This window comes from Streptomyces flavovariabilis, from assembly GCF_000725785.1.
GTDB classification, from domain to species: domain Bacteria; phylum Actinomycetota; class Actinomycetes; order Streptomycetales; family Streptomycetaceae; genus Streptomyces; species Streptomyces hawaiiensis.
Genome location: NZ_JNXD01000014.1, coordinates 113,586 through 171,256, shown reverse-complemented (window position 1 = coordinate 171,256; position 57,671 = coordinate 113,586). Strand labels below are relative to the sequence as shown.

Sequence of the window (57,671 nt, the reverse complement as noted above, 5' to 3'; positions counted from 1 at the left end):
CAGGCTTTGTTCGCCGCCCGGGAGGCCATCGACTACCAGCGGGCCACCGGCGGCATGGACGCCTTCGACGCCGCCGTCGAGGCAGGAGTGAGCCACGAGCTCACCGAGTCCCTCGTCGCCCTCGTCCGGGGCACGGAGGGCGCCCGGATCGCCGTCGCATGGGCCCCGGCGGCCGGTGTGCCCGAGAGCTGCGCACCCTCCGCCGAGCCCGTCGAGTTCTCGCCCGGCGACCTGGCCGCGCTGCGCGAGGCGGGCGCCCGTTACCTGCGCGAGGAACCCGCCGTGCCGGTGCGGATCACGGGCGCGGTGGTACGGCTGCGCCGGTCCGGGCCGCGCGGCGACGGCACCGTACGGCTGCGCGTGCTGGCCGGGGCCGACGTACCGAACGTCCGGATCACCCTCGACGAGGAGGCGTACCGGATCGCCGGGCACGCCCACCTCGTCGGGCTCCCGGTGCGGGTGCAGGGACGGCTGGAGAGCCGGGGCGGATTCCGTCGCCTCACCGGCGCCCACGGGGTGGTCCCCGTTCAGGTCGACGACGCCGAGCGGGACCGGCTGATGAAGGAGCTCCACGAGAACCTCGACTTCTTCGAGGAGGCCTGCGGAGGGGACTGCGCGGACTGATTTCGCGAAGGGTGGTCCCGGGTCGGTACGATCCTTACTCGTGCGCGCGCTCCGGTATGGCGCCCGCGGCCCCCTTCAGTCAGGAGAGACCGGTGTCAGACGTCCGTGTGATCATCCAGCGCGATTCCGAGCGGGAAGAACGCGTGGTGACGACGGGCACTACGGCCGCCGAGCTTTTCGCCGGCGAGCGCTCGATCATCGCCGCACGCGTGGCCGGCGAGCTCAGGGACCTGTCGTACGCCCTGTCCGAGGGCGACGAGGTCGAGGGCGTCGAGATCTCCTCCGAGGACGGCCTGAACATCCTGCGCCACTCCACCGCGCACGTCATGGCGCAGGCCGTGCAGGAGCTCTTCCCCGAGGCCAAGCTCGGCATCGGCCCGCCCGTCAAGGACGGCTTCTACTACGACTTCGACGTCGAGAAGCCGTTCACGCCCGAGGATCTCAAGGCCATCGAGAAGAAGATGCAGGAGATCCAGAAGCGGGGGCAGAAGTTCGCCCGCCGCGTGGTCACCGACGAGGCCGCCCGCGAGGAGCTGGCCGGCGAGCCGTACAAGCTGGAGCTGATCGGCCTCAAGGGCTCCGCCTCCAGCGACGACGGCGCGGACGTCGAGGTCGGCGCCGGCGAGCTGACGATCTATGACAACCTGGACGCCAAGACCGGCGACCTGTGCTGGAAGGACCTCTGCCGAGGCCCCCACCTGCCGTCGACCCGGGCGATCCCGGCGTTCAAGCTGATGCGCAACGCGGCCGCCTACTGGCGCGGCAGCGAGAAGAACCCCATGCTCCAGCGCATCTACGGCACCGCCTGGCCCACCAAGGACGAGCTGAAGGCGCACCTGGAGTTCCTCGCCGAGGCCGAGAAGCGCGACCACCGCAAGCTCGGCAGCGAGCTCGACCTGTTCTCCATCCCCGAGCAGATCGGCTCCGGCCTCGCCGTCTTCCACCCCAAGGGCGGCGTCATCCGCCGGGTCATGGAGGACTACTCGCGGCGCCGCCACGAGGAGGAGGGCTACGAGTTCGTCTACACCCCGCACGCGACGAAGGGGAAGCTCTTCGAGACCTCGGGCCACCTGGACTGGTACGCCGACGGCATGTACCCGCCCATGCAGCTCGACGAGGGCGTGGACTACTACCTCAAGCCCATGAACTGCCCGATGCACAACCTGGTCTTCGACGCGCGCGGGCGTTCCTACCGTGAACTGCCGCTGCGCCTGTTCGAGTTCGGGACGGTGTACCGCTACGAGAAGTCGGGCGTGGTGCACGGCCTGACCCGCGCCCGCGGTTTCACCCAGGACGACGCGCACATCTACTGCACCCGTGAGCAGATGTCGGAGGAGCTCGACAAGACGCTCACCTTCGTCCTCGGCCTGCTGCGCGACTACGGCCTGACCGACTTCTACCTGGAGCTGTCCACCAAGGACCCGGAGAAGTTCGTCGGCTCGGACGAGGCCTGGGAAGAGGCCACGGAGACGCTGCGCCAGGTCGCCGAGAAGCAGGGCCTGCCCCTGGTGCCCGACCCGGGGGGCGCCGCCTTCTACGGCCCGAAGATCTCCGTCCAGACCAAGGACGCCATCGGCCGCACCTGGCAGATGTCGACGATCCAGCTCGACTTCAACCTGCCGGAGCGCTTCGACCTGGAGTACACGGGACCCGACGGCGCCAAGCAGCGTCCGGTCATGATCCACCGCGCGCTGTTCGGCTCCATCGAGCGCTTCTTCGCGGTGCTCCTGGAGCACTACGCGGGTGCCTTCCCGGCGTGGCTCGCCCCCGTCCAGGCCGTCGGCATCCCGATCGGCGACGCGCACGTGGAGTACCTGGAGAAGTTCGCCGCCGCGGCCAGGAAGAAGGGCCTGCGCATCGAGGTCGACTCCTCCTCCGACCGCATGCAGAAGAAGATCCGCAACGCCCAGAAGCAGAAGGTGCCCTTCATGGTCATCGCGGGCGACGAGGACATGTCCCACGAGTCCGTGTCCTTCCGCTACCGCGACGGTTCGCAGGAGAACGGCATCCCCTTCGACGAGGCCATCGCGAAGATCCAGAAGGTCGTCGAGGAGCGGGCGCAGGTCTGATCTCACGGTGTCCGGGCCCCCGGGGAGATCCCGGGGGCCTTTGCCGTCCCCCCAGCTCGACGCCATATGCTGCACTGCATGACGAGTGAGCCGGAGAAGCAGCTGGGAGTAGGGACGCAGGACGCGTTCCAGCGTCTGTGGACGCCCCACCGGATGGCCTACATCCAGGGCGAGAACAAGCCCACCGGCCCGGGTGCCGGCGACGGCTGCCCCTTCTGCTCGATCCCGGCCAAGTCCGACGAGGACGGCCTCGTCGTCCGGCGTGGCGAGCAGGTCTACGCGGTGCTCAACCTCTACCCGTACAACGGCGGGCACCTGATGACGGTGCCCTACCGGCATGTCGCCGACTACACCGACCTCACGGCGGGGGAGACCGCCGAGCTCGGCGAACTCACCAAACAGGCGATGACGGCCCTGCGCACGGCCTCCGGCGCACACGGCTTCAACATCGGCATGAACCAGGGGTCGGTCGCCGGCGCGGGCATCGCCGCGCACCTGCACCAGCACATCGTGCCGCGCTGGGGCGGGGACACGAACTTCATGCCGGTGGTGGGCCACACACGGGTGCTGCCGCAGCTGCTGGCCGACACGAGGAAGATGCTGGCGGAGTCCTGGCCCTCGTGACCGCGGGCCATCGTGCCGCCTGGGGCGATGGGGGTCCCCCTGCTCGAGCGAAGCCGAGAGCCTGGGGGAGGGTGGGCGCGGCGGCACCCCGCAGCGCCGGGTTGCGCGCCCACCTCGCCTCAGCGGCAACGCAGGGCACCTCAACAACTAGGCGTCGTACACATCGGCCTTCTTCGGCGAAGCCTCCTGAACCGCCCCGCTGAGCGCAGCCGACCTGGACCCGAACTTCTCCACGTCCACCCCGTTCTCCCGCAGCACCTTCAGCGCCGCCGCATGCACCACCCGCAGCACGGGCGTGGCCGCCCGCAGCGCGTCGTCGGCCATGAACCGGTGCCGCCACGGCTGGTCGGCCCACGCGTGCCGCAGACCGAACGGCTCCGGCAACGTCAGACTGCCGCCGAGCCAGTTCAGCAGCGGTGGGTACCAGGTCAGCGGGGCACGCGCGGCCAGCCTCACCACCTCGTCGGCGTCGATCAGGGGCATCTTCACGGTGCGGGTCTCCCAGAAGCGGAAGGCCTTCTGGACCGTCTTCTCCTTGGCCGCCGGCTTCTCGTTGAACAGGGGGTTGACCGGCCCCAACGCGTGCCCGGTGACCTCGATGCGCAGCGTGTCGTGCAGCACGGTCACCGTGATCAGCATCGTGATCACCAGATGGCCGTCCCACAGGGTCCACTGCACGCCCAGGTAGTGCCGGTCGCCGCTGCCGAACTGCTGCTTGTTGCAGATGTCCTGTATGGCGTGGGTCCGGACCGTGTACGCGTCGACGTCCGTACCGCTCGGCCGGGACACCTCCGTCGCCTTCTCGCCGATCGGCGAGACGACCCAGTGCGTGATGGACGGCTTGGGGAAGCCGCCGGTGTTGATGGACGTGCGCTCCAGCATGCCGAGACCGCCCTGGATCGCCACGATGACGTCCCAGCTGCGGAACGGGTGGAAGTCCTTGCCCGGATCGGCGGAGACCAGCTCCTCGGCCAGCTGCCAGCTGCCCCACCGCGTGCCCATGCCGAGTATGCCCTTGGGGCCGGCGTAGAAGACCGAGTTGGACCGCTGCTCGGCGGCGAGGCGGGCCAGCTCCTTGCGGATCTGCTCGGCCGCGTCACCGGGGTTGCCGGGAACGGCCTCGGGGATCTTGGCGCCCACACCGCCGCCGGACAGCATGCTCGACCAGCGCTCCCGCAGGTCACGCGCGGTCCGCTCGCAGATCTGCTTGGCCCAGAACCAGCCGACGACCGGCATGATCACCGCCGCGCGTCCGTACAGGGCCCAGAAGCCCGTGAACGGCATGCGGATCACGAACAGCACGGCGAGCGCCCCCACGGCGACCAGCAGGGTCGTGGCGAGGGCGCCGGCGCGCTTGTCCTCGCGCTTGGCCATCGTGGTGCGCAGCGTGAACACCAGCAGCCACACGAGGAAGCCGGGCAGGAAGAGCACCCCGCAGATCACCGTGATCGCCGACAGCAGGTTGTCGCGGTCGCGGCGGATGCGGTGGGCCGCCAGGCAGTGCTCCACGACGACCTGGGGCTCGATGCCGAAGGACTGGATGACCGGCTTGCGTCCGGCGCCCAGCATCCGGTCGATCACCGCGCGGGAGAAGGCCTCGCCGAACCTGGGGCGGAAGATCTTCGCCCAGGAGCGCGGCGGGGTCACCTTGGACTGGTGCCACTCGTTGTCGGCGTTCAGGATCTTGGTGACCTCGTCGTCCCGGTACGCCGCCGCGGCCAGCGCGTAGGTCGCCGCCGTCTGGCCGCTCGCACCCGCCAGGGGCACCTGGGCTCCCGGGCTGAAGTCGAATCCGTCCGTCACTGCCGCCCCCATCGCTGCCGCATCCGCATCTGCGGCCTTCCCGACTTCCGCGCTCCGCACACCTGTTGATCAGGTCATCAGCGTATCCGTCCGCACCGGCACGCGGGGGCGGGTGGCCCGTCAAGCGGCCCGCCCCCGCGCAGGGGGGCCCTCAGGAGGGCACTTGGTGGCGCCCGGCGCCAACTACGAGGCCTTGCGCTCCTCTTCACGCACCCGGTCCGCGATCTGCTGCGGCATCGGTTCATGCCGGGCGTACCGGCGGCTGAACCCCGCTGTGCCGTGCGCCATCGACCGCAGGTCGATCGCGTAGCGGCCGATCTCGATCTCGGGCACCTCGGCCCGGATCAGAGTGCGCCCGCCGGGTGTCTGCTCGGTGCCGAGCACCCGGCCGCGGCGCCCCGACAGGTCGCTCATCACGGCGCCCACGAAGTCGTCGCCGACCAGCACCGACACCTCGGCCACCGGCTCCAGCAGATGGATCTTCGCGTCGGCCGCGGCCTCCCGCAGGGCGAGCGCCCCGGCCGTCTGGAAGGCGGCGTCGGAGGAGTCCACCGAGTGCGCCTTGCCGTCCAGGAGGGTCACCCGTACGTCGATGAGCGGATACCCGGCCGCCACTCCCCTGGCCGCCTGGGCCCGTATGCCCTTCTCCACCGACGGGATGAACTGCCGGGGCACCGCGCCGCCCACGACCTTGTCGACGAACTCGATGCCGGAGCCGCCGGGCAGCGGCTCGACCTCGATCTCGCAGATCGCGAACTGCCCGTGCCCGCCGGACTGCTTGACGTGCCTGCCCCGGCCGGCCGACTTGGTCGCGAACGTCTCGCGCAGGGACACCCGGTGGGGGACGACGTCGACCTGGACGCCGTACCGGCTGCGCAGCCGCTCCAGGGCGACATCGGCGTGTGCCTCGCCCAGGCACCACAGGACCACCTGGCGGGTGTCCTGGTTCTGCTCCAGCCGCATCGTCGGGTCCTCGGCCACCAGCCGGGCCAGGCCCTGGGACAGCTTGTCCTCGTCCGGCTTGCTGTGCGCCTGGATGGCCAGCGGCAGCAGCGGGTCGGGCATCTGCCACGGCTCCATGAGCAGCGGGTCGTCCTTGGCGGACAGGGTGTCCCCGGTCTCGGCGCGGCTCAGCTTCGCCACACAGGCCAGGTCGCCCGCGATGACGTGCGACACCGGGCGCTGCTGTTTGCCGAACGGCGTGGACAGGGCGCCGATCCGCTCGTCGACGTCGTGGTCCTCGTGCCCGCGGTCGGCCAGCCCGTGCCCGGAGACGTGGACCGTCTGGTCGGCGCGCAGGGTGCCGGAGAACAGGCGGATCAGAGACAGCCGGCCCACGTACGGGTCCGAGGAGGTCTTCACGACCTCAGCGACCAGCGGGGCGTCCGGGTCGCACGGCTTGAGCTCGCGCGGCTTGCCGTCGATGGTCGTGACCCGCACCGTCTCGTGCTCCAGGGGCGTCGGGAAGCCCCGCGTGATCAGTTCCAGCAGTTCCACGGTGCCGAGCCCCTGCCGGGCGCCCTCACCCGCGGGGGCGGCGGCCAGGACGGGGAAGAAGACCCCGCGCGCGACGGCCCGCTCCAGGTCCTCGATGAGTGTCTTGACGTCGACCGGCTCCCCGCCGAGATAGCGGTCCATGAGGGTCTCGTCCTCGCTCTCCGAGATGATCCCCTCGATGAGCCGGTTGCGAGCCTCCTCGATCACCGGCAGCTGGTCCTCGCCCGGCTCGGACTCCTTGCGCTCGCCGGTCGAGTAGTCGAACAGCTTCTGCGACAGCAGCCCGATCAGCCCGGTCACGGGCGCGTGCCCGTCGGGCGCCTGGGGGCCGTGCAGCGGCAGGTAGAGCGGCAGGACCGCGTCGGGATCGTCCGCGCCGAAGGCCTCCGCGCAGGTCCGGGTCATCTCCTCGAAGTCGGAACGCGCCGACTCCAGGTGCGTGACGACGATGGCCCGGGGCATGCCCACGGCCGCGCACTCCTCCCACACCATGCGGGTCGAGCCGTCCACACCGTCCGAGGCCGAGACGACGAAGAGGGCCGCGTCCGCCGCGCGCAGACCGGCCCTGAGTTCACCGACGAAGTCGGCGTATCCGGGGGTGTCGAGCAGGTTGACCTTGATGCCGTCCCACTCGACGGGTACCAGGGAGAGCTGTACCGAGCGCTGCTGCCGGTGCTCGATGTCGTCGTAGTCGGATACGGTGCCGCCGTCCTCCACGCGGCCCGCCCGGTTCACCGCCCCCGCAGTGAGCGCGAGGGCTTCGACCAACGTGGTCTTTCCCGATCCGGAGTGGCCGACCAGCACCACATTCCGTACGGACTGAGGGTGGTCGGCCGCTCGTGCCCTGCCGGCGGCCCCAGGGTGTGTCTGTGCCTTGTCGCCCATGATCCTGCCTCCCGTGCACGGTGAGGTCACTGTGGGCGCGGACACGCGGGATCCTCCCCCAGACTCCGTCCGGGGGCACCCCCAGCGGTGGCGGCTCCGGCGACGCCCGCGGTCATTCGACCTTCCCACTCCCGTCACGGTGCGTCCATACGAACGACGTGACCGCACCGCCCACCAGCGGCCCGAGGGTTCCCCCGAAAGGGGTGCGGGTGCCCGCACCTCGGCCACGCGCGCGCGTGACTACGATGGGCCAGCCGGTGGCCAGCAGGGGCCAGACGGCGACACCGACCCTCGGGAAGGCCATGCTGAACAAGTACGCGCGTGCATTCTTCACGCGTGTCCTCACACCGTTCGCCGCGTTTCTGATCCGCCGGGGCGTCAGCCCCGACACCGTCACGCTCATCGGTACCGCCGGTGTGGTCGCGGGCGCGCTGGTCTTCTACCCCATGGGCGAGTTCTTCTGGGGCACGGTCGTGATCACGCTGTTCGTGTTCTCCGACCTCGTCGACGGCAACATGGCCCGTCAGCTCGGCCGCTCCAGCCGCTGGGGCGCTTTCCTGGACTCCACGCTCGACCGGGTCGCCGACGGCGCGATCTTCGGCGGCTTCATCCTCTGGTACGCCGGCGGGGGCGACGACCTCGTCCTGTGCGCCGTCTCGATCTTCTGCCTGGCCAGCGGCCAGGTGGTGTCGTACACCAAGGCCCGGGGCGAGTCGATCGGCCTGCCGGTCGCGGTCAACGGGCTCGTCGAGCGTGCCGAGCGTCTGGTGATCTCCCTGGTCGCGGCCGGGCTCGCGGGTCTGCACGCGTTCGGTGTGCCCGGCATCCAGTACCTGCTGCCCGTCGCCCTGTGGATCGTCGCCGTGGGCAGCCTCGTCACGCTGATCCAGCGGGTCGTCACGGTCCGCCGGGAGTCCGCCGAGGCCGAGGAGGCGGCGGCCGCCCAGGACGGTGCGGCCTCGCAGGACGGTGCGGCCTCGCAGGACGGTGCGGCCGCGCAGGACACCGAGGGCAAGCAGCACAACGCCTCCCACGGGAGCGAGGCGGCCACGTGAGCGCACAGGACCGGCTGACGGACGCGCTGTACGGCCTTGGCTGGAGCACGGTCAAGAAGCTCCCAGAGCCGGTCGCCGTACGGCTCGGCCGGACCATCGCCGACATGGCCTGGAAGCAGCGAGGCAAGGGCGTCCAGCGCCTGGAGAGCAACTACGCGCGCGTGGTGCCCGGCGCGAGCCCCGAGCGTCTCGCCGCGTTGTCCCGCGCGGGCATGCGCTCCTACCTGCGCTACTGGATGGAGTCGTTCCGCCTCCCGGCCTGGAGCAAGGAGCGGATCAAGGGCGGAGTCGAGGTCAAGGACCTGCACCACGTCACCGAGGGCCTGGACGCCGGCAAGGGCGTCATCGTCGCCCTGCCCCACCTGGCCAATTGGGACCTCGCCGGTGCCTGGGTCACCACGAAGCTCGGCATCCCGTTCACGACGGTCGCCGAGCGCCTGAAGCCGGAGACGCTGTACGACAGGTTCGTCGCCTACCGCGAGGGCCTCGGCATGGAGGTCCTGCCGCACAGCGGCGGCACGGCCTTCGGCACCCTGGCCCGGCGGCTGCGCGACGGCGGCCTGGTCTGCCTGGTCGCCGACCGCGACCTGTCCGCATCGGGCGTCGAGGTGGACTTCTTCGGTGACACGGCCCGCATGCCGGCCGGACCGGCGCTGCTCGCCCAGCAGACGGGCGCCCTGCTGCTGCCCGTCACGCTCTGGTACGACGGCTCGCCCGTGATGCGGGGCCGGGTCCATCCGCCCGTCGAGGTCCCCGAGTCAGGCACGCGCGCCGAGAAGACGTCCGTCATGACACAGGCGCTGGCCGACGCCTTCGCCACGGGGATCGCCGACCATCCGGAGGACTGGCACATGCTGCAGCGCTTGTGGCTCACGGACCTCGACCCCGAGAAGGGGCGCCCGTGAGGATCGGCATCGTCTGCCCGTACTCCTGGGACGTACCGGGCGGCGTCCAGTTCCACATCCGCGACCTCGCCGAGTACTTCCTCCGCCTCGGCCACGAGGTGTCCGTCCTGGCCCCGGCCGACGACGACACCCCGCTGCCGCCGTACGTGGTCTCGGCCGGGCGCGCGGTGCCGGTCCCGTACAACGGGTCGGTGGCCCGGCTGAACTTCGGCTTCCTGAGCGCCGCCCGGGTGCGCCGCTGGCTGCACGACGGCGCGTTCGACGTCATCCACATCCACGAGCCGACCTCGCCCTCGCTGGGCCTGCTGACCTGCTGGGCCGCCCAGGGGCCGATCGTGGCGACCTTCCACACCTCCAACCCGCGCTCCCGCGCGATGATCGCCGCGTACTCGATCCTCCAGGCCGCCCTGGAGAAGATCAGCGCCCGCATCGCGGTGAGCGAGTACGCCCGCCGCACCCTCGTCGAGCACCTCGGCGGCGACGCCGTGGTGATCCCGAACGGTGTCGACGTCGATTTCTTCGCGGAGGCCGAACCCAAGGCGGAGTGGCAGGGCGACACCGTCGGCTTCATAGGGCGCATCGACGAGCCCCGCAAGGGACTCCCGGTGCTGATGAAGGCCCTGCCGAAGATCCTCGCCGCGCGCCCGCAGACCCGGCTGCTGGTCGCCGGGCGCGGAGACGAGGAGGAGGCCGTGGCGTCCCTGCCGGCCGAGCTGCGCTCCCGCGTCGAGTTCCTCGGCATGGTCAGCGATGAGGACAAGGCCCGCTTCCTGCGCAGCGTCGACCTGTACGTCGCTCCCAACACCGGCGGCGAGAGCTTCGGCATCATCCTCGTCGAGGCCATGTCCGCCGGAGCTCCCGTCCTCGCCTCCGACCTGGACGCCTTCGCCCAGGTCCTGGACCGGGGGGCGGCCGGCGAACTGTTCCCCACGGAGGACGCCGACGCCCTGGCCGACGCGGCCGTACAGCTCCTGGCGGACCCGGAGCGGCGGGCGGAGCTGCGCCGGCGGGGGAGCGCCCACGTACGGCGCTTCGACTGGTCGACCGTCGGCGCGGACATCCTGTCCGTCTACGAGACGGTGACGGCCGGAGCGGCGGCGGTGGCCGAGGACGAGCGGACGACCGGGCTGTGGGGGCGGCTGGGGTTCGCCCGGGACTGAGACCGGGCCCGGCGGCCGACCACGGGCCGGGCAGGGTGAACGGCGAGGACGCTCGTGCCGCTAGCCTTGCCGCCCGTGACCACCACTCTCATCTGGATCGTCGTCGCCCTGGTCGCGATCGGGCTCTACCTGAGCTGGACCGCCGGCCGGCTCGACCGACTCCACGCCCGGATCGACGCCGCCCGGGCCGCCCTGGACGCGCAACTGCTGCGCCGGGCCTCGGTGGCGCAGGAACTGGCGACGGCGGGTGTCCTGGACCCGGCCGCCTCGATCGTGCTGTACGAGGCCGCGCACGCCGCCCGGCAGGCCGAGGAGGAGCAGCGGGAGGTCGCCGAGAGCGACCTGAGCCAGGCGCTGAGGGCCGTCTTCGGGGAGGCCCCGCAGGTGGAGGCGGTGCGCGAGGCGCCCGGGGGAGAGGAAGCGGCCCGCGAACTCACCGAGGCGGTGCGCAGGGTGCCGATGGCCCGGCGCTTCCACAACGACGCCGTACGGGCGGCCCGGGCCCTGCGCCGGCACCGCAAGGTGCGCTGGTTCCGCCTGGCCGGTCACGCGCCCTTCCCGATGGCCTTCGAAATGGACGACGAGCCTCCGGCGGCCCTGGTGGACCGGGCCGCCTGAGCCCCGTTCACACGGCGTTCTCCGGCCGACCGGCCCAAAAGGATCCACGGCGTTCCTATTGGCCCTTGCTGTGGCCTGGTTCTCTCGCGTTTCCTCAGTGCTGCAGAAACCCCCTTTCCCACCAGCGAGGTCACCCGTGTCCATCTCCGAAAACCAGGCTCCCGAGACCGGCACCGCCCGTGTGAAGCGCGGCATGGCCGAGCAGCTCAAGGGCGGCGTCATCATGGACGTCGTCACGCCGGAGCAGGCGAAGATCGCCGAGGACGCGGGCGCCGTCGCCGTCATGGCCCTGGAGCGGGTCCCGGCCGACATCCGCAAGGACGGCGGCGTGGCCCGCATGTCCGACCCGGACATGATCGAGGGCATCATCGAGGCCGTCTCGATCCCGGTCATGGCCAAGTCCCGCATCGGCCACTTCGTCGAGGCCCAGGTCCTGCAGTCCCTCGGCGTCGACTACATCGACGAGTCCGAGGTCCTCACCCCCGCCGACGAGGTCAACCACTCCGACAAGTGGGCCTTCACCACGCCGTTCGTCTGCGGTGCCACCAACCTGGGTGAGGCCCTGCGCCGCATCGCCGAGGGCGCCGCGATGATCCGCTCCAAGGGCGAGGCCGGCACCGGCAACGTCGTCGAGGCCGTCCGCCACCTGCGCCAGATCAAGAACGAGATCGCCCGCCTGCGCGGCTACGACAACAACGAGCTCTACGCCGCCGCCAAGGAGCTGCGCGCCCCGTACGAGCTGGTCAAGGAAGTCTCCGAGCTCGGCAAGCTCCCCGTCGTGCTGTTCTCCGCCGGCGGTGTCGCCACCCCCGCCGACGCGGCCCTGATGCGTCAGCTCGGCGCCGAGGGCGTCTTCGTCGGCTCCGGCATCTTCAAGTCCGGCGACCCGGCCAAGCGCGCCGCCGCCATCGTGAAGGCCACCACCTTCTACGACGACCCGAAGATCATCGCCGACGCCTCCCGCAACCTGGGCGAGGCCATGGTCGGCATCAACTGCGACACCCTCCCCGAGGCCGAGCGCTACGCCAACCGCGGCTGGTAAGGCACAGGAACCCATGAGCGACACCCCCGTCATAGGCGTCCTGGCCCTCCAGGGCGACGTTCGGGAGCACCTCGTCGCCCTGGCCGCGGCCGACGCCGTGGCCAGGCCGGTGCGGCGCCCCGAGGAACTCGCCGAGGTCGACGGCCTCGTCCTCCCCGGCGGCGAGTCCACCACCATCTCCAAGCTGGCCGTCCTGTTCGGCCTGATGGAGCCCCTCCGCGCGCGCGTGCGGGACGGCATGCCCGTCTACGGCACCTGCGCCGGCATGATCCTGCTCGCCGACAAGATCCTCGACCCGCGCTCGGGCCAGGAGACCATCGGCGGCATCGACATGATCGTGCGCCGCAACGCCTTCGGACGGCAGAACGAGTCCTTCGAAGCGGCCGTCGCCCTCCAGGGCGTCGAGGGCGACCCGGTGGAGGGCGTCTTCATCCGCGCCCCCTGGGTGGAGTCCGTCGGCGCCCGGGCCGAGGTGCTCGCCGAGCACGACGGCCACATCGTCGCGGTCCGCCAGGGCACCGCGCTGGCCACGTCGTTCCACCCGGAGCTGACCGGCGACCACCGCGTCCACGCCCTGTTCGTCGACATGGTGCGGGCGGACCGGACAGCCGAGTCCTTGTAGGATTCCTGCGTTCGTTGCTGAGATGGGTTACGCGAAGGAGACAGGCAGATGTCCGGCCACTCTAAATGGGCCACGACGAAGCACAAGAAGGCCGTCATCGATGCCAAGCGCGGCAAGCTCTTCGCGAAGCTGATCAAGAACATCGAGGTCGCGGCGCGGATGGGCGGCGCCGACATCGATGGCAACCCGACGCTCTACGACGCCATCCAGAAGGCCAAGAAGTCGTCGGTCCCCAACAAGAACATCGACTCCGCGGTCAAGCGCGGCGCGGGCCTGGAGGCCGGCGGCGCCGACTACGAGACGATCATGTACGAGGGCTACGGCCCGAACGGTGTCGCGGTGCTCATCGAGTGCCTCACCGACAACCGCAACCGCGCCGCCTCCGAGGTCCGCGTCGCCATGACCCGCAACGGTGGCTCGATGGCCGACCCGGGCTCGGTGTCGTACCTGTTCAACCGCAAGGGCGTCGTGATCGTCCCCAAGGGCGAGCTGTCCGAGGACGACGTGCTGACCGCCGTGCTCGACGCGGGCGCCGAGGAGGTCAACGACCTCGGCGAGAGCTTCGAGGTCCTCAGCGAGGCCACCGACCTGGTCGCGGTCCGCACCGCCCTCCAGGACGCCGGCATCGACTACGACTCCGCCGACGCCAACTTCGTCCCGACCATGCAGGTCGAGCTGGACGAGGAGGGCGCCAAGAAGATCTTCAAGCTGATCGACGCGCTGGAGGACAGCGACGACGTGCAGAACGTCTTCGCCAACTTCGACGTCAGCGACGAGGTCATGGAGAAGGTCGACGCGTAACGCGCCGCGAATGCCGCGATCTCGGCGGGCCGGGGGACACACGTCTTCCGGCCCGCTGTCGTTGTCGGTGGCAACGGATAGCCTGGCGTAGCCAAAGATCACCGTCCACGGACCGCGACCCTCAATTGAGGAACCACGACGGTGCTCAGCCAGGTCCGCGAGAGCGGCGGCGGTTCAGCCGCAAAAAAGGGGAGGGCGCGTGCGCGTACTGGGGGTGGACCCGGGGCTGACCCGGTGTGGTGTCGGCGTCGTCGAGGGCGTCGCCGGACGGCCGCTCACGATGATCGGCGTCGGTGTCGTCCGCACGCCCGCCGACGCCGACCTCGGCCACCGCCTCGTCGCCGTCGAGCAGGGCATCGAGCAGTGGCTCGACGAGCACCGGCCCGAATGCGTCGCCGTCGAGCGGGTCTTCAGCCAGCACAACGTCCGTACGGTGATGGGCACCGCCCAGGCCAGCGCCGTCGCCATGCTCTGCGCCGCCCGCCGCGGCATCCCCGTGGCGCTGCACACCCCGAGCGAGGTCAAGGCAGCCGTCACCGGCAGCGGCCGGGCCGACAAGGCCCAGGTGGGCGCCATGGTCACCCGCCTGCTCCGGCTCAGCGCCCCGCCCAAGCCCGCCGACGCGGCCGACGCCCTCGCCCTCGCCATCTGCCACATCTGGCGCGCCCCCGCGCAGAACCGACTCCAGCAGGCCGTCGCCCTGCACACCGCCAAAGCACCGAAAGGCCGTACGGCATGATCGCCTTCGTCAGCGGCACAGTGGCCGCACTCGCTCCCGACGCCGCGGTCGTCGAGGTCGGCGGTGTCGGCATGGCCGTGCAGTGCACGCCGAACACGCTGTCCACACTCCGCATGGGGCAGCCCGCCAAGCTCCACACGTCCCTGGTCGTACGCGAGGACTCCCTCACCCTGTACGGCTTCGCCGACGACGACGAGCGGCAGGTCTTCGAACTGCTCCAGACGGCCAGCGGTGTCGGTCCCCGGCTGGCCCAGGCCATGCTCGCCGTGCACAGCCCGGACGCACTGCGCCGGGCCGTCGCGACCGCCGACGAAAAGGCCCTCACCGCCGTCCCCGGCATCGGCAAGAAGGGCGCCCAGAAGCTGCTCCTGGAGCTGAAGGACCGGCTCGGCGCGCCCGTCGGCTCCCCGGCCGTGGGGGCTCCGGTCAGCACCGGCTGGCGCGACCAGCTGCACGCGGCTCTCATCGGTCTCGGGTACGCGACCCGGGAGGCCGACGAGGCGGTGACCGCCGTGGCCCCGCAGGCCGAGGCCGCCGGGGGCACGCCCCAGGTCGGGCAGCTGCTGAAGGCGGCCCTGCAGACGCTGAACCGCGCCCGCTAGTCCGAGCAGACCGTACCTCCGTACCGAGATTCCGAGGCACACTCCATGAACTGGGACGACACGACCGACGCCGATGCCGCCGAGCGGCTGGTGGACTCCGTCGCCGACCGTGAGGACCAGGCCGTCGAGGCCGCCCTGCGCCCCAAGGACCTGGACGAGTTCATCGGCCAGGAGAAGGTCCGCGCGCAGCTCGACCTCGTGCTGCGCGCCGCACGCGCGCGTGGCGCGACGGCGGACCATGTGCTGCTCTCCGGGGCCCCCGGCCTCGGCAAGACCACCCTGTCGATGATCATCGCGGCCGAGATGGGCGCCCCCATCCGCATCACCTCGGGCCCCGCCATCCAGCACGCCGGCGACCTCGCCGCGATCCTCTCCTCCCTCCAGGAGGGCGAGGTCCTCTTCCTCGACGAGATCCACCGCATGTCCCGGCCCGCCGAGGAGATGCTGTACATGGCGATGGAGGACTTCCGCGTCGACGTCATCGTCGGCAAGGGCCCGGGCGCCACGGCCATCCCGCTGGAGCTGCCCCCCTTCACCCTGGTCGGCGCCACCACCCGGGCCGGTCTGCTCCCGCCCCCGCTGCGCGACCGCTTCGGCTTCACCGCGCACATGGAGTTCTACGAACCGGCCGAACTGGAGCGGGTCATCCACCGCTCGGCCAGCCTCCTGGAGGTCGAGATCGAGCCGGAGGGCGCCGCCGAGATCGCCGGCCGCTCCCGCGGCACGCCCCGGATCGCCAACCGCCTGCTGCGCCGCGTCCGCGACTACGCGCAGGTCAAGGCCGACGGCCTGATCACCAGGGACATCGCGGCGGCGGCCCTCGCCGTGTACGAGGTGGACGCGCGCGGCCTCGACCGCCTCGACCGGGGCGTGCTGGAGGCCCTGCTCAAGCTGTTCGGCGGCGGTCCGGTCGGCCTCTCCACACTCGCTGTCGCGGTGGGGGAGGAACGTGAGACCGTGGAGGAGGTCGCCGAGCCCTTCCTCGTACGGGAGGGCCTGCTGGCCCGCACCCCCCGCGGCCGGGTCGCCACACCCGCCGCATGGGCGCATCTCGGCCTCACCCCGCCACGCTCCCAGACCGCCGGAAACGGACAACAGGACCTGTTCGGGGCGTGACGGCGCCGTCACGGCTCCGGGCGGCGAGGTCATTGGCCGGAGCAGGAACCCCGGTGCCATGCTGAGCGTTGTTCCCTGCGCGCGGACTCGCTTAGACTCCGCCGATGCCGCCTTTGCCGGCGGCGTACACACCCCCAACCATCTGGCCGCTCACAGCGCGGTCGTGTGAAGGAAGTACCGACCCGTGAGTCTCCTGACCCTCCTCCCGTTCATCGTGCTCATCGGGGCCATGTTCCTGATGACCCGGTCGGCAAAGAAGAAGCAGCAGGCCGCCGCCGACATGCGGAACCAGATGCAGCCCGGCAGCGGTATCCGCACCATCGGGGGCATGTACGCCACGGTCAAGGAGGTCAACGAGGACACCGTCCTCGTCGACGCCGGCCCCGGCGTCGATCTCCTCTTCGCCAAGAACGCGATCGGTGCCGTCCTCACCGACGACGAGTACAACCGCATCGTCCACGGCGTCGAGCACGACCTGAAGTCCGACGCCGACATCGTCCCGGACGACGCCTCCTCCCTCACCGAGACCGGCGACTCCGCCGCCGACGACAAGGCCGTCGACCTCGGCAAGAAGGACGCGGCCGACGAGCCGGCCGCCGACGCCGTGGCCGACGACGCCCCGGCCGCCGAGGCGAAGGCGGACGCAGAGCCGAAGAAGACCGACGGCGACTCCGAGGCGAAGTAGTCGTGTCCCGGGGTGCGCGGGTCCGGCCCGCGCACCCCGGGACACGCCCAGCTCGCACGGAATCCCGACACCATGTCATGGCCGCCCGTCCGCCGATCCGGAGCGAGGTGGCCCGAGAGGGAGTACGAGAAGGTGGCCACACCTAAAAAGGGCAGGAACGCGAGCGCCCAGAGCAAGCCGGGGCGCTCGCTGGCCCTGATCCTGATCGCCATCGCGGCGCTCACCGGTGGGATGTTCGCCTCGGGTCACACGAAGCCGCGTCTCGGCATCGACCTGGCCGGCGGTACGAGCATCACGCTCCGCGCGGTCCCCGAGGCCGGCAACGAGTCGGCGATCAACAAGACCAATATGGACACCGCCGTCTCCATCATGGAGCGCCGTGTCAATGGTCTGGGCGTCTCCGAGTCCGAGGTCCAGACGCAGGGCCGGGAAAACATCATCGTCAACATTCCCAAGGGCACCAACTCGGAGCAGGCCCGCAAGCAGGTCGGCACCACCGCCAAGCTCTACTTCCGCCCGGTCCTCGCCACCGAGGTCTCCGGCGGCAAGGGCACGGCCAGCCCCTCCCCGAGCCCCACCGGCAGCCCCACGGACAAGCCGTCCGGCAAGGCCACCGACAAGCCCGAGGCCACCGACAAGGGCTCCGCCTCCCCGTCCGCCACGCCCACCACCCAGGGCCGCGCGGTCACCGACGCGCTGAAGGCCGACGCCACGCCGTCCGCGAGCGCCTCGGACAAGGCGAAGGCCAGCCCCTCCCCGTCGGCGAGCGGCGGCACCGCCGAGGCCGACGCGAGCGCGCTGCAGGCCAAGTACGCCAAGCTCGACTGCACCGACGAGAAGTCCCGCGCCACCGTGGGCGACGGCGTCAAGGCCTCCGACCCGACGCTGGCCTGCGGCAAGAACGCGCAGGAACAGTGGCAGAAGTACATCCTCGGCCCCGCCGAGGTCGACGGCACGGACGTCGACAAGGCCCAGGCCGTCCTGAACACGCAGACCGGTGCGGGCTGGACGGTGACGATGGACTTCACCGACGCCGGCGCCAAGAAGTTCGCGAACATCACCGGCAAGCTGGCGCAGAACCAGTCCCCGCAGAACCAGTTCGCGATCGTCCTGGACGGCGAGGTGGTCTCCGACCCGTACGTCCGGCAGGCTCTGACCGGTGGAAACGCCGAGATCTCCGGCAACTTCAACCAGCAGTCCGCCCAGGACCTCTCCAACATGCTGTCGTACGGCGCGCTGCCGCTGACCTTCAAGGTCGACAGCATGACGACCGTGACCGCCGCGCTGGGCGGTGACCAGCTGCAGGCCGGGCTGATCGCCGGCGCGATCGGTCTCGCGCTGGTCGTCATCTATCTGCTGGCCTACTACCGCGGTCTGTCGTTCATCGCGATCCTCTCGCTGCTGGTCTCCGCCGCCCTCACCTACACGCTCATGGCCCTGCTCGGCCCGGCCATCGGCTTCGCGCTGAACCTGCCGGCCGTCTGCGGTGCCATCGTCGCCATCGGCATCACGGCGGACTCGTTCATCGTGTACTTCGAACGCGTCCGCGACGAGATCCGGGAGGGCCGCTCGCTGCGCCCCGCAGTCGAGCGGGCCTGGCCGCGCGCCCGGCGCACCATCCTGGTCTCCGACTTCGTGTCGTTCCTGGCCGCCGCGGTGCTCTTCCTCGTCACGGTCGGCAAGGTCCAGGGCTTCGCGTTCACGCTCGGCCTGACCACCCTGCTCGACGTGGTCGTCGTGTTCCTCTTCACCAAGCCGCTGCTCACCCTGATGGCCCGTCGCCCGTTCTTCGCGAACGGCCACAAGTGGTCGGGCCTCGACCCGAAGAGCCTGGGCGCCCAGCCGCCGCTGCGCCGTACCCGCCGCCCCGCCGCCCCCGTCGACCCGAAGGAGGCCTGAGATGTCGAAACTCGGCACCCTCGGCGCCCGACTGCACCGTGGCGAGATCGGCTACGACTTCGTCAAGAACCGCAAGATCTGGTACGGCCTCTCCATCCTGATCACCATCCTGGCCATCGCCGGTCTGGCGGTCCGCGGGCTGAACATGGGCATCGAGTTCCAGGGCGGCGCGGTCTTCAACACCCCGAAGAACACCAGCGTCTCGGTGTCCCAGGCGGAGGAGTACGCGGAAGAGGCCTCCGGCCACGACGCGATCGTCCAGAAACTCGGCGACGGCAGCCTGCGCATCCAGGTCGCCGGCATCGACACCGGCGCGGCGAACGAGATCAAGAGCACACTCGCCGACGACCTCAAGATCGACTCTGAGCAGATCAACGCCGAACTGGTCGGCCCGAGCTGGGGCGAGCAGATCGCCAACAAGGCCTGGCAGGGCCTCGGCATCTTCCTGGTCCTCGTCGTGATCTACCTGGCGATCGCCTTCGAGTGGCGTATGGCCGTCGCGGCGTTCGTCGCCCTGATCCACGACATCACCATCACGGTCGGCATCTACGCCCTGGTCGGCTTCGAGGTCACACCGGGCACGGTGATCGGTCTGCTGACCATCCTCGGCTACTCGCTCTACGACACGGTCGTGGTCTTCGACAGCCTCAAGGAACAGACGAAGGACCTCACCAAGCAGACCCGCTGGACCTACAGCGATGTCGCCAACCGGTCGATCAACAGCACTCTGGTCCGCTCCATCAACACCACGGTGGTCGCGCTGCTGCCGGTCGCCGGCCTGTTGTTCATCGGTGGCGGCGTCCTCGGCGCCGGCATGCTGAACGACATCTCGCTGTCGCTGTTCGTCGGCCTCGCCGCCGGTGCGTACTCCTCGATCTTCATCGCCACGCCGCTCGTCGCCGACCTCAAGGAGCGCGAGCCGGCGATGAAGGCACTGAGGAAGCGCGTCCTGGCCAAGCGGGCGCAGTCCGCCGCCCAGGGCGAGACCGAGGTCCAGGACGCGGAGGTGTACGCCGACGAGCCCGAGGACGACGCCGCACCCGCGGTGGTCGGGCCGCGCAACCAGCCGGCCTCCCGCGGCCGCGGCCGCGGCCGCCCCTCGGGGAAGCGCCGATGACCGACATCAGGGAGCTGCTGCTCAGCCGCATCCGCGACGTGGCCGACTACCCGGAGCCGGGCGTGATGTTCAAGGACATCACCCCGCTTCTGGCGGACCCGGCGGCGTTCACCGCCCTGACCGACGCTCTCGCCGAGATCGCCGAGCGCACCGGCGCCACCAAAGTCGTCGGCCTGGAGGCCCGCGGCTTCATCCTCGGCGCCCCGGTCGCCGTCCGCGCCGGCCTCGGCTTCATCCCCGTACGCAAGGCGGGCAAGCTCCCCGGAGCCACCCTCGCCCAGGCCTACGACCTGGAGTACGGCTCGGCGGAGCTCGAGGTGCACGCCGAGGACCTCACCGCCGACGACCGCGTCCTGATCGTCGACGACGTCCTCGCCACCGGCGGCACCGCCGAGGCCTCGGTCCAGCTCATCCGCCGGGCCGGCGCCGAGGTCGCGGGTCTCGCCGTCCTCATGGAGCTCGGCTTCCTCAGCGGCCGCGCCCGCCTGGAGCCGGCGCTGAACAGCGCCCCGCTGGAGGCGCTGCTCACGGTCTAGCGACCGCGTAGCGGGCCGGTGGACACCGGCACGACACCGCGCAGGCGGGCCCGGGGGAGCCGGTGCCCGCCTCGTGCGTTTCCGGGGTAGACGGTCCTCACATTGGCCTGAAGGCGATCCTTGGGCTCAGGATCGCTACCATGGGGGTCCGGAGCCTGACCGGGGGACCCGGATCGCGCACGAGGAGCCCTCTTGCCAGACGAGGCCCAGCACCTGACCGCCGCCAAGCCCGAGTCCGCCTCGGCAGCGGCGGCGAAGCCCGCGCCGACCACGCCCCACGCGAAGAACGACGCCCGTGGGCCGGTCGAGCACGCCCAGGCGGCGCCGGCCGACAAGCCCGCCGAGCAGACGCGGCCCAAGCCCAACCCGCCCGCGGTGCGTCAGGGTGCCGGACAGCAGGCCCGCTCCGGCTCCTCCAACCGTGTGCGCGCCCGTCTGGCCCGGCTCGGCGTGCAGCGCGCGAACCCGTACAACCCGGTGCTGGAGCCGCTGCTGCGGATAGTGCGCGGCAACGACCCGAAGATCGAGACGTCGACGCTCCGCCAGATCGAGCGCGCCTACCAGGTCGCCGAGCGCTGGCACCGCGGCCAGAAGCGCAAGAGCGGTGACCCGTACATCACGCACCCCCTCGCCGTGACGACCATCCTCGCCGAGCTGGGCATGGATCCGGCCACGCTGATGGCCGGGCTGCTGCACGACACGGTCGAGGACACCGAGTACGGCCTGGACGACCTGCGCCGCGACTTCGGCGATGTCGTCACCCTGCTCGTCGACGGCGTCACCAAGCTGGACAAGGTCAAGTTCGGCGAGGCCGCGCAGGCCGAGACCGTCCGCAAGATGGTCGTCGCCATGGCCAAGGACCCGCGCGTCCTGGTCATCAAGCTCGCCGACCGCCTGCACAACATGCGCACCATGCGCTACCTCAAGCGCGAGAAGCAGGAGAAGAAGGCGCGCGAGACCCTGGAGATCTACGCGCCGCTGGCCCACCGCCTGGGCATGAACACCATCAAGTGGGAGCTGGAGGACCTCGCCTTCGCGATCCTCTACCCCAAGATGTACGACGAGATCGTCCGCCTGGTCGCCGAGCGCGCCCCGAAGCGAGACGAGTACCTCGCGATCGTCACCGACGAGGTCCAGCAGGACCTGCGGGCGGCCCGCATCAAGGCGACCGTCACCGGCCGCCCCAAGCACTACTACAGCGTCTACCAGAAGATGATCGTCCGCGGCCGGGACTTCGCGGAGATCTACGACCTGGTGGGCATCCGCGTCCTCGTGGACACCGTCCGCGACTGCTACGCGGCCCTCGGCACGGTGCACGCGCGATGGAACCCGGTCCCCGGCCGGTTCAAGGACTACATCGCGATGCCCAAGTTCAACATGTACCAGTCGCTGCACACGACGGTCATCGGCCCCGGCGGCAAGCCGGTAGAGCTGCAGATCCGCACCTTCGACATGCACCGCCGCGCCGAGTACGGCATCGCCGCGCACTGGAAGTACAAGCAGGAGGCCGTCGCCGGCGCGTCCAAGGTGCGCAGCGATGCTCCCAAGTCGTCCGGCAAGGGCAAGGACGACCACCTCAACGACATGGCCTGGCTGCGGCAGCTGCTGGACTGGCAGAAGGAGACGGAGGACCCCGGCGAGTTCCTGGAGTCCCTGCGCTTCGACCTCTCCCGCAACGAGGTCTTCGTCTTCACCCCCAAGGGCGACGTCATAGCGCTCCCGGCCGGGGCCACCCCCGTGGACTTCGCCTACGCGGTGCACACCGAGGTCGGGCACCGCACGATCGGCGCCCGCGTCAACGGCCGGCTGGTCCCGCTGGAGTCCACGCTCGACAACGGCGACCTGGTGGAGGTCTTCACCTCCAAGGCGGCCGGAGCCGGTCCGTCCCGCGACTGGCTCGGCTTCGTCAAGTCGCCGCGCGCCCGCAACAAGATCCGGGCCTGGTTCTCCAAGGAGCGCCGCGACGAGGCGATCGAGCAGGGCAAGGACGCCATCGTCCGCGCGATGCGCAAGCAGAACCTGCCGATCCAGCGCATCCTGACCGGCGATTCCCTGGTGACCCTCGCGCACGAGATGCGCTACGCCGACATCTCCGCCCTGTACGCGGCGATCGGCGAAGGCCACGTCTCCGCACAGAACATCGTGCAGAAGCTGGTCCAGGCCCTCGGCGGCGAGGAGGCCGCCACCGAGGAGATCGACGAGTCGGTCCCGCCGGCCCGCGGCCGCAGCCGCAAGCGCCGCTCCAGCGCCGACCCGGGCGTCGTCGTCAAGGGCGTCGACGACGTGTGGGTCAAGCTGGCCCGCTGCTGTACACCCGTCCCGGGCGACCCCATCATCGGCTTCGTCACCCGCGGCAGTGGCGTATCGGTTCACCGCAGCGACTGCGTGAACGTCGACTCACTGTCCCGGGAGCCCGAGCGCATCCTCGAGGTCGAGTGGGCGCCCACCCAGTCCTCGGTCTTCCTGGTCGCCATCCAGGTCGAGGCCCTGGACCGCTCCCGGCTCCTCTCGGACGTCACCCGTGTGCTGTCCGACCAGCACGTCAACATCCTCTCCGCGGCCGTGCAGACCTCCCGCGACCGCGTCGCCACCTCCCGCTTCACCTTCGAGATGGGTGACCCGAAGCACCTCGGCCACGTGCTGAAGGCGGTCCGGGGCGTGGAGGGCGTGTACGACGTGTACCGGGTGACGTCGGCGCGCAGCAGGTCGTAACAGGCCGTCGCACACGACCACACGAAAGGGGCTCCCGTACGGCGTGTACGGGAGCCCCTTTCGATCGGCTGCTCAGCCTCCGAACTCCTGCAGGCCCTTCAGCGCCTGGTCCAGCAGCGCCTGGCGGCCGTCGAGCTCACGCTGGAGCTTGTCGGCCCTGGCGTTGTTGCCCTGCGCACGCGCCTGCTCGATCTGGCCCCGCAGCTTGTCCACGGCGGCCTGGAGCTGGCCGGTCAGACCCTCGGCACGCGCGCGTGCCTCCGGGTTCGTCCGGCGCCACTCGGCCTCCTCGGCCTCCTGGATGGCCCGCTCGACCGCGTGCATCCGGCCCTCGACCTTGGGCCGGGCGTCGCGCGGCACGTGGCCGATGGCCTCCCAGCGCTCGTTCACGTTCCGGAACGCGGCGCGGGCCGCCTTCAGGTCCGAGATCGGCAGGAGCTTCTCGGCCTCCTCGGCCAGCTCCTCCTTGAGCTTGAGGTTCTCCGACTGCTCGGCGTCCCGCTCCGCGAAGACCGAGCTGCGGGCCGCGAAGAAGACGTCCTGGGCGCCGCGGAAGCGGTTCCACAGGTCGTCCTCGTGTTCGCGCTGGGCGCGGCCGGCGGCCTTCCATTCGGACATCAGCTCGCGGTAGCGCGCCGCCGTCACGCCCCAGTCCGTCGAGTTCGACAGCGCCTCGGCCTCGGAGACCAGCCGCTCCTTGGTCTTGCGGGCCTCCTCGCGCTGCGCGTCCAGCTGCGCGAAGTGCTGCTTGCGCCGCTTGGAGAACGCCGACCGCGCGTGCGAGAACCGGTGCCACAGCTCGTCGTCGGACTTGCGGTCCAGGCGCGGCAGGCCCTTCCAGGTGTCCACCAGGGCCCGCAGCCGCTCACCGGCGGCCCGCCACTGGTCGGACTGTGACAGCTCCTCCGCCTCGGCGACCAGCGCCTCCTTGGCGTGGCGTGCCTCGTCGGACTGCTTCGCGCGCTGCGCCTTGCGCTCCTCGCGGCGCGCCTCCACCAGCTCCACGAGCTTGTCCAGCCGGACCCGCAGGGCGTCCAGGTCGCCCACCACGTGATGCGCGTCGACCTGCTCCCGGATGTGGTCGATGGCAGCCTGGGCGTCCTTCGCCGACAGGTCGGTGGTCTTCACTCGCTTCTCGAGGAGGCCGATCTCGACAACCAGGCCCTCGTACTTGCGCTCGAAATAGGCCAGCGCCTCCTCGGGGGAGCCCGCCTGCCAGGAACCGACGACCTGCTCGCCGTCGGCCGTACGCACGTACACGGTCCCCGTCTCGTCGACGCGGCCCCACGGGTCGCTGCTCACAGCGCCTCCTCCACATGATGCCTGCGAGGGGCCTGAAGCTCCCCCGGGCATCGTCCACAGTTTCGTCACGGCCAACATAGGCGACCGGCGGGGGGCCTGTCCGCATCCCGCGCGACCGAAATTTCGCAGTTGAGGGGTCAGGATTTCGTGATCGTGGCCTTGTTGATCACGACCGTCGCGTTGGGTGCCGTGTTACCCGTCTGAGGGTCGGGGGCCTGCGCTCCGGCGTCGGCGATCTTCTTCAAAACCTTCATGCCCGCTTCGGACACCGTTCCGAACGGTGTGTAGTCGGCCGGCAGCTGACTGTCCTGGTAGACGAGGAAGAACTGGCTGCCGCCGCTGTTGCGGCCCTGCTTCGTCTGGGCGTTGTACTGGTTCGCCATCGCGACCGTGCCCGCCGGGTACGTCCCGCCCTTGAGGCTCTTGTCCTTGAGGTTCTCGTCCGGGATGGTGTAGCCCGGTCCCCCCATGCCGGTGCCCTTCGGGTCACCGCACTGCAGGACGTAGATGCCCTGATTCGTGAGCCGGTGGCACTTGCTGTGGTCCAAGTAGCCCTTGCCGAGCAGGAAGTTGAACGAGTTGACCGTGTGCGGCGCCGCCGACGCCTTCAGCGCGACGTCTATCCCGCCGCAGGTCGTGTCCAGCTTCATCGTGTACTTCGCCGACTCGTCGATGGTCATCGCCGGTTCCTTCTTCCAGGTCTCCGACTTGACCTTGCCCGGGGCCGGCTTCTCGCACGGATCCGGGGCCTTGCTGGGGGTGGCGCTCGGCGTGACGTCCGCGTTCGCGTTCTCCGTCTTGCCGTTGTCCTCGAACGGCTTGGTCAGGAAGACCGTCACCGAGAGCACCACGATCACGCCGAGAGCCGAAGCGATCACGGAGTTGCGGATACGGGCCTTGCGTCGCGCGTCCGTGCGTCGCTGCTGCTGCCGCAAGAACTTCTCCCGGGCGAGCTGACGCCGCCGCTGTTCCTGGCTGACCACCGGGTTCTCTCCTCATGGGTCTCGAACGTCGACCGGTACGCGTGCGTCCTGTGTGCCGACCGCCCGCGTGTGCCCCGTACCGTATATGGGTTCGCTGAGGAATCGGCAGCGCCGGTAGGCTCTGTGAGCAGCCGTAGCCGCCCGTATCGACACAACGAAGGACGATCGTGCTCATTGCCGGGTTCCCCGCCGGGGCCTGGGGGACGAACTGCTACCTCGTCGCCCCCGCCGCCGGTGAGGAGTGCGTGATCATCGACCCCGGCCATCAGGCCGCCGACGGCGTCGCGGAGGCCATCGCCAAGCATCGGCTCAAGCCCGTCGCCGTCGTCCTCACCCACGGCCACATCGACCACGTCGCCTCGGTCGTCCCGGTGTGCGGCGCGCACGACGTGCCGGCCTGGATCCACCCGGACGACCGGTACATGATGAGCGACCCCGAGAAGGCGCTCGGCCGGTCCATCGGGATGCCGCTGATGGGCGAGCTGACCGTGGGGGAGCCCGACGACGTCAAGGAGCTGGCCGACGGGGCGAGGCTGGAGCTGGCGGGCCTGGAGCTGTCCGTCGCGCACGCGCCCGGCCATACCAAGGGGTCGGTGACCTTCGGCATGCCCGAGGCGGCGGACATTCCGCCGCTCCTCTTCTCGGGCGACCTGCTGTTCGCCGGCTCCATCGGACGCACCGACCTGCCCGGCGGTGACATGGCCGAGATGCTCGACTCGCTGGCCCGCGTGTGCCTGCCGCTCGACGACTCGACCGTGGTGCTGTCCGGCCACGGCCCCCAGACGACCATCGGCCAGGAGCGCGCCACCAACCCGTATCTGCGGCAGGTGGCGGCCGGCCAGGGAGCATCATCCCCGGCTCCCCGACGAGGAATGTGACGAGACCTTCCGTGAGCACCTTCAAGGCCCCCAAGGGCACGTACGACCTGATCCCGCCGGACAGCGCCAAGTACCTCGCCGTCCGTGAGGCGATCGCCGCTCCGCTGCGCAACTCCGGCTACGGCTACATCGAGACGCCGGGCTTCGAGAACGTCGAGCTCTTCGCGCGCGGGGTCGGCGAGTCCACCGACATCGTCACCAAGGAGATGTACGCCTTCGAGACCAAGGGCGGCGACAAGCTCGCCCTGCGTCCCGAGGGCACGGCCTCCGTCCTGCGCGCCGCGCTGGAGGCCAACCTGCACAAGGCCGGCAACCTCCCGGTCAAGCTCTGGTACTCCGGCTCGTACTACCGCTACGAGCGCCCCCAGAAGGGCCGCTACCGCCACTTCTCCCAGGTCGGCGCCGAGGCGATCGGCGCGGAGGACCCGGCGCTCGACGCCGAGCTGCTCATCCTGGCCGACCAGGCGTACCGCTCGCTGGGCCTGAGCAACTTCCGGATCCTGCTCAACAGCCTGGGCGACCAGGAGTGCCGCCCGGTGTACCGGTCGGCGCTGCAGGAGTTCCTGCGCGGCCTCGACCTGGACGAGGACACCCTGCGCCGCGCCGAGATCAACCCGCTGCGCGTCCTGGACGACAAGCGCGAGTCGGTGCAGAAGCAGCTGGGGGACGCGCCGCTGCTGCGCGACTACCTGTGCGACGCGTGCAAGGCGTACCACGAGGAGGTCCGCGAGCTGATCACGGCGGCGGGCGTCTCCTTCGAGGACGACCCGAAGCTGGTCCGCGGCCTGGACTACTACACCCGCACCACCTTCGAGTTCGTCCACGACGGCCTCGGCTCGCAGTCCGCGGTGGGCGGCGGCGGCCGCTACGACGGCCTGTCCGAGATGATCGGCGGCCCCGCGCTGCCGTCCGTCGGCTGGGCCCTCGGCGTCGACCGCACGGTCCTCGCCCTGGAGGCGGAGGGCGTCGAGCTCGAACTGCCCGCCACCACCAGCGTGTTCGCCGTCCCGCTCGGCGAGGAGGCCCGCCGGGTCCTGTTCGCCAAGGTCACGGAGCTGCGCAAGAACGGCATCGCGGCCGACTTCTCCTACGGCGCCAAGGGGCTCAAGGGCGCCATGAAGAACGCCAACCGCAGCGGCGCCCGCTACACGGTCGTCGCCGGCGAACGCGACCTCGCCGAAGGCGTCGTCCAGCTCAAGGACATGGAGTCGGGCGAGCAGACGGCGGTGGGCGTGAACGAGATCGTGGCCGAGCTGGAAGCCCGGCTCGGCTGAGCAGCCCGCACCGGGGAAGGCGCCGGCCGCCCGGCGCCTTCCTCACTGCCTCAGCAGCCCGTACCGCATCACGCCGGTGACGGCGGCCGTCCGGGTCGTCGAGGCGTGGATCATTGCTCCAGCAGTCCCAGGCGTAGGGCGCTGGTGACGGCGGCTGTCCGGTCGTCGACGCCGAGCTTGCCGAAGACCCGTAGCAGATATGTCTTCACCGTCGACTCGCCTATGAACAGCCGGCGTCCGATCTCCGCGTTCGTGCAGCCCTCGGCGACCAGGCGCAGCACGGCCGTCTCGCGTTCCGAGAGACGTGGCCGGTCCGGCTTGGTCCTCAGCTGGTCGACGAGCCGGGCGGCCACCGACGGGGCCAGGACCGTCTCGCCGCGGGCAGCGGCCCGCACGGCCTCCGCCAGCTCCGCCCGCGGCAGGTCCTTCAGCAGGTAGCCCGCGGCCCCGGCCTCCACCGCTCGCAGGATGTCCCGGTCCGTCTCGTACGTCGTCAGGACCACCACACGGCAGGGGAGCCCCGCCCCGGCCATCCGCACGATGGAGTCCACGCCTGAGCCACCCGGCATCCGCAGGTCCATCAGCACGATGTCCGGCCGCAGCTCCGCCGCCAGCGCCTCTGCCTGCGGCCCGCTGGACGCGTCGGCGACGACCTCCAGGTCGGACTCCGCACTGAGCATCGCCCGCAGCCCCTCCCGCACGACGGGATGGTCGTCGGCCAGGATGATCCGGATCACGGTGTCCGCCTCCTCACGACCGGCAGCCGGACGGTCACGTCCGTGCCGCCCCCCGGGGCGCTGCGCACCTCGGCGGTGCCGCCCACCTCGGCGGCCCGGGCCCGCAGCCCCGCGAGTCCGTACCCGCCGCTGACGGCAGCGGGATCGAACCCGCGGCCGTCGTCCCGTACCGACACCGTCAGCGAGTCGTCGGCGTACGCCAGTGACACGCCGACCGCCACCGAAACCCCCGCGTGCTTACGGGCGTTCGCCAACGCCTCCTGGCAGGCACGCAGCGCGACCACCTCCGGGCCCGCGGGCAGCGTGCGCACCGGGCCGGTCACCTCCAGCGCCGCCTCATGGCGCGCGGCGAGCCGCCGCAGCGCGTCCGGCAGGGACGCGCCGTCCAGGTCGGCCGGCGCGCCCCCGGCGACCAGGGCACGGGCCTCGGCGAGGTTCTGCCGGGCCGTCTCGTCCATCAGCCGCAGATGACGCCGTGCCGCGGGCACGTCGTGCTCCAGCTCCGCCTCGACCGCCTGGATCAGCATCACCACACTGGTGAACCCCTGCGCCAGCGTGTCGTGGATCTCCCGGGCCAGCCGCTCCCGCTCGGCCAGCGCCCCATGGGCCTCCGACAACCTGCCGACCTCATGACGGCTCGCGTCCAGCTCAGCGATCAACTCCGCCCGCTCCTGGCTCTGCTCGATGATCCGGATGATCCAGCTGCCGACGGCCACCGAGAACACCAGGGTGACCACCGAGAACAGCACGTCGAAGGCCACCTCCCGCACCCCGGGCCACCACAGCAGCGCCCAGCCCGCCACGGGCACGAGGTTCATCACGGCCACCGCCACCAGCGCCGACCGCATCCGCAGCGTCATGAAGCACTGCGGGATCAGAGCGAAGGTCAGCACCCGGGTCTCACCGGCGAGCACCGCCGACGGCAGGAACAGCGCCAGCGCCGCCGCCAGATAGCCGATCGCCTGCCGCTGGTCGGGCGGATCGCCCCGGATCAGACGCCGCCCGGCCACCACGTACAGCGGGACGAGCGGCACGAGCAGTGCCGCCGCGACCGCGCGCAGCGGCCAGCCGGGCTGCTCCGTGGCCAGCACGCAGGCCACCGTGGCCACCCAGATCAGCGCGAAGTACGTGTCCCAGAGCCGGAACGAGCGCTCCCAGTGGTAGGCGCTCGCGGCATCGCTCATCCGGCGCGCCGGTCCTTCCAGCGGAACGTCAGCAGACACAGGGCCAATCCTCCGACGCACCACGCGGCCAGCACCAGAGCCACGCGCCCCGGCTCCCAGCTCCCCGCCTGCTCCAGCACCTGCGCGGACTCCGGCAGGAACACCCCGCGCAGCCCCTGGCACATCCACTTCAGCGGGAACAGCGCGCCGATGGTCAGCATCCAGTCCGGGATGGTGCCGATCGCGATGTACACCCCGGAGATGAACTGCAGCACCAGGAAGGGCAGGACGACCACCGAACTCGCGCTGTTCGCAGAGTTCGGGACCGAGCTGATCGCGATGCCGAGCAGGGCGCAGGCCGTGATGCCCAGCACGAAGATCCACGCCAGGTCGAACCAGCGGCCCGCGTCCGCGGGCAGGTCCACGCCGTAGCAGGTCGTGCCCACGAGGAGGAGGATCGCCGTCTCCAGCGCACCGGTGAAGAGAACCAGCCAGATCTTGCCGAGGAAGTAGGCCGCCGGCGGCATCGGTGTGCCCCGCAGCCGGCGCAGCACCTTGTCCTCCCGCTCGATCGCGATCGAGATGCCGAGCGCCTGGAAACTCGTCGACATGATGCCGGCGGCCATCATCGCCGGGACGTACAACTGCGAGGCGGTGATGCCCGCGCCCTCCACGTCGTCCCGGAAGATCGACGCGAACAGGAACAGGAGGACGACCGGGAAGGCGAACGTGAACACCACCTGGTCGCGCTGCCGGAAGAACTGCCTGATCTCCAGGGCGCCGCGCCGCAGCCCGAGCCCCCACGCCCCGGGCAGCCGTCCGACGCCGACCCCACCGCGCTCCCGTACGACGGTCGGGCTCACCGTGTCTCCTCCTGGGACTGTCCGGTCAGCCGGAGGTAGACGTCCTCCAGCGTGGGGCGGCTCACGGTCAGCCCCGGGATCTCGCCGCCGAAGCGATGGGTGAGCCCGGTGACGGTCCGGGCCGGCGTCCCGGTGCGCTCCGCGCGCGGGGTGCCGTCCGGCTCGGTCCACGCGACGGTGGCCTCGGTGCCGAACCGTTCCCTCAGGACTCCGGGTTCGCCCTCGGCGACGATCCGGCCCTTGGCGACGATGGCCAGCCGGTGCACGAGGGCCTCCGCCTCCTCCAGGTAGTGCGTGGTCAGCAGGATGGTGGTGCCGTCGTCGGCCAGGGCGCGGATCAGCGACCAGAACTGGCGCCGGGCCGCCGGATCGAACCCGGTCGTCGGCTCGTCCAGAAGCAGCAGGTCGGGACCTCCGATGACGCCGAGCGCCACGTCCAGACGCCGGCGCTGGCCGCCCGACAGCGCCTTGATCCGGCTGTCCGCCTTCGCCTCGAGACCGACCAGGGCGATGACCTCCTCCGGGTCCCGCGGCCGGGGGTAGTAGCCGGCGAAGTGCCGCACGGTCTCCCGGACCGTCAACTCGGCGGGCGCCGATTCGTCCTGCCAGACGATCCCGACACGGGAACGCCACGCGCGCGTGCCGGTCGCCGGGTCCGACCCGAGCACGGACACCTCGCCCGCGTCCCGGTCCCGGTTGCCCTGGAGGATCTCCACCGTGGTGCTCTTGCCCGCACCGTTGGGCCCGAGCAGGCCGAACACCTCCCCCCGCCGGATGCCGAGATCGATTCCGTCGACGGCGGTCACGCCTCCGTAGCGCTTGCGCAGGCCCCGCACGTCCACGGCGAGTTCGTACCCTTGTGCTGTCATGCGACGAGCGTCGGCCGGAACGCACCCCTCAGGGACGACCGGGCGGACATCCTTATGTCCACTGAACGGTGGACGCGGGCACCGGTGCGGCACAATGGCCCTGCCCGAAGATGTTCCCTCTCAAGTGACGGAATCGGCGTGATGAGCAAGACGACAGTCAAGGACGTCTCCACGGAGCCCGGGCCGGAGCGTGCCGAGATCGCGCCCCGCGCGCAGGGCGGCAGCCGGGCCCTCGCCCTGCTGCTGGTGATCACCGGCGCGGCCGGACTGCTCGCCGCGTGGGTCATCACGATCGACAAGTTCAAGATCCTCGAGGCCAAGGTCGAGGGCAAGACGTTCACGCCCGGGTGCAGCTTCAATCCCGTCGTCTCCTGCGGCAGCGTCATGGAGAGCAAGCAGGCCGCGGTCTTCGGTTTCCCGAACCCGATGCTCGGCCTCGTCGCCTACGGCATCGTCATCGGTGTCGGCATGAGCCTGCTCGCCGGCGCCCGCTTCCCGCGCTGGTACTGGCTCACCTTCAACGCCGGCTGCCTCTTCGGCGTGGGCTTCTGCGCCTGGCTGATGTTCCAGTCCCTGTACCGGATCAACGCGCTGTGCCTGTGGTGCAGCCTCGCCTGGGTCGCCACGATCCTGATGTTCTGGTACGTGACGTCGTTCAACATCCGCAAGGGCTTCCTGCCCGCCCCGAGCCGGCTCAAGAGCTTCTTCGACGAGTTCACGTGGGTCATGCCCGTGCTGCACATCGGGATCATCGGCATGCTGATCCTGACCCGCTGGTGGGACTTCTGGCTCAGCTGACCCGGGCCGCCGCAGTCCCTGGGCGATCGGACTGTCAGTGCCGTGATTTAGGGTTTCTGACGTGGAGCCCGACCTGTTCACCGCCGCAGCCGAAGAACGCCAGGAGAAGGAGCCGTCCAGCAGCCCCCTGGCGGTGCGGATGCGCCCCCGCACCCTCGACGAGGTCGTGGGCCAGCGGCACCTGCTGAAGCCGGGCTCACCCCTGCGCAGACTGGTCGGCGAGGGCGCCTCCGGCCCGGCCGGCGTCTCCTCCGTGCTCCTCTGGGGCCCGCCCGGCACCGGCAAGACCACCCTCGCGTACGTCGTCTCCAAGGCCACCGACGCCCGCTTCGTGGAACTGTCGGCGATCACCGCCGGCGTCAAGGAGGTCCGCGCGGTCATCGACGGCGCCCGCCGCGCCTCCGGCGGATACGGCAAGGAGACCGTCCTCTTCCTCGACGAGATCCACCGCTTCAGCAAGGCCCAGCAGGACTCCCTGCTCCCGGCCGTCGAGAACCGCTGGGTGACGCTCATCGCGGCGACGACGGAGAACCCGTACTTCTCGGTGATCTCGCCCCTGCTGTCCCGCTCCCTGCTGCTCACCCTCGAACCGCTCACGGACGACGACGTCAGGGGTCTCATCCGGCGCGCCCTCACCGACGAGCGCGGCCTCAAGGGCGCCGTCACCCTCCCCGAGGAGACCGAGAGCCACCTCCTGCGCATCGCCGGCGGGGACGCCCGGCGCGCCCTGACCGCCCTGGAGGCGGCCGCCGGGGCCGCCCTCGACAAGGGCGAGGCGGAGATCGGCCTGACCACCCTGGAGGAGACGGTCGACCGGGCCGCCGTGACGTACGACCGTGACGGCGACCAGCACTACGACGTGGCCAGTGCCCTGATCAAGTCCATCCGCGGCTCCGACGTCGACGCCGCCCTGCACTACCTGGCCCGGATGATCGAGGCCGGCGAGGACCCCCGCTTCATCGCGCGGCGCCTGATGATCTCCGCCAGCGAGGACATCGGCCTGGCCGACCCGACCGCTCTGCAGACGGCGGTCGCCGCCGCCCAGGCCGTCGCCATGATCGGCTTCCCCGAGGCCGCCCTCACCCTCAGCCACGCCACCATCGCCCTCGCCCTGGCCCCCAAGTCCAACGCCGCGACCACCGCGATCGGCGCCGCCCTGGAGGACGTCCGCAAGGGCCACGCCGGACCCGTGCCCGCCCACCTGCGCGACAGCCACTACAAGGGCGCGACCAAGCTCGGCCACGGCCAGGGCTACGTCTACCCGCACGATCTGCCCGAGGGCATCGCGGCCCAGCAGTACGCCCCGGACGAGCTGAAGGACCGCGAGTACTACGAGCCGACCCGGCACGGCGCGGAGGCCCGCTACGCCGACGCGGTGGAGTGGACCCGGAAGAACCTCGGTCGAAAGCGGTCCTGAGCACCCTGTAAACTCGTCCGGAGTGCCGCGTCCCGTGCAGTCAGAACGGGACAGTCGGCCGGAGTCCCGATCCTCCGGGATCGGCTCCAGGAGCGTCGCGCACCGTCGAACGGTGTCGCGGGCAGCCCACCACCACGCGTCGCACGACGGCCGGTCGGTGGGCCACTCGCGTGCTGCACGTATGTGCCCAGACCAGGGGAGCGGCTGCCCACCGGGGTCCACCAGGACCGAGGCGGGTTTCCCCGGCTGCGGATGCGACCTCCCTCAACCCTGACAAGCCGATACAAGGAAAGCGAAAAACTGTGGCGAACCAGTCCCGCCCCAAGGTCAAGAAGTCGCGTGCCCTCGGCATCGCGCTGACCCCGAAGGCCGTCAAGTACTTCGAGGCCCGCCCCTACCCGCCCGGCGAGCACGGCCGCGGCCGCAAGCAGAACTCGGACTACAAGGTCCGTCTGCTCGAGAAGCAGCGTCTGCGCGCGCAGTACGACGTGTCCGAGCGCCAGCTCGTCCGCGCCTACGAGCGTGCCTCCAAGGTCCAGGGCAAGACCGGTGAGGCCCTGATCATCGAGCTGGAGCGCCGTCTCGACGCCCTGGTCCTGCGTTCGGGCATCGCCCGCACGATCTACCAGGCCCGCCAGATGGTCGTCCACGGCCACATCGCGGTCAACGGCAAGAAGGTCGACAAGCCCTCCTTCCGTGTCCGTCCGGACGACGTGGTGCAGGTCCGCGAGCGCTCCAAGGAGAAGACCCTCTTCACGATCGCTCGTGAGGGTGGCTTCGCCCCCGACGGTGAGACCCCGCGCTACCTCCAGGTGAACCTCAAGTCCCTGGCGTTCCGCCTGGACCGCGAGCCGAACCGCAAGGAGATCCCGGTGATCTGCGACGAGCAGCTCGTCGTCGAGTACTACGCCCGCTGATCCCCGGCAGGCACGCGGTACTTCAGCCCGCCGTCTCCCCGCCCTTCCCGGCGGGCGAGGCGGCGGGCTTTCGCGATCGGCCCACGCCCGGGCGGTAATCCGGTACGGAGCGCCACCCCCGGCGCGATAGGCTCGTCGCACGACTTTTTGATGTTCAGGCACGTTTCAGGGAGCGGGTGCACACAGTGTCCGGTGGAGAGGTTGCCGGGATCCTGGTGGCCGTCTTCTGGGCGATCCTGGTCTCCTTCCTCGCCGTCGCGCTGGCGAGGGTGGCCCAGACGCTCAAGGCGACCACCAAGCTCGTGGCGGACGTGACCGACCAGGCCGTCCCGCTGCTGGCCGACGCCTCCGCGGCGGTGCGCTCCGCGCAGACCCAGATCGACCGGGTCGACTCGATCGCCTCCGACGTCCAGGAGGTCACGTCGAACGCCTCGGCGCTGTCGACCACCGTCGCCTCCACCTTCGGCGGCCCCCTGGTCAAGGTCGCGGCCTTCGGCTACGGCGTGCGCCGGGCCCTCGGCGGCCGCAAGGAGGACGTGCCCGCCAAGGCGCCCAGGCGTACCGTGATCGTGGGCCGTACGATCACCCGGCGCAGCGCCCGAGGGAAGAGGGACTGAGAGCCAGCGATGTTCCGCCGTACCTTCTGGTTCACCACGGGCGTCGCCGCCGGTGTGTGGGCCACCACCAAGGTCAATCGCAAGCTGAAGCAGCTGACCCCCGAGAGCCTCGCCAGAACCGCAGGCAACAAGGCGATCGAGGCCGGCCACCGCATCAAGGACCGTGCTGTGGGCTTCGCGCTCGACGTCCGGGACAACATGGCCGTGCGGGAGGCCGAGCTGGGCGACGCCCTCGGGATCAACGAGAATCCCGAACTTCCGGCGCCCCGGCGGTTCGCCGCCATCGAGAACCGCAACAACCCGAAGTACGTCGAGGGTTCGGCGTACCAGACGTACCCGTACAACCGGAATGAGGACCACTGATGGAGTCGGCTGAGATTCGCCGCCGCTGGTTGAGCTTCTTCGAGGAGCGCGGTCACACCGTCGTCCCTTCGGCGTCGCTCATCGCGGACGACCCGACTCTGCTCCTCGTCCCGGCCGGCATGGTGCCCTTCAAGCCCTACTTCCTGGGCGAGGTCAAGCCGCCCTTCGACCGCGCCACCAGCGTGCAGAAGTGCGTGCGCACGCCGGACATCGAAGAGGTCGGCAAGACCACCCGGCACGGCACGTTCTTCCAGATGTGCGGCAACTTCTCCTTCGGTGGCTATTTCAAGGAAGGCGCCATCAAGCTCGCCTGGGAGCTGCTCACCGGCGCCCAGGACAAGGGCGGCTACGGCCTCGACCCCGAGCGCCTGTGGATCACGGTCTACAAGGACGACGACGAGGCCGAGCGCATCTGGCACGAGGTCGTCGGCGTGCCGAAGGAGCGCATCCAGCGCCTCGGCATGAAGGACAACTACTGGTCCATGGGCGTTCCCGGCCCGTGCGGCCCCTGCTCCGAGATCAACTACGACCGCGGCCCCGAGTTCGGCGCCGAGGGCGGCCCCGCCGTCAACGACGAGCGGTACGTGGAGATCTGGAACCTCGTCTTCATGCAGTACGAGCGGGGCGAGGGCATCGGCAAGGACAACTTCGAGATCCTCGGCGACCTGCCCAGCAAGAACATCGACACCGGCCTCGGCCTCGAGCGCCTCGCCATGATTCTGCAGGGCGTGCAGAACATGTACGAGATCGACACCTCGATGGCCGTCATCAACAAGGCCACCGAGCTGACCGGCGTCCGCTACGGCGACGCCCACGGCTCGGACGTCTCCTTGCGCGTGGTCACCGACCACATGCGCACCTCCGTGATGCTCATCGGCGACGGCGTCACCCCCGGCAACGAGGGCCGCGGCTATGTGCTGCGCCGCATCATGCGCCGCGCCATCCGCAACATGCGCCTGCTCGGCGCCACCGGTCCGGTCGTGAAGGACCTGATCGACACCGTGATCGAGATGATGGGCCGGCAGTACCCCGAGCTCGTCACCGACCGCGAGCGCATCGAGAAGGTCGCTGTCGCCGAGGAGAACGCCTTCCTCAAGACGCTGAAGGCCGGCACCAACATCCTCGACACGGCCGTCACCGACACCAAGGCCTCCGGCGGCACCGTCCTGCCCGGCGACAAGGCCTTCCTGCTCCACGATACCTGGGGCTTCCCGATCGACCTCACCCTGGAGATGGCCGCCGAGCAGGGCCTCTCCGTGGACGAGGACGGCTTCCGGCGCCTGATGAAGGAGCAGCGGGAGCGCGCCAAGGCCGACGCCCAGGCCAAGAAGACCGGCCACGCCGGCACCGGCGCCTACCGTGAGATCGCCGACCAGGCCGGTGCCACGGACTTCATCGGCTACACCGACACCGAGAGCGAGTCCACGATCGTCGGCATCCTCGTCGACGGCGCCTCCTCCCCGGCCGCCACCGAGGGCGACGAGGTCGAGATCGTCCTCGACCGCACCCCGTTCTACGCCGAGGGCGGCGGCCAGATCGGTGACACCGGCCGCATCAAGGTGGACACCGGTGCCGTCATCGAGATCCGCGACTGCCAGAAGCCGGTCCCGGGCGTCTACGTGCACAAGGGCGTCGTCCAGGTCGGAGAGGTCACCGTCGGTGCCAAGGCCCACGCCTCGATCGACCACCGCCGCCGCACGGCCATCGCCCGTGCCCACTCGGCCACGCACCTGACCCACCAGGCCCTGCGCGACGCCCTCGGCCCGACGGCCGCCCAGGCCGGTTCCGAGAACCAGCCCGGCCGTTTCCGCTTCGACTTCGGCTCTCCGTCCGCCGTCCCGACGGCCGTGATGACCGACGTCGAGCAGAAGATCAACGAGGTGCTCGCCCGCGACCTCGACGTCCGCGCCGACGTCATGGGCATCGACGAGGCCAAGAAACAGGGCGCCATCGCCGAGTTCGGCGAGAAGTACGGCGACCGCGTCCGCGTGGTCACCATCGGCGACTTCTCCAAGGAACTGTGCGGCGGCACCCACGTGCACAACACCGCCCAGCTCGGCCTGGTCAAGCTGCTCGGCGAATCGTCCATCGGCTCGGGTGTCCGCCGGATCGAGGCCCTGGTCGGTGTGGACGCCTACAACTTCCTCGCCCGGGAGCACACGGTCGTCGCCCAGCTCCAGGAGCTGATCAAGGGCCGCCCGGAGGAGCTCCCGGAGAAGGTCTCCGCCATGCTCGGCAAGCTGAAGGACGCCGAGAAGGAGATCGAGAAGTTCCGCGCCGAGAAGGTCCTCCAGGCCGCCGCCGGTCTCGCCGAGTCCGCCAAGGACGTCCGTGGCATTGCTGTCGTGACCGGTCAGGTCCCGGACGGCACGACCGCCGACGACCTGCGCAAGCTGGTCCTTGACGTGCGCGGACGCATCCAGGGCGGACGAGCCGCCGTCGTCGCCCTCTTCACGGTGGCGAACGGCAAGCCGCTCACGGTCATCGCCACCAACGAGGCCGCCCGCGAGCGCGGCCTGAAGGCCGGCGACCTGGTCCGTACGGCTGCCAAGACCCTCGGCGGCGGCGGTGGCGGCAAGCCGGACGTCGCCCAGGGCGGCGGCCAGAACCCGGCCGCCGTCGGTGACGCCGTGGACGCCGTCGAGCGCCTGGTCACCGAGACGGCCAAGTAAGAGACGGGTCGAACAGCATGCGCAGAGGACGTCGACTCGCGATCGACGTCGGGGACGCCCGCATCGGGGTCGCCTCGTGCGACCCCGACGGGATCCTCGCCACCCCGGTGGAGACGGTCCCGGGGCGTGACATCCCCGCAGCCCAGCGGCGGTTGAAGCAACTCGTCGAGGAGTACGAGCCCATCGAGGTGGTGGCCGGTCTCCCGCGCTCCCTCAAGGGCGGCGAGGGCCCGGCAGCGCTGAAGGTCCGGGGCTTCGTCCAGGAACTGGCCCGCATGATCTCCCCGGTTCCGGTGAGACTCATCGACGAGCGGATGACGACCGTGACGGCCAGTCAGGGACTGCGCGCTTCCGGCGTGAAGTCCAAGAAGGGACGGTCCGTCATCGACCAGGCAGCGGCCGTGGTCATCCTGCAACAGGCCCTCGAATCCGAACGGGCGTCAGGTAAAGCACCCGGCGAAGGCGTCGAAGTGGTCATCTGATCGCGATACGGTAACGTTCCGCGCGATGCGACGGCATTCGAACAGCCGCCGCACAGCAAGAGGCGGGACGGGAGCCGGGCCGGAAGCCGCGCGACCGCCGCCTCGCGGCTCTAGGGGATCGATGACTGAGTATGGCCGGGGCCAAGGCTCCGAACCGTGGCATCCGGAGGACCCGTTGTACGGGGACGGCGGATGGGGCGGACAGCAGGCCCATCAGGGTCAGCAGTCCCCCTACGACGGCCAGCCGCAGCACTATCCAGAGCAGCCGCAGCAGCCGCAGTACGGCGACTGGGGCACCGGTGACCAGGCCGGATACGGTCAGGCGCAGCAGCAGTACCCGTACGACCAGCAGTACGCGGCGCAGGCGCAAGGGCACCAGCAGTACCCCGGTCAGCAGGACCCCGGGCACCAGCAGGCCCAGGGCTACCACCAGCAGCAGTACGACACCGGCGGCTGGACGAACGACCCGCATCAGCAGGTCTCGTACCCCGGTGACCCCCAGGATCCGTACGGACAGCAGGCCGGTGCGTACGGCGGGGGCCAGCAGGACTACTACGGCATGCCTGACGCGTATCCGCCTCCCGAGCCGCCCGGCCGGCGAGGGGCCGAGCCCGCGCAGGAACCGCAGACGGACTGGGACCCCGGCCCCGACCAGGGCGAACACGCCTTCTTCGCGGGCGACGACGATGACGACGGCGACGAGCCGAGGGAGCGCCGCGGGCGCGAGGACAAGCGGGGGCGGGGCGGCGGCAAACCGAAGAAACGCCGCAACGGCATGGCCTGCCTGCTGGTCGTCGTGATCCTCGGCGGCGGCCTGGCAGGTGTCAGCTATTTCGGCTACCAGTTCTACCAGGATCGTTTCGGCGATGCCCCGGACTTCGCGGGCGACGGCAGCGGCCAGGAAGTGTCCGTCGAGATCCCCGCGGGCGCGGACGGCTACGCGATCGGGCGGGCGCTGAAGTCCGCCGGTGTCGTCAAGAGCGTCGACGCCTTCGTATCGGCCCAAGCCGGCAACCCCGACGGCCGGGGCATCCAGGCCGGCGTGTACACGCTGCAGAAGCAAATGTCGGCCGAGAGCGCGGTCGAACTGATGCTCAGCCCGGACAGCCGTGACAACCTGATCATCGCCGAGGGCAAGCGCAACGCCGACATCTACCGGCTCATCGACAAGCGCCTCAAGGTCAAGGACGGCACCACCGCCGCGGTCGCCAAGAAGGACTACAAGAAGCTTGGCCTCCCCGCGTGGGCGCAGAACCACGCCGACGTCAAGGACCCGCTGGAGGGCTTCCTCTACCCTTCCAGCTACGGCGTGAGCGAGGGGCAGAAGCCCGAGGCCGTCCTGAAGCAGATGGTCCAGCGGGCCACCGCGACGTACGAGAAGTTCGGCGTCGAGAAGAAGGCCGAGAGCCTCGGACTCGAGGATCCGTGGCAGTTGGTCACCGTTGCCAGCCTGGTCCAGGCGGAGGGCACGAGCCACAGCGACTTCCGCAAGATGGCCGAGGTCATCTACAACCGGATGAAGCCCGGGAACCCCCAAACCAACGGCATGCTGGAGTTCGACTCCACCTACAACTACATCAAGAACCAGAGCAAGATCGACCTGAGCCTGAGCGAACTGCGGAACTACGACAACCCGTACAACACGTACTTCTACAAGGGTCTGCCGCCCGGCCCGATCGACAACCCGGGCGAAGACGCGATCAAGGGCGCCCTCAACCCGACGGACGACGGCTGGTACTACTTCATTTCGCTCGACGGCAAGACCAGCAAGTTCACGAAGACGAACGCCGAACACCAGAAGCTGGTCGACCAGTTCAACGCCTCGCGGAACAACTGAGGAACCCCCCGATGGCCACACCGCGCCGAGCCGCCGTACTAGGCTCCCCGATCACCCACTCGCTCTCCCCGGTCCTGCACCGTGCCGCCTACCAGGAGTTGGGCCTGGCCGGCTGGACGTACGACCGGTTCGAGGTCGACGAGGCCGGGCTGCCCGCGTTCTTCGAGACGCTCGGCGCCGAGTGGGCCGGGCTGTCGCTGACCATGCCGCTGAAGCGGGCCGTCATCCCTCTGCTGGACGAGGTCGGCGAGACCGCCGCCTCGGTGGAGGCGGTCAACACCGTCGTGTTCACCGAGGACGGGCGACGCGTCGGCGACAACACCGACATCCCCGGCATCGTCGCCGCCCTGCGCGAACACGGCATCGGGCAGGTCGACTCCGCCGCGATCCTCGGCGCCGGCGCCACCGCCTCGTCCGCGCTGGCCGCGCTGTCCCGGATCTGCCCGGGTGAGATCGCCGTGTACGTGCGCAGCGAGGCCCGGGCCGCCGAGATGCGCCAGTGGGCCGAGCGGCTGGAGGTCGCCGTGCGCATCGCCGACTGGGCGGACGCCGAGCAGGCCCTGCGCGCCCCTCTGGTGATCAGCACCACTCCGGCCGGTGTCACCGACGCCCTCGCCCGGTCCGTGCCGGAGCGGCCGGCGGCCCTCTTCGACGTCCTGTACGACCCCTGGCCGACCGACCTCGCCGCCCGCTGGTCGGCGTACGGCGGTGCCGTCGTCAGCGGCCTCGACCTGCTGGTGCACCAGGCCGTGCTCCAGGTCGAGCAGATGACAGGGCTGGCCCCGGCGCCCCTGGACGCCATGAGAAAAGCGGGCGAGCGGGCTCTCGCGGCCCGATAAGATCCGCTCTCGGTTCCGCAGGGGGCGGAACAGGGGAAGGGAAAGTCCGTCGTGTCCGCAGGTTTGTCTCAGGCGTCCGTCAAGTCCCAGATATTCGAGTCCCTGCTGGGATTCCTCCCCGACTGGGTGCAGATCACGGTGCTCGCCCTGATCGTGCTCGCCGTCGTGGCGTCATGGGTCGTCAAGATCAAGCGCAAGATCGCCCACCGGCGTGCCGTCCGCAACGGACGGCCGGTCCACGCGGCGGCCCAGTACGGGCAGGGCCGCGGTGCCGACTACCTGGGGCAGTACGCGCCGCAGCAGACGCCGCCGGCACCGCAGCAGGGCAGCGGGGCCGACCACCTGGGGGTGTACGCCCCGCAGCAGGCCCAGAGCGCGCCGCAGCCGAGCGGTGCCGACTTCCTCGGGTCGTACGCGCCCCAGCAGCGTCAGGTCGACGGCCCGTCCGCGAACGCGTCCGCTTGATGGACCGGCCGCCGGGCGGACGGCCCCGGCGTGGGAGGATCGGGGATGGTGGACCGGGCCGCGCACCCGGTCACGCCGTCGCCGTACGCGACGAGGCGCGTACGCAGGGCAGTACCGGGGCGCGAGCATTGAGGAGCACCGTTGAGCAGGTTGCGCTGGCTGACCGCGGGGGAGTCCCACGGTCCCGCACTCGTCGCGACGCTGGAGGGCCTTCCCGCCGGCGTGCCGATCACCACGGACATGGTGGCGGACCATCTCGCGAGGCGGCGCCTGGGCTATGGACGCGGTGCCCGGATGAAGTTCGAGCGGGACGAGGTCACCTTCCTCGGCGGCGTCCGGCACGGCCTCACCCTCGGTTCCCCGGTCGCGATCATGGTGGGCAACACCGAGTGGCCGAAGTGGGAGCAGGTCATGGCCGCCGACCCGGTCGACCCGGAGATCCTCGCCGGGCTCGCCCGCAACGCCCCGCTGACCCGCCCGCGCCCCGGCCACGCCGACCTCGCCGGCATGCAGAAGTACGGCTTCGACGAGGCCCGGCCGATCCTGGAGCGCGCCTCCGCGCGTGAGACCGCCGCCCGCGTCGCGCTGGGCGCGGTGGCCCGGTCGTACCTCAAGGAGACGACCGGCGTCGAGATCGTCAGCCACGTCGTGGAACTGGCCGCGGCGAAGGCGCCCAAGGGCGTGTACCCGACGCCGGCCGACGTCGAGAAGCTGGACGCGGACCCCGTGCGCTGCCTGGACGCCGACGCGTCGAAGGCGATGGTCGCCGAGATCGACCAGGCCCACAAGGACGGCGACACCCTCGGCGGCGTGGTCGAGATCCTGGCCTACGGCGTGCCCGTCGGCCTGGGTTCGCACGTGCACTGGGACCGCAAGCTGGACGCCCGGCTCGCCGGCGCGCTCATGGGCATCCAGGCGATCAAGGGCGTCGAGATCGGTGACGGTTTCGACCTGGCGCGGGTGCCCGGCTCCAAGGCACACGACGAGATTGTGAAGACCGACGACGGTATCCGCCGCACCTCCGGCCGCTCCGGCGGCACCGAGGGCGGCCTGACCACCGGTGAGCTGCTGCGGGTCCGCGCCGCGATGAAGCCGATCGCGACCGTGCCGCGGGCCCTGCAGACCGTGGACGTCACCACCGGCGAGGCGACGCAGGCCCACCACCAGCGCTCCGACGTGTCCGCGGTTCCGGCCGCCGGGATCGTCGCCGAGGCCATGGTGGCCCTGGTGCTCGCGGACGCGGTGGCGGAGAAGTTCGGCGGCGACTCGGTGGCCGAGACCCGCCGCAACGTGACGTCGTACCTCGACAACCTCACCATCCGATGAGCGGCCCGCTGGTCGTCCTGGTCGGGCCGATGGGCGTGGGCAAGTCCACCGTCGGCCAGCTGCTGGCCGAGCGGCTCGGTGTCTCCTACCGGGACACCGACGACGACATCGTCGCCGAGCAGGGCAGGACCATCGCCGAGATCTTCGTCGACGAGGGCGAGGCCGCCTTCCGGGCGATCGAGAAGGCGGCCGTGCGCCGGGCGCTCGTCGAGCACGACGGCGTCCTGGCCCTGGGCGGCGGGGCGATCCTCGACGCCGACACGCGCGCGCTGCTCGCCGGGCAGCGGGTGGCGTACCTGTCGATGGACGTCGAGGAGGCGGTCAAGCGCACCGGCCTCAACGCGGCCCGGCCCCTGCTCGCGGTCAACCCGCGCAAGCAGTGGCGCGAGCTGATGGAGGCCCGCCGCCACCTGTACGAGGAGACCGCCACAGCCGTGGTCGCCACCGACGGCCGTACCCCCGAAGAGGTCACCGAGGCCGCCCTGGATGCACTGGAGTTGAAGGAAGCATGAGCGAGGCAGTGACGCGGATCCAGGTCGCCGGCACCGCGGGGACCGACCCGTACGAGGTCCTGGTGGGCCGGCGGTTGCTGGGCGAACTCGGCGGGCTGATCGGCGGCAAGGCCCAGCGGATCGCGATCCTCCACCCCGAGGCGCTGGCCGAGACCGGTGACGCCCTGCGCGCAGACCTGGCCGGGCAGGGCTACGAGGCGGTCGCCATCCAGGTGCCCAACGCGGAGGAGGCCAAGACCGCCGAGGTCGCCGCCTACTGCTGGAAGGCGCTGGGCCAGTCCGGCTTCACGCGCACGGACGTCATCGTCGGCGTCGGCGGCGGGGCGACCACGGACCTCGCCGGGTTCGTGGCCGCCACCTGGCTGCGCGGGGTGCGCTGGATCGCCATCCCGACCACCGTGCTCGCCATGGTCGACGCGGCCGTCGGCGGCAAGACCGGCATCAACACCGCCGAGGGCAAGAACCTCGTCGGTGCCTTCCACCCGCCCGCCGGTGTGCTCTGCGACCTGGCCGCGCTGGACTCGCTGCCGGTCAACGACTACGTCTCCGGACTGGCGGAGGTCATCAAGGCCGGCTTCATCGCCGACCCCGTGATCCTGGACCTCATCGAGTCCGACCCCGAGGCCGCCCGAACCCCGGCCGGCCCGCACACCGCCGAGCTCATCGAGCGCTCCATCCGGGTGAAGGCCGACGTCGTGTCGTCGGACCTGAAGGAGTCGGGCCTGCGCGAGATCCTCAACTACGGCCACACCCTCGGCCACGCCATCGAGAAGAACGAGCGCTACAAGTGGCGCCACGGCGCGGCGGTCTCGGTGGGCATGCACTTCGCCGCCGAACTGGGCCGTCTGGCGGGCCGGCTGGACGACGCGACGGCCGATCGCCACCGCACGATCCTCGAAGCGGTCGGACTGCCCCTGCACTACCGGCACGACCAGTGGCCCAAGCTGCTGGAGACCATGAAGGTCGACAAGAAGTCCCGCGGCAACCTGCTGCGCTTCATCGTCCTCGACGGTCTGGCCAAGCCCACCGTCCTGGAAGGACCCGACCCGGCCGTGCTGCTCGCCGCGTACGGCGAAGTGGGCCAGTAAGTCCTCCGGCGCGCCTTCCGCCCGAATTCGCCTTGCGGGACGGGCACTTCGGACCGCCCCCGGCCGTTCACACATCGACGACCGGGGGCGGTACCGTTCGGTAGCAGCGGGTTCCGCCCCCGCTGTCAGCGCCCATCGCCTGTACGAGACGGAGTGGCACCGGATGCAGCACGCAGTGGGTTCTCCGCTGCCGCCGCCCCATCAGCCGGGGCACGGACCGGCCACCGGCTGGTCGCCGGCCGCACATCACCCGGTTCCGCCGAACGCGGGCGCGCACCCGGGCTCCGCGCCCGTGCCCCCGCCGCCCCCGGCACCGGGATATCCGGCGCCCCCGCCCGGACCGGCCGCGGCCCCGCCCCCGGCTTCCGCCCCGCCGGCGCCGGAGACCACCGGCCATGTGCCGCTGCCGCCCGGCGGCCCGGTCGCCATGCCGATGGCCCCGCCCGCCGCGACGGCTCCCGATCCCGCCGGTACGACGCTCGCGGTGCTGCTCATCGGTCCCGCCGGTGCGGGCAAGACCAGCGTCGCCAAGTACTGGGCGGACCACCGCCGGGTCCCCACGGCCCACATCAGCCTCGACGACGTACGCGAGTGGGTCCGCTCCGGCTTCGCCGACCCCCAGTCCGGGTGGAACGACCACTCCGAAGCCCAGTACCGCCTGGCCCGCCGCACCTGCGGCTTCGCCGCACGGAACTTCCTGGCCAACGGCATCTCGTGCATCCTCGACGACGCGGTCTTCCCCGACCGCCCGGTCGTAGGCCTCGGCGGCTGGAAGCGCCACGTGGGTCCCGGCCTGCTGCCGGTCGTCCTTCTCCCCGGGCTGGACATCGTCCTCGAACGCAACGCGGAGCGCTCGGGGAACCGGCGGCTGTCGGACGAGGAGGTCGCCCGCATCCACGGCCGTATGGCCGGGTGGTACGGGTCCGGCCTGCCGATCATCGACAACTCGCAGCTGGACGTGCCGGAGACGGCGCGAATCCTGGACGAGGTACTGGCCAGGTCGATAGCGAGCCCACCACAGTGGTAGCAGCCAGACGCCGCTGCTGAGGCCGGACGGGCCCGCCACTCGGCGAAACGGGGCACCGGTGCCTCCCTCAACGGCACGCATACCGCAGCGGTGCGCCTGCGGCGTCAAGCGGGACGCTCCCGCACCCGCGTACGGCGAGAAGGGGCCGTGTCGGGGGGTGTCCGCCCGCAGCTGGTTGGCGCGTCAACGGACAGTCAGTCGGCACGCGACCCCATCGCGCCGTTCCGAGGACGGACACCCCCCGGCACGGCCCCGGCCCACCACCCGGCGTGAGGGCGCAGGCACCCGCACCCCCACTCGGCCTCTCCCGAACGGCGCCGAACCCGCGGAGCTCATACGCTCGGTTCATGTCAGAGGTGTACGCGGCCCGCCGGACGCGTCTGAGGGAATACTGCAACGCGGGCGGCAGCGCGGCGGCGCTGGTCTCCCGCCCCGCCAACGTGCGCTATCTCGCGGGCGCCGCCCCGCCCGGCGCCGTTCTGCTGCTGGGCAGGACCGAGGAGCGGGACCTCCTGGTCTGTGCCGGACCGACGGCCGACCGCCCCACGCAGGAGCGCCCCGACGAGGCCCTGCCTGTACAGACCCTGCCCGGGGTCGGCGGCGACCCGGCCGTCGCGGCCGCCGGCATTGCCGCCGGCCAGGGCGCCGACTCCCTAGCCGTGGAGGAGCACCACCTCACCGTGACCCGGCACCGGGCCCTCGGCTCGGTCGCCCCCCGGCTGCGCCTGGCCGGCCTCGGCAGCGCAGTCGAGCAGCTCAGGGTCGTCAAGGACGAGGAGGAGATCTCCTGCCTCCGCATCGGCGCCGAGATCGCCGACCAGGCCCTCGGCGAGTTGCTGGAGTCGATCCTCGTCGGCCGCACCGAACGCCATCTCGCCCTGGAACTCGAAAGACGCCTCGTGGACCACGGGGCGGACGGGCCGGCCTTCCCGACGTCCGTGGCCACCGGGCCGAACGCCGGCCGCCCCGGCCACCGGCCCACCGACCGCCGCGTCGAGGAGGGCGACTTCCTCTCCGTCTGCCTAGGCGCGACGTACCGGGGCTACCGCTGCGAGATCGGCCGCACCTTCGTCATCGGCACCGCTCCCGCGGACTGGCAGATCGAGTTGTACGACCTCGTCTTCGCAGCCCAGCGGGCCGGACGTGAGAGCCTGGTACCCGGCGCCGCCTGCCGGGACGTCGACCGCGCCGCCCGCCAGGTCCTGGACTCCGCGGGGTACACGGAGGGCCTTACGGTCCTGACCGGACACGGCGTGGGGCTCGAAATCGACGAGGACCCTCAATTGAGTCCCGCGGCCATGGGTAAACTGGACGCTTGCGTGCCGGTCACCGTCGAACCGGGAGTTCACCTCCCGGGCCGGGGCGGTGTCCGGATCGATGACACGCTCGTCGTCCGCCCCGAGGCGGACGGCGGACCCGAGCTACTCACCATCACGACCAAGGAGCTGCTCGCCCTGTAGGTAGGCAGGTGCGTGCCCCGGGGTCGTACGTCAGTCCAGGAGATTCCGCAACCGTGGCTTCCACGAACGACCTCAAGAACGGCATGGTGCTCAAGCTCGAAGGCGGCCAGCTCTGGTCCGTCGTCGAGTTCCAGCACGTCAAGCCCGGCAAGGGCCCGGCCTTCGTGCGCACCAAGCTCAAGAACGTGCTCTCCGGCAAGGTCGTCGACAAGACCTTCAACGCCGGCGTCAAGGTCGAAACGGCCACCGTCGACAAGCGCGACATGCAGTTCTCCTACATGGACGGCGAGTACTTCGTCTTCATGGACATGGAGACCTACGACCAGCTGCACGTCGACCGCAAGGCCGTCGGCGACGCCGCGAACTTCCTGATCGAGGGCTTCACCGCCACCGTCGCGCAGCACGAGGGCGAGGTGCTCTTCGTCGAGCTGCCCGCCGCCGTCGAGCTCGTCATCCAGGAGACCGAGCCGGGTGTCCAGGGCGACCGCTCCACGGGCGGCACCAAGCCCGCCATCCTGGAGACCGGTCACCAGATCAACGTGCCCCTCTTCATCACCACCGGTGAGAAGATCAAGGTCGACACCCGCACCAGCGACTACCTCGGCCGGGTGAACAGCTAACCGTGGCTGCCCGCAACACGGCCCGTAAGCGCGCCTTCCAGATCCTCTTCGAGGGGGACCAGCGCGGCGCCGAAGTGCTGACCGTCCTCGCGGACTGGGTCCGGCTCTCCCGGGCGGACACCCGGCAGCCGCCGGTCAGCGAGTACACGATGGAGCTGGTCGAGGGCTACGCGGAGCACGCGAAGCGCATCGACGAGCTGATCGCGCAGTACTCCGTCGGCTGGACCCTCGACCGGATGCCCGTCGTCGACCGCAACATCCTGCGGCTCGGCGCCTACGAGCTGATCTGGGTCGATGCGACGCCGGACGCCGTCGTCCTCGACGAGATGGTGCAGCTGGCGAAGGAGTTCTCCACGGACGAGTCGCCCTCGTTCGTGAACGGCCTGCTCGGCCGGCTGAAGGAACTCAAGCCCTCGCTCCGCCGCGACGAGGTCTGAGACAGACCACATGCCTCAGGGCCCGCAGCGTCACCGCTGCGGGCCCTGAGGCGTTCCGGTACGTCCCAGAGCCTCGGCTGCGGCCGGGCTCCGTCAGAGGCGCACAACGCCGCCGGGGTGGCCGAGAACCATACGGTTCCGGCCACCCCGGCGGCACGTTTCTGCTGGACCCGCTGAGCCGGTCAGGCCTCCTCGTGGGACGCCACCGCGCGACGCGCATCCGCGTCCAGGACACCCCAGCTGATCAGCTGCTCCGTGAGGACGGAGGGGGACTGGTCGTAGATGACGGCGAGTGTGCGCAGGTCGTCCTGGCGGATCGAGAGCACCTTGCCGTTGTAGTCACCACGCTGCGACTGGATCGTGGCCGCGTACCGCTGAAGAGGGCCGGCCTTCTCGGCCGGCACCGTGGCCAGCCGCTCCAGGTCCAGGACCAGCTTCGGCGGCGGCTCGGCGGCGCCGCCCGGGGTGGTACCCGGAAGCAGCTCCTGCACCGGAACGCCGTAGAAATCCGCCAGCTCGGCAAGGCGCTGTACGGTCACGGCACGGTCGCCGCGCTCGTACGAACCGACCACGACCGCCTTCCAGCGTCCCTGGGACTTCTCCTCGACACCGTGGAGGGAAAGGCCCTGCTGGGTGCGGATCGCCCGGAGCTTGGCCCCGAGCTGTTTGGCGTATTCGCTGGACATATAGCTCCCCGGCACTGTGTCGACGCGTCTGGCGTGGCTGCCAGCCCGCGCGGCTGGTAACTCACTGTGAGGTTACGCAGCGTTACTCTGCCGCGTCAAGCCGAATGGTCCGCACCGACTCTTCCGTGGTATCGGCGTTCCGTTAGGCCGAGTGGGTGATCCGAGGGGGCCGTTCGAGCGACGTCGGGCACCTGCTACCGTGTATGGCGCAATCCCGACGTCCTTTAAGGTCCGTCCCGTGAGGCGGAGAAGGAGGTCCGTTTCATATGGACACGCACGACAGGCAGTCCGATGCCCGGCCCGTTCTCGAAGGGCCCGACATCGCGCGGGTACTGACCCGCATCGCCCACGAGATCGTCGAACGCGCCAAGGGCGCCGACGACGTGGTTCTCCTCGGCATTCCGACCCGGGGCGTCTTCCTCGCCCGGCGGATCGCGGACAAGCTTGAGCAGATCACCGAGCGCAAGGTTCCGTGCGGCTCGCTCGACATCACCATGTACCGCGACGACCTGCGCATGCACCCGCCGCGTGCGCTGGCCCGCACCGAGATCCCCGCCGACGGTCTCGACGGCAAGCTCGTCGTCCTCGTCGACGACGTGCTCTTCTCCGGCCGCACCATCCGCGCCGCCCTCGACGCCCTGAACGACATCGGGCGCCCGCGCGCGGTCCAGCTCGCCGTCCTCGTCGACCGCGGACACCGCGAACTGCCCATCCGCGCCGACTACGTCGGCAAGAACCTCCCCACGTCGTTGCGGGAAACGGTGAAGGTCCAGCTCGCCGAGGAGGACGGTCGCGACACCGTGCTGCTCGGTGCCAAGCCGGCCCCCCAGTAGCGCTCCAGGCGTACGCCGCTGTCGTACGCCCGCGCAGTGGGCCCTCGCGCGCCCGTCTGCCCCAAATCTCCCGAATGAACTGCCTTACGGAGCCTGACAGATGCAGCGTCATCTCATCTCGGCCGCCGACCTCACCCGCGACGACGCCGTCCTGATCCTCGACACCGCCGAGGAGATGGCCCGGGTCGCCGACCGGCCGATCAAGAAGCTGCCGACCCTGCGCGGCCGCACGATCGTCAACCTGTTCTTCGAGGACTCCACCCGGACCCGGATCTCCTTCGAGGCCGCCGAGAAGCGGCTGTCCGCGGACGTCATCAACTTCTCCGCCAAGGGCTCGAGCGTCTCCAAGGGCGAGTCCCTGAAGGACACCGCCCAGACCCTGGAGGCCATGGGCGTCGACGCCGTCGTCATCCGGCACGGCGCCTCCGGAGCCCCGTACCGGCTGGCGAACTCGGGCTGGATCGACGCGGTCGTCGTCAACGCCGGCGACGGCACCCACCAGCACCCCACCCAGGCCCTGCTCGACGCCTTCACCATGCGCCGCCGCCTGATCGGCCCGGACGCCGGACTCGGCCAGGACCTCGAAGGCAAGCGCATCACGCTCGTCGGCGACGTCCTGCACAGCCGGGTCGCCCGCTCCAACGTCGACCTGCTGCACACCCTCGGCGCCGAGGTCACCCTCGTCGCCCCGCCGACCCTGCTGCCGGTCGGCATCGAGACCTGGCCCTGCGAGGTGTCCTACGACCTCGACAGCACGCTGCCCAAGTCCGACGCCGTGATGATGCTGCGCGTGCAGCGCGAGCGCATGAACGCCGCGTTCTTCCCGACCGAGCGCGAGTACTCCCGGCGCTACGGCCTCGACGGCGACCGCATGGCGCGGATGCCCGAGCACGCCATCGTGATGCACCCCGGCCCGATGGTCCGCGGCATGGAGATCACCGCCGAGGTGGCCGACTCGGACCGCTGCACCGTCGTCGAGCAGGTGGCGAACGGAGTCTCCATCCGGATGGCCGTCCTGTACCTGCTGCTCGGTGGCAACGAGCCCGCCGTCACCCACCCCCGTACCGAGGAGAAGTAAGACAGATGAGCAAGATCCTGATCCGTGGTGCGAAGGTGCTCGGCGGCGAGCCGCAGGACGTGCTGATCGACGGCGGGACCATCGCCGAGGTGGGCAGCGGGCTGTCCGCCGAGGGCGCCGAGGTCGTCGAGGCCGAGGGCAAGGTGCTGCTGCCGGGCCTGGTCGACCTGCACACCCATCTGCGCGAGCCCGGCCGCGAGGACTCCGAGACCGTCCTCACCGGCACGCGCGCCGCCGCCTCCGGCGGTTACACCACCGTGTTCGCCATGGCCAACACCTTCCCGGTGGCCGACACCGCCGGTGTCGTCGAGCAGGTCTGGCGGCTCGGCAAGGAGCACGGCTACTGCGACGTCCAGCCGATCGGCGCCGTCACCGTCGGCCTGGAGGGCAGGAAGCTCGCCGAACTGGGCGCCATGCACGAGTCGGCCGCCGGCGTCACCGTCTTCTCCGACGACGGCAAGTGCGTCCACGACGCCGTGATCATGCGCCGTGCCCTGGAGTACGTGAAGGCCTTCGGCGGCGTCGTCGCGCAGCACGCGCAGGAGCCGCGGCTGACCGAGGGCGCCGAGATGAACGAGGGCATCGTCTCCGCCGAACTGGGGCTCGGGGGCTGGCCCGCGGTGGCCGAAGAATCGATCATCGCCCGGGACGTCCTGCTCGCCGACCACGTAGGCTCCCGCGTCCACATCTGCCATCTGTCGACCGCCGGGTCCGTCGAGATCGTCCGCTGGGCCAAGTCCCGCGGCATCGCCGTCACCGCCGAGGTCACCCCGCACCACCTGCTCCTCACCGACGAACTGGTCCGGACGTACAACCCCGTCTACAAGGTCAACCCGCCGCTGCGCACCGAGCGCGACGTGATGGCCCTGCGCGAGGCGCTCGCCGACGGCACCATCGACATCGTCGCCACCGACCACGCCCCGCACCCGCACGAGGACAAGGACTGCGAGTGGGCCGCGGCCGCCATGGGCATGGTCGGCCTGGAGACCGCGCTGTCAGTGGTGCAGGAGACCATGGTCGACACGGGTCTGCTGGACTGGGCCGGCGTCGCCGACCGGATGTCCGTCAAGCCCGCGCAGATCGGACAGGCCACAGGCCACGGCCGTCCCGTCTCGGCAGGTGAGCCCGCCAACCTCACCCTCGTCGACACGGCATACCGTGGGCTCGTGGAACCCGCGGGCTTCGCCTCGCGCAGCCGCAACACCCCCTACGAGGGCCGTGAGCTGCCGGGCCGTGTGACGCACACGTGGCTGCGGGGCAAGGCCACGCTCGTCGACGGGAAGCTCACGTGACACCTGTACTCCTACTGGCCGCCGAGAAGGAATCGGCGCAAGTGACCGACTGGGCCGCCCGCATCGGCTGGGTCGTCGGTCTCGCCCTGTTCGTCGCGCTCGTCTACTGGCTGATGCGCGAGGGCTGGAAGTGGCGCGGCACCCTCCAGGGCGACCTGCCCGAGCTGCCCGTCACGCCGGACGACCCGGGAGCCGCGAAGCTCACCCTGAGCGGCCGCTACCACGGCTCCACCACGGCCGGGCAGTGGCTCGACCGCATCGTCGCGCACGGCCTGGGCACCCGCAGCCGGGCCGAGCTGACCCTGACGGACGCCGGACTCGACGTCGTACGCCCCGGGGCGAGCGACTTCTTCGTCCCGGCGGCGGCGCTGCGCGAGGCCCGGCTCGACAAGGGCATCGCCGGCAAGGTGCTCACCGAGGGCGGCCTGCTCGTCGTCACCTGGTCGCACGGCGACCGGCTGATCGACTCCGGGTTCCGTTCCGGCCACGCGGCCGAGCACAACGAGTGGGTCGAAGCCATCAACTCCATGATCGAAAAGAACACCAGGGAAGGCGCCGAACGATGACCACCTCCACCAGGGGAGCCACCAAAACTCCCGCCGTACTCGTCCTGGAGGACGGCCGGATCTTCCGCGGCCGTGCCTACGGGGCCGTGGGGGAGACCTTCGGCGAAGCGGTGTTCTCCACCGGCATGACCGGCTACCAGGAGACCCTCACCGACCCCTCGTACCACCGCCAGGTCGTGGTGATGACAGCCCCGCACGTCGGCAACACCGGCGTGAACGACGAGGACATGGAGTCCAAGAAGATCTGGGTCTCCGGCTACGTCGTGCGCGACCCCGCGCGCGTGCCGTCCAGCTGGCGCTCCCGGCGCACGCTGGACGAGGAGCTGGACGCCCAGGGCGTCGTCGGCATCAGCGGCATCGACACCCGGGCCCTCACCCGCCACCTGCGCGAGCGCGGCGCCATGCGCGTCGGCATCTTCAGCGGTGACACGATCCAGGACGACGCCGCACTGCTGGCCCGCGTCCAGGAAGCCCCGCAGATGAAGGGCGCCAACCTCTCCGCCGAGGTCGCCACCACCGAGCCGTACGTCGTCCCGGCCCTCGGCGAGAAGAAGTTCACCGTCGCCGCCGTCGACCTCGGCATCAAGGGCATGACCCCGCACCGCATGGCCGAGCGCGGCATCGAGGTGCACGTGCTCCCGGCGACCGCGACCGTCGAGGACGTGTACGCGGTCAACCCGGACGGCGTGTTCTTCTCCAACGGCCCGGGCGACCCGGCCACCGCCGACCACCCCGTCTCCGTGATGCGGGGCGTCCTGGAGCGCGGCACGCCGCTGTTCGGCATCTGCTTCGGCAACCAGATCCTGGGCCGCGCGCTCGGCTTCGGCACCTTCAAGCTGAAGTACGGCCACCGCGGCATCAACCAGCCGGTGCAGGACCGGACGACCGGCAAGGTCGAGGTCACCGCACACAACCACGGCTTCGCCGTCGACGCCCCGCTCGACCGGGTCTCCGAGACCCCGTTCGGCCGCGCCGAGGTGTCCCACGTCTGCCTGAACGACAACGTGGTGGAGGGGCTCCAGCTCCTCGACCGCCCCGCCTTCAGCGTCCAGTACCACCCCGAAGCGGCAGCCGGCCCGCACGACGCCGCCTACCTGTTCGACCGCTTCGTTTCCCTGATGGAGGGCCAGCGTGCCTAAGCGCACCGATATCCAGTCCGTCCTGGTCATCGGCTCCGGCCCGATCGTCATCGGCCAGGCCGCCGAGTTCGACTACTCCGGCACCCAGGCGTGCCGCGTCCTCAAGGCCGAGGGCCTGCGGGTCGTCCTGGTGAACTCCAACCCTGCGACGATCATGACCGACCCGGAGATCGCCGACGCCACCTACGTCGAGCCGATCACCCCCGAGTTCGTCGAGAAGATCATCGCCAAGGAGCGGCCCGACGCGCTGCTGCCCACCCTGGGCGGCCAGACGGCCCTCAACACCGCGATCTCGCTGCACGAGGCGGGCACGCTGGACAAGTACGGTGTCGAGCTGATCGGCGCCAACGTCGAGGCCATCAACAAGGGCGAGGACCGCGACCTCTTCAAGGAGGTCGTCGAGGCCGTACGTCAGAAGATCGGCCACGGCGAGTCCGCCCGCTCGGTGATCTGCCACTCCATGGAGGACGTCCTCGCCGGCGTCGAGACGCTCGGCGGCTACCCGGTCGTCGTCCGCCCCTCCTTCACCATGGGCGGCGCCGGCTCCGGCTTCGCCCACGACGAGGAGGAGCTGCGCCGCATCGCCGGGCAGGGCCTCACGCTCTCCCCGACCACCGAGGTGCTCCTGGAGGAGTCCATCCTCGGCTGGAAGGAGTACGAGCTCGAGCTGATGCGCGACAAGCACGACAACGTCGTGGTCGTCTGCTCCATCGAGAACTTCGACCCCATGGGCGTCCACACCGGCGACTCGATCACCGTCGCGCCCGCGATGACGCTCACGGACCGCGAGTACCAGACCCTGCGCGACGTCGGCATCGCCGTCATCCGCGAGGTCGGCGTCGACACCGGCGGCTGCAACATCCAGTTCGCGGTGAATCCCGAGGACGGTCGCGTGATCGTCATCGAGATGAACCCGCGCGTGTCCCGCTCCTCGGCGCTCGCCTCCAAGGCGACCGGCTTCCCGATCGCCAAGATCGCCGCCAAGCTCGCCGTCGGCTACACGCTTGACGAGATCCCGAACGACATCACGCAGGAGACCCCGGCCTCCTTCGAGCCGACGCTCGACTACGTGGTCGTGAAGGCCCCGCGGTTCGCCTTCGAGAAGTTCCCGAGCGCGGACTCCACCCTCACCACCACCATGAAGTCGGTCGGCGAGGCCATGGCCATCGGCCGCAACTTCACCGAGGCCTTCCAGAAGGCCCTGCGCTCGCTGGAGAAGAAGGGCAGCCAGTTCACCTTCGTCGGCGAGCCCGGCGACAAGGGCGAGCTGCTGCGCGAGGCGGTGCGCCCCACCGACGGCCGTATCAACACCGTCATGCAGGCCATCCGCGCCGGCGCCACGCCCGAGGAGGTCTTCGAGTACACGAAGATCGACCCCTGGTTCGTCGACCAGCTCTTCCTGATCAAGGAGATCGCCGACGAACTGGCCGAGGCGCCCGAGCTGACCCCCGGCCTGCTCGCCGAGGCCAAGCGGCACGGCTTCTCCGACACGCAGATCGGCGAGATCCGCGGCCTGCGCGAGGACGTCGTCCGCGAGGTCCGGCACGCGCTGGGCATCCGCCCGGTCTACAAGACGGTCGACACCTGCGCCGCCGAGTTCGCCGCGAAGACGCCGTACTTCTACTCCTCCTACGACGAGGAGACGGAGGTCGCCTCCCGCGAGAAGCCGGCCGTCATCATCCTGGGCTCCGGCCCGAACCGCATCGGCCAGGGCATCGAGTTCGACTACTCCTGCGTCCACGCCTCCTTCGCGCTGAGCGACGCGGGCTACGAGACCGTGATGGTCAACTGCAACCCGGAGACCGTCTCCACGGACTACGACACCTCCGACCGCCTGTACTTCGAGCCGCTGACGCTCGAGGACGTGCTGGAGATCGTGCACGCCGAGCGGCAGGCCGGACCGGTCGCCGGCGTCATCGTCCAGCTCGGCGGCCAGACCCCGCTGGGCCTGTCGCAGGCGCTGAAGGACAACGGCGTGCCGATCGTCGGCACCTCCCCGGAGGCCATCCACGCCGCCGAGGACCGGGGCGCCTTCGGCCGCGTCCTCGCCGAGGCGGGCCTTCCGGCTCCCAAGCACGGCACCGCCACCACCTTCGCCGAGGCCAAGGCCATCGCCGACGAGATCGGCTACCCGGTCCTGGTGCGTCCCTCGTACGTCCTGGGCGGGCGCGGCATGGAGATCGTCTACGACGAGACCCGGCTGGGTTCCTACATCGCGGAGTCGACCGAGATCAGCCCCTCGCGGCCGGTCCTGGTCGACCGGTTCCTCGACGACGCGATCGAGATCGACGTCGACGCCCTCTACGACGGCGAGGAGCTCTACCTCGGCGGCGTCATGGAGCACATCGAGGAGGCCGGCATCCACTCCGGCGACTCGGCGTGCGCCCTGCCCCCGATCACTCTCGGCGGCTTCGACATCAAGCGCCTGCGCGCCTCCACGGAGGGCATCGCCAAGGGCGTCGGGGTGCGCGGACTGATCAACATCCAGTTCGCGCTCGCCGGCGACATCCTCTACGTCCTGGAGGCCAACCCGCGCGCCTCGCGGACCGTCCCCTTCACCTCGAAGGCGACGGCGGTGCCGCTCGCGAAGGCCGCCGCCCGGATCTCGCTGGGCGCGACCATCGCCGAGCTGCGCGCCGAGGGCCTGCTCCCGGCGACGGGCGACGGCGGCGAGCTGCCGTTCGACGCGCCGATCTCCGTGAAGGAAGCCGTCATGCCGTGGTCGCGCTTCCGCGACATCCACGGCCGCGGCGTGGACACGGTCCTCGGCCCGGAGATGCGCTCCACCGGCGAGGTCATGGGCATCGACTCCGTCTTCGGCACGGCGTACGCCAAGTCGCAGGCCGGCGCCTACGGCCCGCTGCCGACCAAGGGCCGGGCGTTCATCTCGGTCGCCAACCGCGACAAGCGCTCGATGATCTTCCCGGCCCGCGAGCTGGTCGCGCACGGCTTCGAGCTGATGGCCACCTCCGGCACGGCCGAGGTGCTCAAGCGCAACGGCATCAACGCCACGATCGTGCGCAAGCAGTCCGAGGGCACCGGCCCGAACGGCGAGAAGACCATCGTCCAGCTCATCCACGACGGTGAGGTCGACCTCATCGTCAACACCCCGTACGGCACCGGTGGCCGCCTCGACGGCTACGACATCCGTACGGCGGCCGTGGCGCGCTCCGTGCCCTGCCTGACGACGGTCCAGGCCCTCGCGGCGGCGGTCCAGGGCATCGACGCCCTCAACCGCGGCGAGGTGAGCGTCCGATCGCTCCAGGAACACGCGGAACACCTGACCGCGGCCCGCGACTAGCAGCCCCGAGGGGGACACCGGAAACGGTGTCCCCCTCTTCGTGAGGACGCCACGTCTTCGTGAGGACACCCATGTACAAGATCTTCTTCCGTCTCGTCTTCAAGCGGCTGGATCCGGAGCAGGCCCACCACCTCGCCTTCCGCTGGATCCGCCTGGCCGCACGCGTGCCCGTGCTGCGCACCTTCCTGGCGGCCGCCCTCGCGCCCCGCCACAAGGAGCTGCGCACCGAGGCCCTCGGGCTGCGCATGCACGGCCCCTTCGGGCTCGCCGCGGGCTTCGACAAGAACGCCGTCGGCATCGACGGCATGGCCATGCTCGGCTTCGACCACGTCGAGATCGGCACGGTGACCGGCGAGCCCCAGCCGGGCAACCCCAAGCAGCGGCTGTTCCGCCTGGTCGAGGACCGGGCGCTGATCAACCGCATGGGCTTCAACAACGACGGCTCCCTCCGCGTCGCCGCCCGCCTGGCCTCCCGTACGCCCGTGTTCAAGCCGGTCGTCGGCGTCAACATCGGCAAGACCAAGGTCGTACCCGAGGAGGAGGCCGTCGCGGACTACGTGAAATCCGCCGAGCGGCTCGCGCCCTACGCCGACTACCTGGTGGTCAACGTCTCCTCCCCGAACACACCCGGTCTGCGCAACCTCCAGGCCACCGAGGCGCTCCGTCCGCTGCTGAGCGCCGTCCGGGAGGCCGCCGACCGCGCGGTGTCCGCGCGGCGC

Annotated in this window: 53 protein-coding genes (2 of these 53 cut by a window edge); 44 read left to right on the top strand and 9 right to left on the bottom strand. The window is 70.6% G+C overall.

Translation table 11 applies throughout. From position 1 onward, the window contains the following. From IO24_RS0124920 to IO24_RS0124910, 3 genes are all read left to right on the top strand, one after another. Positions 1-624, top strand: partial view of a hypothetical protein gene (locus IO24_RS0124920; protein WP_031139058.1) — the 3' portion only. 603 nt of this gene lie to the left of the window's left edge; only the last 624 of its 1,227 coding nucleotides appear in the window; the start codon falls outside the window, past its left edge; it ends in the stop codon at positions 622-624. A gap of 92 nt (positions 625-716) precedes the next feature. Continuing rightward, a complete protein-coding gene (gene thrS, locus IO24_RS0124915) occupies positions 717-2,693 on the top strand; it encodes a threonine--tRNA ligase (RefSeq protein WP_031139056.1) in 1,977 nt (658 codons plus the stop codon). Positions 2,694-2,759: 66 nt separating this feature from the next. Further along, the gene (locus IO24_RS0124910) at positions 2,760-3,317 is read left to right on the top strand and encodes an HIT family protein (RefSeq protein WP_031139054.1); all 558 of its coding nucleotides are present in this window, start codon (positions 2,760-2,762) and stop codon (positions 3,315-3,317) included. A 147-nt stretch (positions 3,318-3,464) separates the two neighbouring features. On the opposite strand, the gene IO24_RS0124905 is transcribed toward IO24_RS0124910, so the two are convergent. Further along, positions 3,465-5,132, bottom strand: a complete 1,668-nt coding sequence (locus IO24_RS0124905) for a membrane protein (RefSeq protein WP_031139051.1) — start codon at positions 5,130-5,132, stop codon at positions 3,465-3,467. A gap of 171 nt (positions 5,133-5,303) precedes the next feature. After that, positions 5,304-7,502, bottom strand: coding sequence for an elongation factor G-like protein EF-G2 (locus IO24_RS0124900; RefSeq protein WP_031139049.1), 2,199 nt, complete (start codon positions 7,500-7,502; stop codon positions 5,304-5,306). Positions 7,503-7,747: 245 nt separating this feature from the next. On the opposite strand from IO24_RS0124900, the gene pgsA reads away from it, so the two are divergent. The 15 genes from pgsA to relA all read left to right on the top strand — a co-directional run bounded on the left by pgsA (position 7,748) and on the right by relA (position 23,111). Continuing rightward, a complete protein-coding gene (pgsA, locus tag IO24_RS0124895; protein WP_045296497.1) occupies positions 7,748-8,557 on the top strand; it encodes a phosphatidylinositol phosphate synthase in 810 nt (269 codons plus the stop codon). Next, a complete protein-coding gene (locus IO24_RS0124890; RefSeq protein ID WP_031139045.1) occupies positions 8,554-9,462 on the top strand; it encodes a phosphatidylinositol mannoside acyltransferase in 909 nt (302 codons plus the stop codon). The genes pgsA and IO24_RS0124890 overlap by 4 nt, the downstream gene beginning before the upstream one ends. Further along, complete coding sequence (locus IO24_RS0124885; protein WP_031139043.1) at positions 9,459-10,622, top strand: glycosyltransferase family 4 protein; 1,164 nt, start codon at positions 9,459-9,461, stop codon at positions 10,620-10,622. The genes IO24_RS0124890 and IO24_RS0124885 overlap by 4 nt, the downstream gene beginning before the upstream one ends. 75 nt (positions 10,623-10,697) lie before the next feature. Beyond that, the gene (locus IO24_RS0124880; RefSeq protein ID WP_031139041.1) at positions 10,698-11,240 is read left to right on the top strand and encodes a LemA family protein; all 543 of its coding nucleotides are present in this window, start codon (positions 10,698-10,700) and stop codon (positions 11,238-11,240) included. Positions 11,241-11,376: 136 nt separating this feature from the next. Continuing rightward, the gene (gene pdxS / locus IO24_RS0124875) at positions 11,377-12,282 is read left to right on the top strand and encodes a pyridoxal 5'-phosphate synthase lyase subunit PdxS (RefSeq protein WP_031139038.1); all 906 of its coding nucleotides are present in this window, start codon (positions 11,377-11,379) and stop codon (positions 12,280-12,282) included. 13 nt (positions 12,283-12,295) lie between these two features. Then, positions 12,296-12,904 carry a pyridoxal 5'-phosphate synthase glutaminase subunit PdxT gene (pdxT, locus tag IO24_RS0124870; RefSeq protein WP_031139036.1) on the top strand — a complete coding sequence of 203 codons (609 nt, stop codon included), beginning with the start codon at positions 12,296-12,298 and terminating at the stop codon, positions 12,902-12,904. A 48-nt stretch (positions 12,905-12,952) separates the two neighbouring features. Further along, entirely contained in the window at positions 12,953-13,705 is a 753-nt protein-coding gene (locus tag IO24_RS0124865; protein WP_031139034.1) for a YebC/PmpR family DNA-binding transcriptional regulator, read from the top strand. Between the two features lie 199 nt (positions 13,706-13,904). Continuing rightward, positions 13,905-14,444 (top strand): crossover junction endodeoxyribonuclease RuvC, encoded by a 540-nt coding sequence (ruvC, locus tag IO24_RS0124860; protein WP_031139032.1) that lies wholly within the window; start codon positions 13,905-13,907, stop codon positions 14,442-14,444. Continuing rightward, a complete protein-coding gene (ruvA, locus tag IO24_RS0124855; RefSeq protein WP_031139030.1) occupies positions 14,441-15,046 on the top strand; it encodes a Holliday junction branch migration protein RuvA in 606 nt (201 codons plus the stop codon). The genes ruvC and ruvA overlap by 4 nt, the downstream gene beginning before the upstream one ends. A gap of 45 nt (positions 15,047-15,091) precedes the next feature. Continuing rightward, on the top strand, positions 15,092-16,162 hold the full coding sequence (gene ruvB, locus IO24_RS0124850) for a Holliday junction branch migration DNA helicase RuvB (protein ID WP_031139028.1): 1,071 nt from the start codon (positions 15,092-15,094) through the stop codon (positions 16,160-16,162). A gap of 184 nt (positions 16,163-16,346) precedes the next feature. Continuing rightward, positions 16,347-16,847 (top strand): preprotein translocase subunit YajC, encoded by a 501-nt coding sequence (gene yajC / locus IO24_RS0124845; RefSeq protein ID WP_031139026.1) that lies wholly within the window; start codon positions 16,347-16,349, stop codon positions 16,845-16,847. A gap of 132 nt (positions 16,848-16,979) precedes the next feature. Continuing rightward, positions 16,980-18,746 carry a protein translocase subunit SecD gene (secD, locus tag IO24_RS0124840; RefSeq protein WP_031139024.1) on the top strand — a complete coding sequence of 589 codons (1,767 nt, stop codon included), beginning with the start codon at positions 16,980-16,982 and terminating at the stop codon, positions 18,744-18,746. 1 nt (position 18,747) lies between these two features. Then, entirely contained in the window at positions 18,748-19,863 is a 1,116-nt protein-coding gene (secF, locus tag IO24_RS0124835; protein ID WP_031139022.1) for a protein translocase subunit SecF, read from the top strand. Then, positions 19,860-20,399 (top strand): adenine phosphoribosyltransferase, encoded by a 540-nt coding sequence (locus IO24_RS0124830; RefSeq protein ID WP_031139020.1) that lies wholly within the window; start codon positions 19,860-19,862, stop codon positions 20,397-20,399. The genes secF and IO24_RS0124830 overlap by 4 nt, the downstream gene beginning before the upstream one ends. 192 nt (positions 20,400-20,591) lie before the next feature. Next, a complete protein-coding gene (gene relA / locus IO24_RS0124825) occupies positions 20,592-23,111 on the top strand; it encodes a GTP pyrophosphokinase (RefSeq protein ID WP_031139017.1) in 2,520 nt (839 codons plus the stop codon). Positions 23,112-23,183: 72 nt separating this feature from the next. Here the strand turns inward: relA and IO24_RS0124820 are convergent, their stop codons facing one another. Both IO24_RS0124820 and IO24_RS0124815 read right to left on the bottom strand, forming a co-directional pair. Next, positions 23,184-24,413 carry a DUF349 domain-containing protein gene (locus IO24_RS0124820; protein ID WP_031139015.1) on the bottom strand — a complete coding sequence of 410 codons (1,230 nt, stop codon included), beginning with the start codon at positions 24,411-24,413 and terminating at the stop codon, positions 23,184-23,186. Positions 24,414-24,550: 137 nt separating this feature from the next. Then, positions 24,551-25,396 carry a peptidylprolyl isomerase gene (locus IO24_RS0124815; RefSeq protein WP_031139013.1) on the bottom strand — a complete coding sequence of 282 codons (846 nt, stop codon included), beginning with the start codon at positions 25,394-25,396 and terminating at the stop codon, positions 24,551-24,553. A gap of 167 nt (positions 25,397-25,563) precedes the next feature. Between IO24_RS0124815 and IO24_RS0124810 the strand changes: the two genes are divergently transcribed. Further along, positions 25,564-26,274: an MBL fold metallo-hydrolase gene (locus tag IO24_RS0124810; RefSeq protein WP_031139011.1), complete on the top strand. Its 711-nt coding sequence runs from the start codon at positions 25,564-25,566 to the stop codon at positions 26,272-26,274. A gap of 11 nt (positions 26,275-26,285) precedes the next feature. Then, positions 26,286-27,548, top strand: a complete 1,263-nt coding sequence (gene hisS, locus IO24_RS0124805) for a histidine--tRNA ligase (RefSeq protein ID WP_031139009.1) — start codon at positions 26,286-26,288, stop codon at positions 27,546-27,548. 110 nt (positions 27,549-27,658) lie between these two features. On the opposite strand, the gene IO24_RS0124800 is transcribed toward hisS, so the two are convergent. The 4 genes from IO24_RS0124800 to IO24_RS0124785 are packed head-to-tail and all read right to left on the bottom strand — an operon-like array spanning position 27,659 to position 31,180. Then, positions 27,659-28,285, bottom strand: coding sequence for a response regulator (locus IO24_RS0124800; protein ID WP_031139007.1), 627 nt, complete (start codon positions 28,283-28,285; stop codon positions 27,659-27,661). Further along, positions 28,282-29,469, bottom strand: a complete 1,188-nt coding sequence (locus IO24_RS0124795; RefSeq protein WP_037668369.1) for a sensor histidine kinase — start codon at positions 29,467-29,469, stop codon at positions 28,282-28,284. Before IO24_RS0124795 ends, IO24_RS0124800 begins: the two co-directional genes overlap by 4 nt. Next, positions 29,466-30,311: an ABC transporter permease gene (locus IO24_RS0124790; RefSeq protein WP_031139003.1), complete on the bottom strand. Its 846-nt coding sequence runs from the start codon at positions 30,309-30,311 to the stop codon at positions 29,466-29,468. The genes IO24_RS0124795 and IO24_RS0124790 overlap by 4 nt, the downstream gene beginning before the upstream one ends. Further along, on the bottom strand, positions 30,308-31,180 hold the full coding sequence (locus IO24_RS0124785) for an ABC transporter ATP-binding protein (RefSeq protein ID WP_031139001.1): 873 nt from the start codon (positions 31,178-31,180) through the stop codon (positions 30,308-30,310). Before IO24_RS0124785 ends, IO24_RS0124790 begins: the two co-directional genes overlap by 4 nt. A 141-nt stretch (positions 31,181-31,321) precedes the next feature. On the opposite strand from IO24_RS0124785, the gene IO24_RS0124780 reads away from it, so the two are divergent. The 17 genes from IO24_RS0124780 (at position 31,322) to nusB (ending at position 48,057) form a co-directional block, all read left to right on the top strand. Then, positions 31,322-31,978 (top strand): vitamin K epoxide reductase family protein, encoded by a 657-nt coding sequence (locus IO24_RS0124780; RefSeq protein ID WP_031138999.1) that lies wholly within the window; start codon positions 31,322-31,324, stop codon positions 31,976-31,978. Positions 31,979-32,039: 61 nt separating this feature from the next. Then, positions 32,040-33,395, top strand: coding sequence for a replication-associated recombination protein A (locus IO24_RS0124775; protein ID WP_031138997.1), 1,356 nt, complete (start codon positions 32,040-32,042; stop codon positions 33,393-33,395). Between the two features lie 302 nt (positions 33,396-33,697). Then, a complete protein-coding gene (rpsD, locus tag IO24_RS0124770; RefSeq protein WP_031138994.1) occupies positions 33,698-34,312 on the top strand; it encodes a 30S ribosomal protein S4 in 615 nt (204 codons plus the stop codon). Between the two features lie 176 nt (positions 34,313-34,488). After that, positions 34,489-34,929: a DUF948 domain-containing protein gene (locus IO24_RS0124765; RefSeq protein ID WP_078899374.1), complete on the top strand. Its 441-nt coding sequence runs from the start codon at positions 34,489-34,491 to the stop codon at positions 34,927-34,929. 9 nt (positions 34,930-34,938) lie between these two features. Continuing rightward, positions 34,939-35,292, top strand: coding sequence for a hypothetical protein (locus IO24_RS0124760; protein WP_030843112.1), 354 nt, complete (start codon positions 34,939-34,941; stop codon positions 35,290-35,292). Further along, positions 35,292-37,964 (top strand): alanine--tRNA ligase, encoded by a 2,673-nt coding sequence (alaS, locus tag IO24_RS0124755; protein WP_031138990.1) that lies wholly within the window; start codon positions 35,292-35,294, stop codon positions 37,962-37,964. Before IO24_RS0124760 ends, alaS begins: the two co-directional genes overlap by 1 nt. Before the next feature lie 17 nt (positions 37,965-37,981). Next, positions 37,982-38,446 (top strand): Holliday junction resolvase RuvX, encoded by a 465-nt coding sequence (ruvX, locus tag IO24_RS0124750; protein WP_031138988.1) that lies wholly within the window; start codon positions 37,982-37,984, stop codon positions 38,444-38,446. 121 nt (positions 38,447-38,567) lie between these two features. Further along, positions 38,568-40,283 (top strand): endolytic transglycosylase MltG, encoded by a 1,716-nt coding sequence (mltG, locus tag IO24_RS0124745; protein WP_031138986.1) that lies wholly within the window; start codon positions 38,568-38,570, stop codon positions 40,281-40,283. Between the two features lie 11 nt (positions 40,284-40,294). Beyond that, entirely contained in the window at positions 40,295-41,122 is an 828-nt protein-coding gene (locus IO24_RS0124740) for a shikimate dehydrogenase (RefSeq protein ID WP_031138983.1), read from the top strand. 51 nt (positions 41,123-41,173) lie between these two features. Further along, positions 41,174-41,587: a hypothetical protein gene (locus IO24_RS0124735; RefSeq protein WP_031138981.1), complete on the top strand. Its 414-nt coding sequence runs from the start codon at positions 41,174-41,176 to the stop codon at positions 41,585-41,587. Positions 41,588-41,728: 141 nt separating this feature from the next. Then, positions 41,729-42,913, top strand: a complete 1,185-nt coding sequence (aroC, locus tag IO24_RS0124730; protein WP_031138980.1) for a chorismate synthase — start codon at positions 41,729-41,731, stop codon at positions 42,911-42,913. Further along, positions 42,910-43,425, top strand: coding sequence for a shikimate kinase (locus IO24_RS0124725; protein ID WP_031138978.1), 516 nt, complete (start codon positions 42,910-42,912; stop codon positions 43,423-43,425). Before aroC ends, IO24_RS0124725 begins: the two co-directional genes overlap by 4 nt. Next, the gene (gene aroB, locus IO24_RS0124720; RefSeq protein ID WP_031138976.1) at positions 43,422-44,513 is read left to right on the top strand and encodes a 3-dehydroquinate synthase; all 1,092 of its coding nucleotides are present in this window, start codon (positions 43,422-43,424) and stop codon (positions 44,511-44,513) included. The genes IO24_RS0124725 and aroB overlap by 4 nt, the downstream gene beginning before the upstream one ends. A gap of 163 nt (positions 44,514-44,676) precedes the next feature. Then, complete coding sequence (locus IO24_RS0124715) at positions 44,677-45,540, top strand: Pro-rich N-terminal domain-containing protein (RefSeq protein ID WP_078899373.1); 864 nt, start codon at positions 44,677-44,679, stop codon at positions 45,538-45,540. A gap of 347 nt (positions 45,541-45,887) precedes the next feature. Then, entirely contained in the window at positions 45,888-47,000 is a 1,113-nt protein-coding gene (locus IO24_RS0124710) for an aminopeptidase P family protein (protein WP_031138972.1), read from the top strand. Positions 47,001-47,053: 53 nt separating this feature from the next. Next, a complete protein-coding gene (gene efp / locus IO24_RS0124705; RefSeq protein WP_031138970.1) occupies positions 47,054-47,620 on the top strand; it encodes an elongation factor P in 567 nt (188 codons plus the stop codon). 2 nt (positions 47,621-47,622) lie between these two features. Next, positions 47,623-48,057, top strand: coding sequence for a transcription antitermination factor NusB (nusB, locus tag IO24_RS0124700; protein WP_031138968.1), 435 nt, complete (start codon positions 47,623-47,625; stop codon positions 48,055-48,057). A 182-nt stretch (positions 48,058-48,239) separates the two neighbouring features. On the opposite strand, the gene bldD is transcribed toward nusB, so the two are convergent. Beyond that, positions 48,240-48,743, bottom strand: a complete 504-nt coding sequence (gene bldD / locus IO24_RS0124695) for a transcriptional regulator BldD (RefSeq protein WP_018570201.1) — start codon at positions 48,741-48,743, stop codon at positions 48,240-48,242. A gap of 266 nt (positions 48,744-49,009) precedes the next feature. Here bldD and pyrR point away from each other — a divergent pair, with 266 nt between their 5' ends. From pyrR to IO24_RS0124660, 7 genes are all read left to right on the top strand, one after another. After that, on the top strand, positions 49,010-49,576 hold the full coding sequence (gene pyrR / locus IO24_RS0124690) for a bifunctional pyr operon transcriptional regulator/uracil phosphoribosyltransferase PyrR (RefSeq protein ID WP_031138963.1): 567 nt from the start codon (positions 49,010-49,012) through the stop codon (positions 49,574-49,576). 100 nt (positions 49,577-49,676) lie between these two features. Next, positions 49,677-50,654, top strand: a complete 978-nt coding sequence (locus IO24_RS0124685; RefSeq protein WP_031138961.1) for an aspartate carbamoyltransferase catalytic subunit — start codon at positions 49,677-49,679, stop codon at positions 50,652-50,654. A gap of 5 nt (positions 50,655-50,659) precedes the next feature. Then, complete coding sequence (locus IO24_RS0124680; protein ID WP_031138958.1) at positions 50,660-51,946, top strand: dihydroorotase; 1,287 nt, start codon at positions 50,660-50,662, stop codon at positions 51,944-51,946. Continuing rightward, positions 51,943-52,512 carry a PH-like domain-containing protein gene (locus IO24_RS0124675; protein WP_031138957.1) on the top strand — a complete coding sequence of 190 codons (570 nt, stop codon included), beginning with the start codon at positions 51,943-51,945 and terminating at the stop codon, positions 52,510-52,512. The genes IO24_RS0124680 and IO24_RS0124675 overlap by 4 nt, the downstream gene beginning before the upstream one ends. Beyond that, complete coding sequence (carA, locus tag IO24_RS0124670; protein WP_031138956.1) at positions 52,509-53,651, top strand: glutamine-hydrolyzing carbamoyl-phosphate synthase small subunit; 1,143 nt, start codon at positions 52,509-52,511, stop codon at positions 53,649-53,651. Before IO24_RS0124675 ends, carA begins: the two co-directional genes overlap by 4 nt. Next, positions 53,644-56,952 carry a carbamoyl-phosphate synthase large subunit gene (carB, locus tag IO24_RS0124665; RefSeq protein WP_031138955.1) on the top strand — a complete coding sequence of 1,103 codons (3,309 nt, stop codon included), beginning with the start codon at positions 53,644-53,646 and terminating at the stop codon, positions 56,950-56,952. The genes carA and carB overlap by 8 nt, the downstream gene beginning before the upstream one ends. A gap of 71 nt (positions 56,953-57,023) precedes the next feature. After that, positions 57,024-57,671, top strand: partial view of a quinone-dependent dihydroorotate dehydrogenase gene (locus IO24_RS0124660; RefSeq protein ID WP_031138952.1) — the 5' portion only. The gene runs 459 nt beyond the window's last position; 648 of the gene's 1,107 nt are visible here — the first part of the coding sequence; it begins with the start codon at positions 57,024-57,026; its stop codon lies beyond the right edge, outside the window.

Excerpts from the sequence above, each read along its gene's own strand:
- IO24_RS0124910 (WP_031139054.1), top strand. The coding sequence starts at position 2,760 with ATGCTGCACTGCATGACGAGTGAGCCGGAGAAGCAGCTGGGAGTAGGG.
- IO24_RS0124905 (WP_031139051.1), bottom strand. The coding sequence starts at position 5,132 with ATGGGGGCGGCAGTGACGGACGGATTCGACTTCAGCCCGGGAGCCCAG.
- IO24_RS0124900 (WP_031139049.1), bottom strand. The coding sequence starts at position 7,502 with ATGGGCGACAAGGCACAGACACACCCTGGGGCCGCCGGCAGGGCACGA.
- pgsA (WP_045296497.1), top strand. The coding sequence starts at position 7,748 with ATGGGCCAGCCGGTGGCCAGCAGGGGCCAGACGGCGACACCGACCCTC.
- pdxT (WP_031139036.1), top strand. The coding sequence starts at position 12,296 with ATGAGCGACACCCCCGTCATAGGCGTCCTGGCCCTCCAGGGCGACGTT.
- IO24_RS0124865 (WP_031139034.1), top strand. The coding sequence starts at position 12,953 with ATGTCCGGCCACTCTAAATGGGCCACGACGAAGCACAAGAAGGCCGTC.
- ruvA (WP_031139030.1), top strand. The coding sequence starts at position 14,441 with ATGATCGCCTTCGTCAGCGGCACAGTGGCCGCACTCGCTCCCGACGCC.
- ruvB (WP_031139028.1), top strand. The coding sequence starts at position 15,092 with ATGAACTGGGACGACACGACCGACGCCGATGCCGCCGAGCGGCTGGTG.
- secF (WP_031139022.1), top strand. The coding sequence starts at position 18,748 with ATGTCGAAACTCGGCACCCTCGGCGCCCGACTGCACCGTGGCGAGATC.
- IO24_RS0124830 (WP_031139020.1), top strand. The coding sequence starts at position 19,860 with ATGACCGACATCAGGGAGCTGCTGCTCAGCCGCATCCGCGACGTGGCC.
- IO24_RS0124795 (WP_037668369.1), bottom strand. The coding sequence starts at position 29,469 with ATGAGCGATGCCGCGAGCGCCTACCACTGGGAGCGCTCGTTCCGGCTC.
- IO24_RS0124785 (WP_031139001.1), bottom strand. The coding sequence starts at position 31,180 with ATGACAGCACAAGGGTACGAACTCGCCGTGGACGTGCGGGGCCTGCGC.
- IO24_RS0124780 (WP_031138999.1), top strand. The coding sequence starts at position 31,322 with ATGAGCAAGACGACAGTCAAGGACGTCTCCACGGAGCCCGGGCCGGAG.
- IO24_RS0124760 (WP_030843112.1), top strand. The coding sequence starts at position 34,939 with ATGTTCCGCCGTACCTTCTGGTTCACCACGGGCGTCGCCGCCGGTGTG.
- alaS (WP_031138990.1), top strand. The coding sequence starts at position 35,292 with ATGGAGTCGGCTGAGATTCGCCGCCGCTGGTTGAGCTTCTTCGAGGAG.
- ruvX (WP_031138988.1), top strand. The coding sequence starts at position 37,982 with ATGCGCAGAGGACGTCGACTCGCGATCGACGTCGGGGACGCCCGCATC.
- mltG (WP_031138986.1), top strand. The coding sequence starts at position 38,568 with ATGACTGAGTATGGCCGGGGCCAAGGCTCCGAACCGTGGCATCCGGAG.
- IO24_RS0124740 (WP_031138983.1), top strand. The coding sequence starts at position 40,295 with ATGGCCACACCGCGCCGAGCCGCCGTACTAGGCTCCCCGATCACCCAC.
- IO24_RS0124725 (WP_031138978.1), top strand. The coding sequence starts at position 42,910 with ATGAGCGGCCCGCTGGTCGTCCTGGTCGGGCCGATGGGCGTGGGCAAG.
- aroB (WP_031138976.1), top strand. The coding sequence starts at position 43,422 with ATGAGCGAGGCAGTGACGCGGATCCAGGTCGCCGGCACCGCGGGGACC.
- IO24_RS0124715 (WP_078899373.1), top strand. The coding sequence starts at position 44,677 with ATGCAGCACGCAGTGGGTTCTCCGCTGCCGCCGCCCCATCAGCCGGGG.
- IO24_RS0124710 (WP_031138972.1), top strand. The coding sequence starts at position 45,888 with ATGTCAGAGGTGTACGCGGCCCGCCGGACGCGTCTGAGGGAATACTGC.
- bldD (WP_018570201.1), bottom strand. The coding sequence starts at position 48,743 with ATGTCCAGCGAATACGCCAAACAGCTCGGGGCCAAGCTCCGGGCGATC.
- pyrR (WP_031138963.1), top strand. The coding sequence starts at position 49,010 with ATGGACACGCACGACAGGCAGTCCGATGCCCGGCCCGTTCTCGAAGGG.
- IO24_RS0124685 (WP_031138961.1), top strand. The coding sequence starts at position 49,677 with ATGCAGCGTCATCTCATCTCGGCCGCCGACCTCACCCGCGACGACGCC.
- IO24_RS0124680 (WP_031138958.1), top strand. The coding sequence starts at position 50,660 with ATGAGCAAGATCCTGATCCGTGGTGCGAAGGTGCTCGGCGGCGAGCCG.
- carA (WP_031138956.1), top strand. The coding sequence starts at position 52,509 with ATGACCACCTCCACCAGGGGAGCCACCAAAACTCCCGCCGTACTCGTC.